Genomic DNA, 55,748 nt, shown 5'->3' with positions numbered 1-55,748 from the left:
GTCATTGGCTATCGCGCCCGAATGGAAGACCGTTGGAAACTGGAAGCCCTTACGCTCATCAACCCGTACACGGGCAAACGGATGGGGGATCCACCCGAGGGTGCGCTTTACAGTGAGCAAGAAACCGGAAGTCGACGCGCCCCCTTGCAACGCATCGGCTTTGACCGGGCGCCGGATATCGAAATGCGCGTCAAGGCCCGGCGCTGGTGGGACTACCCCTTTACGGCGATCGGTCTCTCCGTGGCCTGCCGCACAGGGAACCGCTCATTCGACCGGGCCTTTTACCAGGTCACGGAGCAGCGAAGCATCTGCCGCGCACTCAAGGGCTGCGCCACGACCCAGGCGCGGATGCTGCGCCTCCTCGATGAATGCGAAAGGCAGAACGTACGGTTTCGTCAGATCCGCGTTCGACGCCAACGGATCTGGGTGGAGGTTAAATCGTCGAGGTGGCGCAAGGAGCCGCGACCGATCCTGCTCGCCCGGGCACTCGTCCCCCTGTTGCGCGACATCTCCGAGGCGCTGGAGGCGGAGATTCCTGCCGCAGTGCGCGGTCGCAGGGAGCCATTTGCATGGAAAGCGGCGCTTTTCACGGGTGCCAGCACGGCCCTGCTGTTCGGCGGACTCGTTCTGTTGACACCGATCATGCTCTCGCCCCTGCCGGCGCCCGCCAGCATGGCTGGCCTCCTGTCGCTTGCGCTCCCCGTCGCCGCGATCGTAATCGGCTCGCTGATGGCGCTGACCATCGTGCTGCTCGGACGGACTTCACGAACGCATCTTGTCCTGCTCGAACTGGTCCTGGTGGGGTACCTCGGTGCCCTGATGACCAGCTACGGCCTGCTGCGAGAAGTGAATATGGCGCTTGATCATGCGGCACCAAACCAGTACGTGGTGGGTTTACAGGAAAAGACCGTCCGGCGCGGGCGGGGTGGCACGCGCCGGTACCTGCGCGTGGCTGGCTGGGACGGTCCTCAGTCGCGGATGGGGGTGCAGGTCGGTGGTGCGCTCTACCGCTCGGTACGCGAGGGGGACCAGCTGCTGCTGGAGGAATATCCAGGCCGGCTCGGCGTTCCCTGGATCCAGATGCATACCGCGCTTCCGAATACCCGAAACGCGCCCTACGACGGGGAATAATGGTCCATGTACAGCCTAGCTCTTCTCACATGGTGGCTGTCTTTTCTTTTTATTTACGCGACTCTCTTCGCGCTGATAATCCTTGGCTCGCGTAGCCGCGCTCGCCTGGGTACACGGGCGTTCTACGCGGGCCTGGCATTACTGGCCCCGTTTTCGGTGCTTTTCCTGGGAATCTGGCATGTGCCCGACGGGGCACCTCGATGGCTCAAGATGACGCTCGTGTTCTACATCCCGGTCCTGATGCCGTACCTGGTCCGCACCCTATTTGTGTTCCGCGGGTCCATGCGTAACGGACTGCGTGCATTCAAGGGGAGGGGATGGTGAAAATCGTGAGAATGGTGCTCAAGGCCACCACGCTCGTGGCGCTGGCCGTCTCCAGCGTGATTTTTGTCTGGTTCCTGGCCCGGGTTTTCTGGCTGGCCAGCGGCTATCTCGCGCCGGATGAAGGACTCAACCAATTCTTCGACGAAGCGTCGCAGCGCTTTGCGCGGGAACAGGGCCTGAGCGAAGAGGAATTCACGAGGACCCGGTTCCTCTTTGAAGCGAGAAGCCTGTTCGCCGCGCTCGCAGGATTGTGGGGCTGGATCGCCCTCTATGCGGGCGCGTTCATGATGAACCGGCCTTTCGGCAAGGTGCCACTGGCTATCAAGATGGGGCTGGTCGCGGGCATTCCGGCGTCTCTTGCCATGCCGTCCACGGGCATAACGCTCGCAAAGTACCCGATCATCACCGCCATGCTGCTATTCACCATCTGGTGGCTGAACACCTCAAACGCCCCGGCCGGGAAGAGCCTATCTGAACCGTCAAAGGGTTCGGAATAAGTGCGGCTGGGTTCTGTATCGCATATACGATACAGACCCGGGAGGTTGAGCCGGAGACGGGCCATGAAGAATGCGACGTTACCCGCCCTGCGGGTCAGTGATGCGTTTCGCCACCAGGTCGAGCAGGCCCTGGGCGAGGAAGAAACGCTATCGGCGTTTATCGAGGATGCCGTGCGTCACGAGATTCACCGCCGCCAGGCGCACGCCCAATTTCTGGAGCGCGGGCTGGAATCGGCGCGTAACGCCCGGGAGACGGGTGTGTACTATCCGGCGCAATCGGTCCTGGATGAGCTCGACCAGGTGTTGAGCACGAAATAGCCCGTCAACCGGAGGCTCAAGGATGAGTTCCTCGGTCCGCTTTACGGCGCAGGCGCGCGACGACCTGATGCGGCTTGTCGCATTCCTGGCAGAACAGGATCCGACAGCCGCAAACCGCGCCCGCACGGCCATTGGGCAGGCCGTATCGCTACTGGAAACTTTCCCGCTGAGCTGCCGTACGCTGGACCCCGCCCATCCGCGCATCCGAGAGCTCCTGATCCCTTTTGGCCGTTTGGGCTACGTGGCCCTGTTCGAAATTGACGATGCCGAAAGGGTCACCCTCCTCGCGTTTCGCCGTCAGCGCGAAGACGACTACTTCTGACATTTTCCTGCCAGGCATACGCCATCGAGAGCATTGAGGCCCTGTGGGCGGGTCCGACCGATTGCCACGGCCTCTGCGAGGCCTCGCAATGGCCGGTGTGGGTACGGCTGTCAGGCGGGTAGCGGCAGCCGGCCCTGGTAGTGGAACTGGGTCAGGGGAAAGTCGTGCAGGGCGCCGTCGCGGGGCTTGAGGAAACGGACGTGGTCGGCGGTAAGCTGGCACAGCCAGGGATCCTGGCGTGTGGGTTTGTTGCGGGTAAACGGGCGCGCATTGAAGAGCCCGAGGTTCAGGCCGGCCTTGTGATCGCGTGCGGACGGGTATTCGAACAGGTCGATGCCGGCCTCGCGCAGCGCGGCGCCCAGGGCCTGGGTGGCCTGATAGTCGGCGGGATGACGCAACAGGTCCGCGTGTTCAGCGAACGGGGGCTGATGGAGCTGCAAGCCATTGGGGCTCTGGTAGCGTGCGGCGAACAGGGTGTGCTGGGTATCGAGCTTGCGCGGTGGCGGGGTCGCCATGCCATGCCAGAACACAAACCGGTAGTAGGCCGCCTCGGCGAGGACCGTGCGCTCGCGCAGGGCGCCGTAAAACAGGCTGGGCTCGTGGCGACGACCGAAGCGCGAGCCGTGACGTAGCGGCGGGTAGCGAAACGGCGTCGCCAGCAGGTAGTGCAGCCGTTCCGTACCGGGACGCCGGGGCGGCTTGGTGGCCTCCAGCATCTCTTCCAGAACGGCCTGGCGGTCGAGCGAGCTGACAATCTGGTTGGTGGCAACCTGCTCCTGGCTCTCCACCAGGCGCAGGACCTCCCCCCTCAGCGTGACACGCGGCGCCGCTTCGACCAGGGCATCCCAGTCCGGCATGTCAGGTTGCCCTCATAGCTTGCCGCGGATCGCGTCGAGGTACTCCAGCACCCCCACCAAACCCTGAACCGTGCGGATCTGCTCGGCGGGCACGCCTCCGGTGTGGTGGTTGTGCGTCTGCATCCAGTGTTTCATCGCACCGACATCCCCGCCGGTGAGGACATAGAGCGCGCGATAGCAGCGAATCAGCAACAGCGCCAGCTCACCCGGCTTGCTGGCCGGGTCGATGTTGCCCCGACTGATATCCGTGCGGCCGCGCCCGACTACCTCGCCCAGCTCCGCCTGGGTCAGGCCCAGCGCCTTGCCGGCATTGACTAGCGCTTCGCGCAGGACCTCGGAACGTTCCGGGGCCAGAAGCTCTGCAGTGCTCATGGCTCACCTCCAGACAAACCGAATTAAGCACATACTAGCACTCTATGTGCATACTGCACATTCCAACCCTGCGCGACCTTTGGCCATCCGGTACCGCACGCGCCCATCAGTCCGGCGGCGCGAGACGCAACCGCGTGTTCGAGTGCTACGATCGGCGCGACGGATTCATTACGCCCTGCCCCAGACTCATGCAGGTCGGGGCACCACCGGAGAGGACTCCATGCTGATCACGCTGCTGTTGATGATTGTGTTGCTGCTGGTGGCGGGCGCCTTGCTGATCTGGCAGGCAAGCATCATCTTCAGCCTGGAGATCGCGGACGGAACGCTACGGGTGCGGCGCGGCGACCCGCCCATGCACTTCGAACATGCGGCCCGCGATATTGTCCGGCGCTACGGCGTCGAGAACGGGCGCCTGACTGCGGTTCGCACCGGCAAGGGGCTGCGCCTGCGCAGCTCGTCCTCCATCCCGAAGGAGGCGCACGGTGAACTGCAGGGCGCGCTCCAGCGCGTGAAGGTGGGCCAGAAACGCCGCAAGAAACGCCGGTAACGCGCCCAGGCCAGACCGGCGCCACCACCGCACAACGGGGCCGGCATCAGTCAGCGGCCGCGAGCAGACTGGCGTTGCCGCCGGCGGCGGTGGTGTCGATGCACAGGTGGCGCTCCACCACATAGCGCTCCGGCGCGATCAGGGCGGTCTCCAGTGCAATGATGGGCCCGTCGCGCAGTGCCAGCGCCTTGCGCAACTGGCGGGTCCACTCGCTGCTACCGACCGCGGCGACCGCTACCAAACCGTTGAGTACAGCCAGCGTTTCCGGCTCGACGACGCCGTCGATCCCCTGCAGCGGAACGTCGGCCTTTTGCAGCGCCCGCGCGGCGCGTTCGGCACCCGGGACTACCATGACCACCGGACACCCCGCCCCCAGCGCCTGCACCGCCTGCGCCAGTGCAACCTCCGCACTCGGCCCCAGGCACAGCACCGGACCGCGGGGATAGAGACGCAGGCGATTACTCTCGCCGGTCGGCCCCGGCAGCGTCTGCGGACTCGTGTCGAACGCCGCGGTCTCCGCCAGGGCCTGGCGCAGCAGCCCCGCGCGCTCCGGCAGCGCCTTGCGCAGCACCTCCATCCGGTCGGTGCGCGCGGCCCAGTCACCGGCATCCAGCGCGTCCAGGGCCCGCTGCAGGACCGTGCGCGCGACGCCTTCGCCCCCCGGCTCCGGCGCGGCGGGTACCTCCGCAGGTGTGCCGGGCCGGCGCCCGAAACGGGTCAGGTACAGCGGCCCGCCCGCCTTCGGGCCGGTGCCGGAAAGCCCCTCGCCGCCGAACGGCTGGGAGCCGACGATGGCGCCGATCTGGTTGCGGTTCACGTACTGGTTGCCTACGCGCAGACGCTCGACCACCTGCTGCACGCGATCGTCGATGCGGGTATGCAGACCGAAGGTCAGGCCGTAGCCGCGGGCATTGATGGCATCCACCACGGCGTCCAGGTCCCGCGCGCCAAAGCACGCGACGTGCAGCACGGGGCCGAATACCTCGCGCTCCAGGGCCTCGATCCCCGGGAGCCGGACGATAGAAGGGCCGACAAAGCGTCCGGTCTCCGGCACCGGCAGCGCCTTCACCAGCCGCCCCTGCTCCTCCTGCGCCTTCAGGTAGTCGCGGATATCCGCCTGTGCCTCGGCGTCAATCACCGGCGAGACATCGGTCGCCAGTTGCCAGGGATCGCCGATGGTCAGCGCGTCCATTGCGCCCTGCAGCATCTCCAGCAACCGGTCATGGGCCTCGTCCTGCACGTAGAGCATGCGCAGCGCGGAGCAGCGCTGCCCGGCGGACTGGAAGGCGGAGGCAAGGATGTCGCGCACCGCCTGTTCGGTCAGCGCGGAGCTGTCGACGATCATCGCGTTCAACCCGCCGGTCTCGGCGATCAGGACGGCGTCCGGCCCGGCGTTGTCCGCCAGGCTGCGATGGATCCGCTGCGCCACCTCGGTGGAGCCGGTAATGCAGACCCCACTGATGCGCGGATCGGCGGTGAGCGGCCCGCCCACGGACGGGCCGTCACCCGGCAGCAACTGCAGGGCGGTCTCCGGTAGGCCGGCCTCGCGCATCAGCTCCACCGCGCGGGTGGCGATCAGCGGGGTCTGCTCGGCCGGCTTGGCCAGCACGGTATTGCCCATCGCCAGGGCCGCGGCGACCTGCCCGGTGAAGATCGCCAGCGGGAAGTTCCACGGGCTGATGCAGACGAACACCCCGCGTGGCTCCAGCTCCGCCTCCTGTTCCAGCCGTTCGGCCTCGCCGGCGTAGTAGCGCAGGAAGTCGACTGCTTCGCGCACCTCGGCGATGCCGTCCCATACGGTCTTGCCGGCCTCGCGGTTGGCCAGTGCGATCAACTCGGGGGCGTGCGCCTCGTAACGATCCGCGATGGCGCGCAGCAGGTCCGCCCGTGCCGCGACCGGATGCGCCGACCAGTCGACAAACCCCATCAATGTGGCGCGCAGGGCCTGCTCGACTTCCTCCACCGTGGCCTCGCGCACCTCCCCCACCACATCGTCGGGATCAGCGGGAGAAACCGCGTCACGCGGTTCGCCCTGTGGCGCATGCCCCGCGGCCAGCATCGGCGCCGCCTGCCAGCGCGTCCGCGCGAAGGACTCGCGCGCCTCGAGCAGCGGCAGGATGGAGGCGGGTTCGTTAACGCAGTAGCCACGCGAGTTCTGCCGCTGCGGCTGGTAGAGATCAGCCGGGTCGCGGATGGCCGGGTTGGCGATGGTGTCGCCGAGGGCATCCAGCTCGGCGAGCGGGTCGCGGGCGATCTCCGCCGGCGCGATGGCGCTGTCCACCACCTGGTTGACGAAAGAGCTGTTGGCGCCGTTTTCCAGCAGGCGACGCACGAGATAAGCCAGCAGGTCACGATGCGCGCCCACCGGGGCGTAGATGCGGCAGCGGGTGCCGGCCGTTGCCTTGACGATGGCGTGCACCGACTCGCCCATGCCGTGCAGGCGCTGGAACTCGAAGCCGTCGCGATCGTCTCCGGCCATGGCCAGCACCGCCGCACAGGTATGCGCGTTGTGGGTGGCGAACTGTGGGTAGATGCGGTCGCGCCGGTCCAGCAGCATCTGCGCGCAGGCGATGTAGCTGACATCGGTATTCACCTTGCGCGTGAACACCGGGAAGTGTTCCACACCCCGTTCCTGCGCCAGCTTGATCTCGGTATCCCAGTAGGCGCCCTTGACCAGGCGCACCATGATCCGCCGCTCCAGGTGCTCCGCCAGCGCGTAAAGCGCCTCGATCACCGGCGCCGCGCGGCGGCCGTAGGCCTGCACGACCACGCCGAAGCCGTCCCAGCCGGCCAGTTCCGGATCCGCCAGCAGGGCCTCGATCACGTCCAGCGACAACTCCAGGCGATCCTGCTCCTCGGCGTCGATGTTGAAACCGATTCCGGCCCGCGCCGCCTGCCGTGCTAGTTCCCGCGCCCGCGGCACGAGTTCCGCCATCACCGTCGCGCGGTGGGTGTACTCGTAACGGGGATGCAGCGCGGAAAGCTTGACCGAGACGCCGGGACTGGAACGCACGTCGCCCTGCGCCTGCTTCGCGATCTCCGCGATAGCCGTGGCATAGGCCTCGTGATAGCGCCGGGCGTCGGCATCGGTACGCGCCGCCTCGCCGAGCATGTCGTAGGAATAGGTGTAGCCCTCGCGCTCCATCTCGCGCGCGTTGCGCATCCCCTGGGCAATCGTCTCGCCGAGCACGAACTGGCGCCCCAGCAGCTTCATCGACTGCGCCACGGCAGTACGCACCAGCGGCTCGCCGACCCGCCGGATCAGCTCGCGCAATGCGGCGGCCGGGCGCTGCGGGTCGTCGCTCAGCACCTTGCCGGTCAGCATCAGGGCCCAGGTGGAGGTATTCACCAGCGACGACGAGGAATGCCCGAGGTGGGCGCCCCAGTCGGAGGGCTCGATCTTGTCCTGGATCAGGTCGTCGATGGTCTCGGCGTCCGGCACCCGCAGCAGGGCCTCCGCCAGACACATCAGACCGACACCCTCCTCGGTGGACAGGCCGTACTCGGCGAGAAAGCTCTCCAGCATCGACGGCGATGTGTCGGCGCGCACCCGCTCGACGATGCGCGCGCCCTCGGCCGCGATACGGGCGCGGGCTTCGGCATCCAGCCGGATGGCGGCCCGCAGGTCGCGCAACACGGCCGCCTCGTCGGCCCCGTATGCCGCCCGGATGCGGGCACGATACGGGTCGAGGACAGTGTCCTGCTGGGATTCGGGCTGCTGCATCGGCCTGCTCCCGTGTAAAGGGGGTCCCTGTACCCGGCCCGGGCGCCTTCGGTCACCTTACCCGGTGAAAGCGCAGGCCCGGGCGCAGGGCATCACAGGTGACCGGTCTTCACGTAGATCAGCGTCTCCTCCTCCACCCAGGGGTCGTGCTGACTCGAATGCGGGCTGCGGATCCACGTGCCGGCGGGATAGCGCCCGTGCTCGTCGATGAATTCGCCGGACAGCACCAGGATCTCCTCCCCGCCCCAGTGCCGGTGGGGCTGGAAATGCTCCCCCGCCGGCCAGTGCACCAGTGCGGTGTGTTCGGCACCGAAGCTGTGCAGATGCAGGACGCGCAAGCCGCCGATGCCCGGCTGGAAGGGCGCCGAGTGGGTATCCACCACCACCTTCTCGCGGTCCTCGGGCGCGAACTGCTCCAGCTTCACGAACAGCGTGCAGCCGGGATCCGAGTGCGGCGTGTGGCGGGAACCCGGCGGATTGCGCAGGTAGGTGCCGGCGGGATAGTCACCGGTTTCGTCGGAGAACACGCCGTCCAGTACCAGGATCTCCTCGCCCAGCGCATGCGTGTGCGGCGGGAAGCGGGCTCCGGGCTGGAACTGCACGATGCTGGTGGCGCGGCCCGCTTCCGCCTGCTCGCGTTCCAGCGGCTTGCGCACCACGCCGTCGGCACGGCTGCCGCTCCAGGGCTGCGCCGCCGTCTCCACGACCACCGGCCGGTTCAGATCCAGGTTCAGGGCTCCCGTCATGCGCGCTCCGATCGTCTCTTCAGTCGAACGCGGTGCCACGCAATTAGTTCCTTGCCGGGAAGGGCACGGGCATTCAGTGGTGGTGGCCCGGATGGCCGTGATGATGGCCATCTCCCGGGCTGTCTTCCGCCTCGCCGTGATAACCGCGGGCCTGCCGATAGCGCACCTTCTGCTCCTCGCTGAGCAACGCATCCATCTTCAGGTGGTAGGACAGGTGCAGGTGGCGCAGGCGGCCGCGCAGCTCGCCGATCGCGACCGTGAGCGTCTCGATGGTATCGCTGGAGATCGCGCCCTCCGCGAAGCGCTCGTCCAGTTCCCTTTCGCGCTCCACGATGCGCCGGCCCAGTTGGCGCGCCTGCTCCCGCATGGTCTCGAACAGCCGCTCGGTCTCGCGACGTTGTTCGCTCGTCAGGCCCAGCTCCGCGGCCACCTCGAGCACATGCAGAGGGCCCGGGTAGCCGTGCAGCTCGGCCGGCAGCGCCATCCCCATGCCGCGCCCTTCCAGGAGATCTTCGGTCTCCTGCGCGGAGAGTGCCTTGATCTCGCGCTCCTGCAACCCGGAATACGGATTGGCCGCGGCCGATGCGGACATCACCAGCGCAAGGCTCGCGCCCATCAACCCCGAAAACGCGATAACACGATGCATGCAGGAATCCCCTGGCAAGAAATGGCGTCTGGATTGTAGCGCCCAGACCAATCACGGGACACCGAACCGCTCACGGACGTCTAGACTCCGGATCGATACTCATAACAAGGCAAAAGGACGCGACATGCTGATTATCGGATTGATTGTGGTCGTCGCCGCGCTGGTGTTCGCCACGGCGAAACTGCGCGTACATCCGTTCCTCGCCCTGCTGATCGCCGCCTTCGCAATGGCACTCATCGGCGGTATCGCGCCGCGCGAGGCGATCAGCGTCATCAACGACGGCTTCGGCAGCACCCTGGGCTACATCGGCATCGTGATCGCCCTGGGCACGATCATCGGGGTCATCCTCGACCGCACCGGCGCGGCCGTGGTGATGGCGGAGGCGATCATCCGCGCGCTGTCCGACCGCTTCCCCACCCTGACGGTCTCGATCATCGGCTACATCGTGTCCATCCCGGTGTTCTGCGACTCCGGCTACGTGATCCTGAACTCGCTGAAGAACGCGCTGGCCAAGACCGCCGGCATCTCGGTGGTGGCCATGAGTGTCGCGCTGGCGACCGGGCTGTTCGCCACGCACAACTTCGTGCCGCCCACCCCCGGCCCGATTGCGGCCGCCAGCAACATCGGCATCGCCGATGCCCTGGGCCTGGTGATCCTGGTGGGGCTGTTCGTCTCCGCGGTGGCGGCCGCGGTGGGCTGGCTGTGGGCCAGCCGCTACGCGCATGCCAATGACGAAGAGCTGCTGGAACCGGACCCGATCAGCGAGGCCACCGGGCAGGAGGTCGAGAGGGAAGAGATCAAGCTGGAACACCGCCCGACCACGCTGGGCGCGTTCATGCCGATCCTGGCACCGATCGTGCTGATCTCCATCGGCTCCGTTGCCTTGCTGGCCACCCGCGACACCGAGGCCGGGATATTCGCCAGCGCACTGATCTTCCTCGGCACCCCGGTCGTGGCGCTGGCCATCGGCGTGATCTTCGCGCTGCTGCTGATCAAGGGCGCCGGCATCAAGGACCGCTTCCACCAGATGACGGTCGACGCGATCCTGCTGGCGGCCCCGATCATCCTGATCACTGGGGCCGGCGGCGCCTTCGGCAACGTGCTGCGCGAGACCCCGATCGGCGATCAGCTGGGCGACCTGCTGAGCGGTCTGGGCCTGGGCCTGCTGGTGCCGTTCCTGATCGCGGCGGCGCTGAAGTCCGCCCAGGGCTCGTCCACCGTGGCACTGGTCACCGCCTCCAGCATGATCGCGCCGATGCTGGCCTCGCTGGGGCTGGATTCGACCATGGGCATGGTCCTGGCCGTGATGGCCGTGGGTGCCGGTGCGATGACCGTTTCGCACGCCAACGACAGCTTCTTCTGGGTGGTCACCCAGTTCAGCCGCATGAAGGTGTCCACCGCGTACAAGGTGTTCACCACCGCCACGCTGCTGCAGGGCATCAGCGCGATGATCACCATCTACATCCTGGGCCTGATCTTTGTCTGAACGACTCCGGGTCGTCGTTTGCCCGGACAGCTACAAGGGCAGCCTGGAGGCCGAGGACGTGGCCGCCGCCATGGCCCGCGGGGTGCACGCCGCCCGACCGGATGCCCGGGTACGCTCCCTGCCCATGGCAGATGGCGGCGAGGGCACGGCGCGGCTGGTCAGCCACACCCTCGGCTGGGCCTGGCACCTGTCGGATGTGACCGGCCCCACCGGCACCCACCTGAGCGCTGGCTGGGGCTGCGATCACCGCGAGCAGCGGGCCGTGATCGATGTCGCCTCTGCCTGCGGGCTGGACCGAATCCCCGACGACCGGCACGACCCTTGGCAACTCCACAGCTTCGGCGTCGGCGAACTGATGCGGGCGGCCCTGGACGCCGGCGCCGAACACCTGATGATCGGCCTCGGCGGCAGCGGCACGGTGGACGGCGGCGCGGGCATGCTGGCCGCCCTGGGCGTGCGCTTCCTGGATGCCGAGGGACACGCGCTTGCGCCCCACCCGGCGGGCCTGGCCGATCTCGCGCGGGTCGACTTCGACGCGCTGGACCCGCGCCTGGGCCACATCGACATCACCGTGCTCAACGACGTCGACAACCCCCTGACCGGGCCGGATGGCGCGGCGGCGATATTCGGCCCGCAAAAGGGCCTGAAGGCGGCCGACATCCCAGCGATGGATGGGCACATGGAGCACCTGGCCCGTTGCATTGATGCCGCCGGGCACCTCCATCGTCCCACCGACACCCCGGGCGCCGGCGCCGCCGGCGGACTGGGCTTCGCACTGGACTGCGTCCTCGGCGGTAGCGCGCGCATGGGCGCGGGCTACCTGGCCGAAATGATCGGGCTGGACGCCGCAATCCGCGAGGCCGATCTGGTCATCACCGGCGAGGGCCAGCTGGACGGCCAGACCTCGCACGGCAAGGTGGTAGCAGAAGTCGTGCGCCGCGCCCGGGAACTGCGGGTCCCCGTGGTGGCGATCGCCGGCGCCATCGCCTGCGACGAGGCCGAGATCGCCGACTTCGGCCTGAGCGACGCCCGCGCCCTGTGCGACGGCAGCATCACCCTGGACCAGGCCCTGGCCCGCCCCGCACACTACATCGCCGAGCGCACCCGTGCCCTGATCGAGGCGGCCGAACCGGGTGTCCGACCGTGAATCAGCGGAATGCTCCCGTCTGAAAGGAACGTGTTCGGTTGATCCCGGTCCGACTCGCAGCACGGATCGATACGAACCCAAAGGAAGACCCCATGACCAAGCACGATGACGCGCTTTTTTGCTCCTACAGCCTGGGCCCGCTGGAGCTGCCGAACCGGGTGCTGATGTCCCCGCTTACGCGCTCGCGCGCCGGGCAGCCAGGCGACGTGCCCACTGATCTGAACGCCGAGTACTACGCGCAGCGTGCCGGTGCCGGCCTGATCATCAGCGAGGCGACGCAGGTCTCGCCGCAGGGCAAGGGGTATGCGTTCACCCCGGGCATCCACTCGCCGGAGCAGGTGGACGGCTGGCGCAAGGTCACCGAGGCCGTGCATGGCGCCGGGGGACGCATCCAGGCGCAGCTGTGGCACGTCGGCCGCATCTCGCGCCCGGAGCTGCAGCCCGACGGTCAGAAGCCGGTCGCCCCCTCCGCCATCCAGCCGGAGGGCGCCTATACCTTCATCAGTGCCGAATCCGGCATGGTTGAAGTACTGGAGCCGCGCGCACTGGAGCTCGACGAGCTGCCGGGCATCGTGGAGCAGTATCGCCAGGGCGCGCAGAATGCCAAGGCGGCGGGCTTCGACGGCGTGCAGATCCACGCCGCCAACGGCTACCTGCTGGACCAGTTCATCCGCAGTGGCAGCAACCACCGCACCGACACCTACGGGGGCTCGGTGGAGAACCGCATCCGTCTGCCGCTGGAGGTGGTGCGCGCGGTGATCGAGATATGGGGGCCGGAGCGCGTAGGCATCCGCGTGAGCCCGACCGGCAGTTTCAACGGCATGCATGATGATGATCCGCTGGAAACCTACAGCGCCTTCGCCGAGGCCCTGGACGCCACCGGCATCGCCTACATCGAGGTGGTGGAGGACTCCTTCCAGGGCAATCACGAAACCGGCCGCCCGGAATCCATCATCGACGCCATCCGCGCGCGCTTCAGCCGAACCTACATCGGCAACGGCGCCTACAGCGCCGACGAGGCCCGCGAGCGCATCGCTGGCGGCCGCTGTGACCTGGTCACCTTCGGCCGCCCGTTCATCGCCAACCCGGACCTGCCCGAGCGCTTCCGCCAGGGCGCCCCGCTCAACGAGTGGGACGAAGCCACCTTCTACGGCGGCGACGAACACGGCTACACGGACTACCCGGCGCTATCCGACTGAAACCGGCCCCCGGGAGCCCCCGGGGCGCCATTTACGCAACCCATGCACGCGTGGCGTCTTGCCCTTGTCCTGGACCCGGCGTAGATTGCGGCGCGATGCGCACTGCCAACCGTCATACGTGGCTGCACGCCCTGCTGGTCCTGAGCCTGATGCTGTCCATGCCCCTGCTGCAGGGGGCGGGGCTGCACCTGCACGTGGGCGACGCGCACGACGCATCGCCGCATGCGGCGCACGATTCCGGGCACGCCCACCATCACGACGAGTCGGCCGAGGTCGACCTGACTCCGCAGGCCACTGGCAAGCCGGTAACCGTTATCGATCTGCCCGGCGCGGCGCTGCCAACAACGGCCGGCGACCGGTCCGTGGCGACCCCGCGCGCACCTCCTCGCATCGCGGACCTTACCCACCCCCTTCGCGCATCCCCTCCCTGGCTCGCACCACCCCTGCGCGGGCCGCCCGCCTGACCCATTGATTCGAACGTAGCGCGCTGACGCCTCCCCGGGGGCGCAGCCTGGATTGTCATCAATGGGGAGTGCTTCCCATGCCGTATTCGGTTTTTGCCTGGTCGGTCGCTGGACTGATCGGACTGCTTTGCATACCCGCTGCGCTCGCGGACACGGGACGCTGGACCCTGGACCGGGCGGTTACTCACGGGTTATCCGTGGCCCCCGAGGCCGAGGCCTTCGAACACCGCATTGACGCCCAGCGCGGCGCCCGGGATCAGGCGGGGCGCTGGCCCAACCCGACGCTGGAGGCCGAGGCCTCGAACCGCATGGGGCTGGAGGACCAGCGCGGCGGCTACTCGCTGAGCGGGATCGCCATCACCCAGCCGCTCCCGCTATGGGGGCAGATCGGACATCGACGTGATGCTGCCGCCGCCCGACTCACCGCGACCAAGGGGCAGGCCCACGCCGAGCGCCTGGAGCTGGAAGGCCACATCGGCGCAGCATTTCATGCCTGGCAGCAGGCGGAGACGGGGCTTGACCTGGCGCGGGAGCGTCTGGAAGAGGCCCAGCGCCTGGAGCGCATTGCCCGACTGCGACAGGAACGCGGCGACCTGTCCGAACGCGAGCGGCTGCGCATCGACCTGTTCCGCTCCGAGGCCGTGCGCCAGCTGGAGGCCGCCGAGGGCGAGCGGACCGAGGCCCGCGCCACCCTGGCCGCCTGGCTCGACCGGCGCCCCACCGAGCTGGGCACCTCCCCCGCCTTCGACGACCCACCCCCGGCACCCGCCAGGATCGAACCACAGACGGTGGTGGACCAGCACCCCGCCCTGCGGGCCGCGTCCGAGCAGCAACAGGCCGCGCAATTGGAGATTGCCCGCGCACGTGCCGCAGGGCGCCCGGATATCGGCATCCGGCTGTTTCAGGAGCGCGACGTGATCGACGGCCGCCGGGAGACCTCCACCGGCGTGGCGCTGCAGCTCGAGCTGCCGCTATGGGACCGCAACCAGGGACGCGTCCGCGAATCCGTGGCGAACCATTACACGCGCCAGACCGAGGTCCAGGCCCTGCGCCGCGACCTGACCCGCCAGGTCGAGGTCGGCCGCGTGCACCTGGCGCACCTGCTGGACGAACTCGATCGCCACCGCAACCAGACGCTGGCGCCCGCCCGGCGGGTACGCGACCTGACCTACCGCGGCTACGAGAGCGGCGAAGCCTCTTTACTGGAAGTGCTCGAGGCCTACAACACCCATTTCAACGCGATCGAGCAGGAACAGGATCTGCTCGCCCAGAGTTGGGCGGAGTGGCGCGAACTGCGCATCGCAGCGGGGCTCGGCCTCGTGGAGGACACCCAATGACACACCCGATCACCCACCGGATCGCACGTCTCGTCACCCTCCTGGTCCTGGGCCTGGCGACCGGCCCCCTCCTGGCCGAGGACCTCGAGATCACCCACTGGGATGCGGGACTGGAATGGTTCCTAGAGGCCGGGCCCCTGGAGCCCGGGGCCTCGGAGACCTTCTTGGTCCACGCCACCTGGCTGGACGACTTCCGTCCAGTCACCACCGGGGAACTGGCCCTGCAGATGCATAACCGCTACGGGGAGGTATTCAGCGAAGCCACTGCCCACCTCGACCGCGAGGGCATCTTCGCCGTCACCCTGCAACTGCCGGAAGCCGGGCGCTATTACCTGACCGGCGTGCACGAAGATGCCAACGACATCCGCGAAAGCACCCTCGGTCAGGTGGAGATCCCGGGCAGACACCGCCATGGCCACGAGGACGACCATGCGCACCCCGCCGACGGGGACCACGGGCACGACCATGATGCCGACGACCGGGGCCATCCCCACGACGGGAATGACCACGGGCACGCGCACGATGACGACCACGCACACGATGACGACCACGCACACGACGCGGACGACACGATTACCTTCCTCAAGGAGACGCAGTGGCGCATGCGGTTTGCCACTGCCTCGGCCCGTTACGAGCCGTTTGCCGAACGCATCGAGGTCCCCGGGACGATCCGCGAGGTACCCGGCCAACGCACCCGACTGGTCGCACCAGCCGATGGGGTGATTACGGCGGACGGGGACTGGCCGGCACCCGGCCGCGAGGTGCACGCCGGCGACAGTCTGATGCGCCTGGCGGTGTTGCCGGACAGCGGCACCTCCAGCGGTCTGGCGCTGGAACTCGCCCGGGCGCAGGAACGCCTGACCGCGGCCGAGGCCGACCTGGAACGTCTGACGGGTCTTGCCGAGGAGGGCGTGATCGCCGACAGCCGGGTGGTGGAAGCCCGCCGCGAACGCAACACCGCCCGGGCCGAGCTGGACGACGCCCGTGACCGCCAGGAACGACTCGACGGCAGCGCCGTTTCCGGGACGCTTGCCCTGCGCGCCCCGGCTGGCGGACGAGTGGAATCCCTGGATGTCGGCCCCGGGGAGGTCGTACAGGCCGGCCAGCGCCTGGCCAGCCTGCTGGACGGCGAGCATCTGTGGCTGGTGGCGCACCTCTATCCGGCGGATCTTGCGCGGGTCACGTCGCTGGCCGACCCGGCCGTGCGCCAACCGGGAAGTCGCGAGTGGCGAGCCGTCGGGGGTGAACCGGTGTGGGAAGGTGGGGCCTTCGATGGCCCGGGGCAAACGCTTCCAGTCGCCTTCGCCCTGGAAGCCGCGGACACCCGATACCGTCCCGGCATGCCGGTCACGATCTCGCTCGCGGCCGGGCCGCCCCGCCATCGCGTCACGCTCCCGGTCGGGGCGTTGATCGACGACGACGGCGTGCCGATCGTGATCGTGCAAACCGGGGGCGAATCGTTCGAACGACGCCCGGTCCATACCGGGGCCCGCTCCGCCGGACGAGTGGAGATCCTCTCCGGCATCGAGGCGGATGAGCGCGTGGTGACCCAGGGCGCCTATGCGGTCCTGCTGGCGGGCCGGGATTCCGATGACATTGGCCACGGCCACGCGCACTAAGGGGACTGCGACATGCTGGATCGACTGATTCGATGGTCCCTCACCAACCGTCTGCTGGTGATGGCCGGGGCCCTGGGCATCCTGCTGCTGGGGGCCTGGCAGGCAAGCCAGGCCCCGATCGACGTGTTCCCCGACCTGACCGCACCCACCGTGACGGTGATGACCGAGGCCCCCGGCCTGGCCGCCGAGGAGGTGGAACAGCAGGTCACCTACCTGATCGAGTCCGCGGTAAGCGGCGCATCCGGTGTGCGCCGAGTACGCTCGCAGTCCGTGGCCGGGTTCTCGCTGGTGTGGGTGGAGTTCGAGTGGGGCGAGGAGATCTACCAGGCCCGGCAGGTGGTCAACGAGCGCCTGGGCCGCGTGCAGTCGCAACTGCCCGCAGGGGTCGCCGCCCCGCAGCTGGGGCCGATCAGTTCGGTCATGGGCGAAATCGCCTATGTGGGCGTACGCGACGAGGCGCGCGAGGACGGCATGCGCGCCCGCGAGGTCGCGGACTGGGTAGTGGCGCGCCAGCTGGAGGCCATCCCCGGCGTGGCCCAGGTGACCACGCTGGGCGGCCAGGTCCGCCAGTACCAGGTGCAGGTCGCCCCCGAGCGCCTCGCGGCGTTCAACCTGAATCTCGTGGAGGTCCGCGACGCTGTGGAGCAGGCCAGCCGCAATGCGGGCGGCGACCGGTTGAGCGACGGCGGGCAGGACTACCTGATCCGCTTTCTCGGGCGCGCCGAACGCCTGGACCAGATCGAGCAGGCCGTGGTCGCCGTGCGCGACGACATGCCGATCCTGGTGCGGCATGTCGCGGAGGTCGCGATGGGTCCGGGCATCCCGGTCGGCGATGGCGGGGTGAATGGGCACCCCGGCGTGGTCGTGGCCGTCTCCAAACAGCCGGATGCCGACACCCTCGATTTGACCCGGTCGATCAACGCGACGCTCGCGCGGCTGGAAGCGGGGCTGCCCGAAGGCATCACCCTCGAACCCAATCTGTTCCGTCAGGCCGATTTCATCCAGACGGCCGTGGCGAACGTCGCCGAGGCCCTGCGCGACGGCGCGATCTTCGTGGTGCTGATCCTGCTGGTGTTTCTGCTGAGCGTACGGATCACGCTGATCTCGGTCCTCGCCATTCCATTGTCGCTGACCATCGCCCTGCTGGCCCTGCAGGCACTGGGCATCACCATCAACACCATGACCCTGGGGGGCATGACCATCGCCATCGGCGCCCTGGTCGACGACGCCATCATCTTCGTGGAGAACATCTATCGCCGCCTGCGCGAGAATGGCAGCGACGACCACGATCGCGCCAGCCTGGACGAAACCGTGCGCCAGGCCTGCTCGGAGATGCGCTATCCGGTGGTCTTCTCCACCGTCATCATCATGCTGGTGTTCGCCCCGCTGTTCTTCCTGAGCGGGGTGGAGGGTCGCCTGTTGCAGCCGCTGGGGGTGGCCTACCTGATCGCGATCGCCGCATCGCTGATGGTGGCCCTGACCGTGACGCCGGTGCTCGCCCGCTGGTTGCTGCCCGCGATCGCGCGCCGCAATGCCGGGCGCGAACCGCCGGTGGCCGCCCTGCTGCAACGCGGCTACCGCCCGCTGCTGCGCGCCACGCTCCGGTTCCGGCGCAGCATCCTCGCGCTCTCCACCATCCTCGCCGTGGCCACGCTGGCGGCCACGCTGCTGCTGGGGCGATCGTTCCTGCCCGACTTCAACGAGGGCAGCCTGACCATCGAGATGGCCACGCCGCCCGGAACCAGCCTGGAAACCTCGGCGGAGATGGCCGGCCAGGTCGAGCGCTGGCTGCTGGAGCAGGATGCGATCCTGTCCGCCGCCCGCCGCACCGGACGTGCCGAGGGGGCCGAGCATACCCAACCACCCCACCTCAGCGAACTGGATGTCCGGCTGGGCCCGCTGCCGCAGGGGAAGGAGGCGTTCCTCGAGGATCTGCGCGCGGGACTGGCCGCCTTCCCCGGCCAGTTCAACATCGGCCAGCCGATCTCGCACCGCATCGACCATATGCTCACCGGAGTGCGCGCAAACCTGTCGGTGAAGGTGTTCGGCCCCGGGCTGGGCGAACTGCAACGTCTGGCGAAGCAGGTCGAGGCGACCCTGGACGGGATCGACGGCATCGTCGACCTGGCGGTCGAGCCCGTCGCGGCGGTTCCCCAGGTCCGGCTGCATGCCGACCGCACCGCCCTCGCCCGCTACGGCCTGACCGTGGCGGACGCCGCCGAGACCGTCGAGACCGCCTGGCGTGGCGCGCGCGTCGCGCAGATCTTCGAGGGCGAACGACGCTTCGACCTGGTCGTGCGCCTGCCGGCGGAACAGCGGGTGATCGACGGCCTGGCGGACATCCCGATCCGCACGCCGACCGGACACCACATCCGTCTGGGCGAAGTCGCCGAACCCCGGATCGAACGCGGCCCCAACCAGATCAACCGGGAGAATGCCGAACGCCGCCTGGTGGTCAGTGCGAACGTGGCGGGCCGCGACCTGCATGGCGCGGCCCGCGAGGTCCGCACCGCCATCGACGAGCGGGTGGAGCTGCCCGAGGGGTATCGCGTGGAGCTGGGTGGCCAGTTCGAGGCCGAGGCACAGGCTACCCGGACCATCGTGATCGTATCCGCCGGCGTCCTGGTCGCCATGCTGCTGGTGCTGCAGCTGGCCCTGCGCTCGCTGACCCTGGTCCTGCTGGTGATGGTCAACATCCCGCTGGCCCTGATCGGCGGGGTGATCGCGGTGTTCGCCATGGGCGGCGTGATGACCATCGCGGCCCTGGTCGGCTTCATCACCCTGTTCGGCATCGCCGTGCGCAACGGGCTTCTGCTGATCAGCCGCTATCAGAGCCTGGCGGCCGAAGGCGTGCCGCTGGACGCGGCCGTGGAACGCGGGGCGCTGGAGCGGCTGACCCCGATCCTGATGACCGCGCTGACCGCCGCACTGGCGCTGATCCCGCTGGCCCTGGGCCTGGGCGAGACCGGCACCGAGATCCAGGCCCCGATGGCCATCGTAATCCTCGGCGGCCTGCTCAGCTCCACCGCCCTCAACATGCTGGTGCTGCCTGCCCTGTACCACTGGCTGCGCTCGCGCCCGTCGGCGCGGGCCTGACGCCGTTTCGGACCAATCGCTGTGACGTCATGACGTCACAGCATTATGATGGCCATGGTAGCAAGCATCACGGAGGCCCCGATGAACGAGCCAAACAAACGTTCCACCGTGTATTTCGAACCGGACTTGCACCGGGCACTGCGCCTGAAGGCGGCCTCCACGCAATGCTCGGTCTCCGATCTGGTCAATCGAGCCGTGCGCCAGACCCTGATCGAGGATCAGGAGGATTTGCAGGCGTTCGAAGATCGCGTCGAAGAGCCAACCATGACCTACGAGGCACTCCTCGACGACCTGAAGGCGCATGGCAAGCTTTGAGGTTGTCGTCCGTCAATCCGTCGCCAAGGATCTGCGACGGATTCCCGACAAGGACGTACGCCGCATCCTGGAACGCATCGCGTCACTGGCGGATGACCCCCGCCCACCGGGCAGCGAGAAGCTGTCCGCCCAGGAGCGATACCGTGTGCGGCAGGGCGTGTACCGCATCCTCTACGAGATCAAGGACGACCAGCTGATCATCACAGTGGTGAAAATAGGCCACGGCCGTGAAGTCTATCGCTGAAGTGCGGATATCAGACGGCGACGTCGGCCAGGTGGCCCTTGCCTTCCAGCCAGGCGCGGCGCTCGCCGGCGCGTTTCTTGCCGAGCAGCATGTCCATCAGCTGCATGGTGTCGTCGGCGGCGTCGAGGGTGAGCTGCACCAGACGCCGGGTGTCCGGGTTCATGGTGGTCTCGCGCAGCTGTAGCGGGTTCATCTCGCCCAGCCCCTTGAAACGGGTCACGGAGATCTTGCCCTTCAGTTTTTCTGCCTCGATGCGCTCCAGCACGCCGGCTTTCTCGTCGTCGTCCAGGGCGTAGAAGGTCTGCTTGCCGACGTCCACACGATAAAGCGGCGGCATGGCGATATACACGTGCCCCCGCTCCACCAGCGGCCGGAAATGCTTCAAAAACAGCGCGCACAGGAGCGTGGCGATATGCGCGCCGTCGGAGTCGGCATCGGCCAGGATGCAGACCTTGCCGTAGCGCAGCCCGTCCAGGCTGGCCTGGCCCGGGTCCACGCCCAGGGCCACGGAGATGTCGTGGATCTCCTGCGAGCCGAGCACCTGGTCCGGGTCCACCTCCCAGGAGTTCAGGATCTTGCCGCGCAGCGGCATGATCGCCTGGAAATCGCGATCGCGCGCCTGCTTGGCGGAGCCGCCAGCCGAGTCGCCCTCGACCAGGAACAGCTCGGTGCGCTCGAGGTCCTGGCTGGCGCAGTCGGCCAGCTTGCCCGGCAGGGTCGGGCCCTGGGTAATCTTCTTGCGCACCACCTTGCGGCCGGCGCGCTGGCGCTTCTGTGCGTTCTGGATCGAGAGTTCCGCGATGCGCTCGCCCTGCTGCGGGTGCTGGTTCAGCCACAGGCTGAAGGCGTCCTTGACCACGCCGGAAACAAACGGCGCGGCCTGACGCGAGGACAGCCGCTCCTTGGTCTGCCCTGCGAACTGCGGGTCCTGCATCTTGAACGACAGCACGCTGGCCACCCGCTCCCAGACATCCTCCGGGGCCAGCTTGATGCCGCGCGGGAGGAGACTGCGAAACTCGCAGAACTCGCGGACCGCTTCGGTCAGACCGGTGCGCAGGCCGTTCACATGGGTACCGCCCTGGGTGGTCGGGATCAGGTTTACGTAGCTCTCGCTGACCACCTCGCCGCCCTCCGGCAGCCAAGTCACGGCCCAGTCGGCGGCCTCGGTCGCCCCGGCGATCGAACCCATGAACGGCTCCTCCGGCAGGCGCTCCAGACCATCCAGGGCCTCCACCAGATAGTCACGCAGCCCGGCGGCGTAGCACCATTCGCAGGCCTCGCCAGTCGTCTCGTCACGGAAGGTTACGGTCAGGCCCGGGCACAGCACGGCCTTGGCGCGCAGGATGTGCTTGAGCCTGGGCACCGAGAACCGCGGCGAATCGAAGTACTGTGGGTCCGGCCAGAAATGCAGCGTGGTCCCGGTATTGCGCTTGCCGACGTCGCCGACCGCCTCCAGGTCCTGCGTCTTGTAACCGCCGGAGAAGGCCATGCGGTACTCGCGCCCGTCACGCTTGATCTGGATCTCCAGCAACTTCGACAGCGCGTTCACCACCGACACGCCGACCCCGTGCAGGCCGCCGGAGAACTGGTAGTTCTTGTCCGAGAATTTCCCGCCCGAGTGCAGGGTGGACAGGATCACCTCGACCCCCGGGCGCTTTTCGCGCGGATGCAGGTCTACCGGCATGCCTCGGCCGTCGTCGCTGACCGAGACCGAGTCGTCCTTGTGCAGGATCACATCGATGCGCTTGGCGTGGCCGCTGATCGCCTCGTCCACCGAGTTGTCGATCACCTCCTGCGCCAGGTGGTTCGGGCGGGTCGTGTCGGTGTACATGCCCGGGCGCTTGCGCACCGGGTCCAGCCCCTCGAGGACCTCGATATCGGATGCGGAATAGCTCACGCAGGAACCCCTTTATTGATATTGATCGCGCCCTGTACCGGGCACGGCATCGGTCATCATGCACCGTCATCGCGAGGCGCCAAAGGCGACGAAGCAACCTCCCAACGCACCCCCGACATCCGCTCCGGGCAGCGCCGGGGCCATCCGCAGAGATCGCCAGGGCGCTGCGCGCCTCGCGATGACGAGGGTGGTTGGCGTTCGTTGCCGGAGCGCCCCCGCGCACCGGACTGTGCGCAGCGTACCAAAGCCCGCGGGGGAAAGGCTGCTTGCAATCCCGGGGGCGATCCCAACAATGCATTGCAGATTTCGTGTTCAAGTGTTCCAGGAGGGTTCCCATGGCAGAAGCCGCAAGCGCAACCGGCGACGATATCCTCGACGTCACGCAGGAAAACTTCCAGCAGGCGGTGCTGGACGAGTCCCACCAGCGCCCGGTGGTCGTGGATTTCTGGGCCGCCTGGTGCGGACCGTGCCAGCAGTTGATGCCGCTACTTCAGCAGCTCGCCACGCAGTACGCCGGCAAGTTCCGCCTGGCCAAGGTCAACAGCGACGAGCAGCAGGCCCTGGCACAGCAATACGGTGTGCGCAGCCTGCCGACCGTCATGATCTTTCGCCACGGCAAGCCGGCGGATCAGTTCATGGGCGTGCAGCCGGAGCCGAACATCCGCGCGATGATCGACCAGTACCTGGAGAAGCCCTCCGACAAGCTGATCGAACAGGCGCGCGAGCAGGCCAAGACCGGCGACGTGGACGGCGCCCTGGCGACCCTCAAGGCCGCGCTGGAGGAGGACCCCGACAACGGCGACCTGCGCATCGAGCTGGCGCGCGCCCTGGCCCAGTCCGGCGATCCCGAAGCGGCCGAGACCGAACTCGCCAAACTGCCGCTGGATCAAAGCGAGAAGGAAGAGGCCAAGACCCTGCGCGCCCGCTTGGTGTTTGCCAAGACGGCGGCCGGCGTCGACCCGCAGGCGCTGGCGAAAGAACTGCAGACAGGCGACCCGCGCCCCGAGGCGCTGGAGCAGATGGCCGCCTACGCGATGCTCTCCGGACGCGCCGAGGAGGCGCTGGGGCTATACCTGCAACTCATGAAGCAGCACCGCGCCTATAACGATGGGGCCGGCCAGCAGGGCCTGCTGGCCGCGTTCAAGGTGCTGGGGGATGACCACCCGCTGGTCGGGCAGTATCGACGGCAGATGGCGTCGCTGCTCTACTGAACAGGGCCCGGTTGCCGGCGCAGCATCCCTCCAACCGGCTACGGCCTCGACCACGCCCCATCGGCCAGAGGCTGGCCTCCTACACGTCGGCACCCCCGGAGCCGAGCCCCTTCGGTGATCGGGCCGTGGCCAAGCCCATCGGCCCGACCTTCCTCCCTGCGGAGGTAACCGCAGGCGCGGGCGGGGCCTTCGCGAGCAAGCTCGCTCCCACAGGGGACTTCCCACCGGTTGCGCGACCTATTGCCTGGCGACGACCTCGCCGGTGAGTTGGGTGCCGGCGGCAAGGGTGGAGTAGATGGTGCCCTTCTGCACGTTGCGGTGCAGCAGCTCGACCATCTCCTCGTCGGCATCGGTGCCGACTTCGACGCGATACTCGATCTTCGCGATGGCCGGTGGGTCGTCCTGGCGCCAGCCGCGCAACTGGATGGAGATGCTGTCCACCTCCATGTGCAGCATCGGCAGGGCGCGCTGGATGCCGCGCACCATGCAGGCACCGAGTGACGCCAGCAAAAGCTCCGGCGGACTCAGGGCATCGTCGCGCCCGTCCATGTCGGTGTCCAGGGTGACTTCGGCCTGCTTGGCGTGTGCCAGGCTGCCGTGCGCGTCCACCCGTTCGACGTTCAGCTGATACTCAAGCATGTCATCTCCATCCCGCAGCCGGATCGCAATGCGCGACCCGGCGCCTGGATATCAGTTGCTGCCGAGGATGCGCTCGATCACCGCCTGCGGTTCCTGGTAGCCGGACATCTGTTGTCCGCTCTCCGTGATCAGCGCCGGGGTGCCGCGAATCCCGAGCTGCTGGCCCATGGCCATATGTTCGTCCTGCGGCGTGGCGCAGCTGCCATCGATGTCATCCAACTTGTCGCCTTCCTTGGCGCGGTCCATCGCCTCTTCGCGATCATCCGCACACCAAGTGCGATTCATGATCTCCGGGGAATCGCGGCCGAGGACCGGGAACATCAGGTAGCGCACCTTGATTCCAGCCGCCAGATACTCCGGGAGGTCCTTGTGCATCTCGCGGCAGTAGGGACAGTTCGGATCGGTAAAGATATTCAACACGCCGCGGGTGTCGCCATCCGGCGAGTAGGTCACCAGCTCGCTGTCGCCGATGGCGGCGAACATGTCGGCGCGCACCCCGCTGAGCGCGGCCTGGGTCAGGTTCTCGCGGGTGTCCAGATCGACCAGGTTGCCCTGAATCAGATAGCGGCCGTCCCCGGACACATAGAGGATATCGGTGCCGTAGCGCACCTCGTAGATGCCAGCCATCGGGGTCTCCCGGATGCTGTCGGCCTCGGCATCCGGAATCACCCGGGCCATGGTTTCCTCGATGGCATCGGTCGCCATGACCGGGGTGCTGAACACGGCCAGGGCCGCGGCAAGGGGAAGAACGCGTTTCAGGAGCATGGATTCTCTCGTGTCAGTACAGAAAACGGAGCCAGTCTAGCAGCCCCCACGCGGGGAACCTGCGAAAGCTGGCAAGAGTGCGTAATAGACGTCAGCCGCGGGGATGATGTTCCGCATGCAGGCTTTGCAGACGGGCGCGTGCGACGTGGGTATAGATTTGCGTGGTCGAGAGGCTGCTGTGGCCCAGCAGCATCTGCACCACGCGCAGGTCCGCCCCGTGATCGAGCAGGTGGGTCGCGAAGGCGTGGCGCAGGGTATGCGGCGACAGCGGCGACTCGATGCCGGCACGGCGCGCATGGGCCTTGATGCGGTACCAGAAGGCCTGGCGCGTCAGCCCGCGCCCGCGGCGGGTGACGAACACGGTCTCGCAGGGAGGGTGTTCGTCCATCAGGTCCGGCCGCGCCTCGCGCTGGAAACGGGCCAGCCAGTGCGCCGCCTCCTCGCCCAGCGGCACCAGGCGTTCCTTGTCGCCCTTGCCGGTGATGCGCACCACGCCCTGGCGGCTGTTCACCTCCGACTGCTCCAGGCCCACCAGTTCCGACACGCGCAGGCCGGTGGCGTACATCAGCTCCAGCATCGCGCGGTCGCGCAGGCCCACCGCGGTCTCGAGATCGGGCGCCTGCAACAGGGCGTCCACCTGGGCCTCGGACAGGCTGGCCGGCAACGGGCGTCCGGCGCGGGGCGATTCGATCCCGGCACTGGGGTCATCCTCGCGCTCGCCCTGATAGACCCGATAGCGATAGAAACGCCGGATGCTGGACAGCGCCCGGGTAATGGACTTCGGCCGGGCCCCGGCCTGCATGCGCGCGCTGATGTACCCCAGCAGGTCGGGCGCCCCGGCGGTCTCCAGGTCCACGCCCCTGGGCTCCAGCCAGTGCGCCAGGCCCTCCAGATCGCGGCGGTACGCCGCCAGGGTGTGATCGGAGAGCCCCTCGACCGCCCAGAGCTCGTCCAGGAAACGATCGAGGGGCGACGAGGTCGTCTCGGCGCTGGTCACGCGTTACGGCTGGCCGCCCCCGGGATTGCCCGGATTGCCCGGTGCCCCCGGGGTCTCGGCGCGGAATTTTCCGGCCAGGCTCTCGAACACCTTGGTCAGTTCCAGCGGCAGCGGGAAGAAGATGCTGTTGGCGGTGCCGTTGGTCGACATGTCGGCCATGGTCTGCAGGTAGCGCAGCTGCAGCGCGGCCGGGCTCGCCTCCATCTTCTGCGCGGCCTGCACCAGCTTCTCGGCCGCCTGCAGTTCGCCCTCGGCGTGGATGACCTTGGCGCGGCGTTCGCGCTCGGCCTCGGCCTGGCGGGCGATCGCGCGGATCATCGAGTCGTCCAGGTCGACGTGCTTGATCTCGACGTTGGTGACCTTGATGCCCCAGGCATCCGTCTGCGAGTCGAGGATCTCCTGGATGTCGTTGTTCAGCTTGTCGCGCTCGGAGAGCATCTCGTCGAGATCATGCTTGCCGAGGACCGAGCGCAATGTGGTCTGCGCCAGCTGGCTGGTCGCGGCGTAATAGTCCTCCACCTGGATCACCGACTTGGCCGAATCCACCACGCGGAAGTACAGCACCGCGTTGACCCGTACCGTCACGTTGTCCTGGGAGATCACGTCCTGACTGGGTACGTCGAGGGTGATGATGCGCAGGTCGATCCGCACGATCTGCTGGATGCCCGGGATGACGATGATCAGGCCCGGACCCTTGACCGCCTGGAACCGCCCCAGGAAGAAGATGACGCCACGCTCGTACTCGCGCAGCACCTTGATCGACATCACGATGATGGCGATCAGGATGACTAGCGGAACGACAAAGAAACCGAGATCGTTCATGTCCTGCTCCTTCTACGTTGTGAGTACTGCACCGGCCGGTCAGCCGGTCGATGCAGTGCCCGGGGTGTCCTCTTCGGTCGCGGGTTCGACCTGCAACTTGAGTCCGTCGATGGCGGTCACCCGCACCTTCTGCCCCTCGCGCACGGGTGCCGAGGTCTCCGCGTTCCACTGCTCGCTGTGGACCCAGACCCGGCCGCTGCGTTCAAAGTCCTCGCGTGCCTCACCGAGCATGCCGATCATCTCTTCATAACCGGTGGCGGGCTTCTTGCCACGCAGCTTGAACAACCGGCCCAACACCCAGACCGACAGGATGCCGATGGCGATGGCCGTGCCAATCACCAGCGGCAGGGCCACGTTCAGGTTGGGATCGTCCCACAAAATAATCGAACCGGTCGTAAACGCCACGATTCCTCCTATGCCCAGGGCCCCGAAACTGGGCACAAAGGCCTCCGCGACCATAAAGATCATCCCCAGCAGCATCAGCGCCAGACCCGCATAGTTCACCGGCATCACCTGCAGCGCGAAGAACGCTAGGATCAGCGCGATCGAGCCAATCACGCCGGGATAGATCGCGCCCGGATTGGCCAGCTCGAAGATGATGCCGTAGATCCCCAGCAGCATCAGGATATAGGCAATGTTCGGGTTGGTGATCACGGACAGCAACTGGGTGCGCCAGTCCGGGTCCATGCGCACGATCTCCAGTCCCTCGGTGGAGAGGGTGCGCTCACCGTCGTGCATGCGCACGGTATGCCCGTCGATCTGGGCGAGCAGGTCGTCCAGGTTGTCCGCCACAAAGTCGATGACGTTCTGCTCCAGCGCCGCGGAGGCGGTCAGGTTGGAACCCTCGCGTACCGTCTCCTCCGCCCAGTCGGCGTTGCGATCATAGCGCTCGGCCAGACCGCGGATGTACGAGACCGCGTCCTCCAGCACCTTCCGCCCCATCGCGTCGTCGCCACGCCGCGGGGCCGCCTCGTCCTCCAGCAGCTCTTCCTCGCTGGCCGGCTCCACCTCGCCGTTGGCCGTTCCGTTACCGTCCGCGGGCTCGTCCGCCGCCGCATCCGTATCATCGTTGCGCGCGTCGCCATTGTCCTCGTCGGCGTCCTCGTCATCGCGGGCGCCCTCGTCCGCTGCCGGCGGATCCATGCCCGGGAGCCCACCGCCCCCCATCTGCACCGGCGTGGCCGACCCCAGATTGGTGGCCGGGGTCATGGCCGCCACATGCGACCCGTAGAGCATGTAGGTGCCGGCACTGGCCGCGCGCGAGCCCGCCGGGTGGACATACGTCACCACCGGCACGTCCGATTGCAGGATGTTCTTGATGATGCTGCGCATACTGGAATCCAGTCCGCCGGGGGTATCCAGCATCAGGATCATGATCTCGGCGTCTTCCGCCTCCGCGCGTTCAATGCCGCGACGGATGTAATCGCCGGTGGCCGGGCCGATGGCGTCCTCCACGGTCAGCATCAGACCGTGGCGATCCCCGGTATCGGCCATGCTCGCCGCCACCAGCCAGCCGGCGCCCAGCAACAGGCAGGTCAGCCACAACAGATGTCGCCAGGGGCGCCATCCGCCCTGTCCCGCGTTGCGCCCGAATGGAACCCGCATGGGCTTCCTCTCCCGTCAGGATGGATTCGTCGTACACTGCGTGCGCACACGCGACAGCCGACACCACCACGATAAACCAAAGCCCGGACCGGCGCCGAACCCGCAGACCCGCATGGAAACGCAGGCAATGCAGACCCCGCCCGAAACCCTCATCGCCGTGATCCTGGCCGGCGGCCAGGGCCGCCGCATGGGCGGGTGCAACAAGGGCTGGGTCGAGTACCACGGGCGCCCGCTGATCGAACACGCGATCGAGCGCCTGCAGCCCCAGGCCGCACAGCTGGCCATCAGCAGCAATACCGATATCGACCGCTATCGGGCGCTGGGGTTTCCCTGTCTGTGCGATCGGCACCCGGATTACCGCGGCCCGCTGGCCGGGATCGCGGCGACCTTCGCAGCCTTCCCCGGCCAGAGCCTCCTGTGCGCCCCGGTGGACGCCCCGCATTGCCCGCGGGATCTCGGCGAACGCCTGCAACAGGCCGTGGACCGGGAACACGCCCCGGCCGCGGTCGCCCACGACGGCGAACGGCTGCAGCCGCTGTTCGCGCTGCTGCGCCCGACCCTGGCGCAGGCCCTGCTGGACGACCTGGAGCGCGGGTCCCTGGCCGCGGGACGCTGGTTCCGCGACATGGGTGCAATCCCCGTCGATTTTTCCGATCAGCCGCAGGCGTTCGCCAACATCAACACACCGGATGACCTGGGGCGGGACTGATCATGATCGCTATACTTTCGATCCCGAACCGCAGTGCCCGGGAACGACGCCCATGACCGAACCGACCACCCCCTCGCCCCTGCCCCGCATCGCCTTCGCCGCCTGGAGCGGCAGCGGCAAGACCACCCTGCTCAAGGGCGTGATCCCGGCCCTGCGCGCCCGCGGCCTGCGCCCGGCAATGATCAAGCACGCCCACCACGAGTTCGACGTGGACAAGCCGGGCAAGGACAGCTTTGAGCTGCGCCACTCCGGGGCGGACCAGATGCTGGTCGCCTCCGGGCGGCGCTACGCCCTGATGGTGGAGACGCCGGAGACCGACGACGGCCGCGTGCCGGATCTGGACATGCTGTGCGCGCGGCTGGACCCGCGCCGCTCCGACCTGATCCTGGTCGAGGGCTTCAAGCAGTGGGACCTGCCGAAGATCGAGGTGCACCGCCCGTCGGTCGGCAAGCCGCCGCTGTACCGCGAGGTCGCCGGGGTGATCGCGGTGGCCACCGATGCCCCGACCCTGGACTTCAACGGCCCACTGCTGCCGGTCAACGACCCCGACGCAGTGGCCGCCTTCATCATCGACTACCTGAATATCCATCCCTGAAGCGGAGACATCCCATGCCCGAGGCTGCCCCCGGTTGCGACGAATTCGACCCTAGCGCCAAGACCCTGGAACAGGCCCGTGCCGCGATCCTGGAGGCCTGCCGGACGATCACCCAGAGCGAACAGGTCACGCTGGAAGAGGCCCTCGGGCGCACCCTGGCCCAGCCGATTCACGCACGCATCGACGTGCCACCGGCGGCGGTCTCGGCCATGGATGGCTACGCCCTGCGCGCCGCGGACGCAACGGACGGGGCCTGTCTCGCACTGGTGGGCACATCGGCGGCCGGGCATCCCTGGGATGGCGAGCTGCAGCCCGGCCAGTGCCTGCGCATCCTGACCGGCGCGGTCGTCCCGGCCGGGGCCGAACTGGTCATCATGCAGGAGCAGGTGCAGCGGGACGGGGAATCGATCACCCTGCAAAACGGCGGCCTGACAACGGGACACAACATCCGTGGACCGGGCAGTGACACCGCCGCCGGCAGCCCGCTATATGCTTCCGGGCAGCGCATCGGCGCCGCCGAGATCGGGGTCCTGGCCAGTCAGGGTATCGCCCGGGTAAGCGTGCTGCGCCGGCCGCGCGTGGCCTTCTTCTCGACCGGGGACGAACTGGTCCCCGTCGATCAACCGCTGGGCCCGGGACAGATCCACGACAGCAACCGCCACACGCTGCGCGCGCTGCTGAGCGCCTATCCGGTGGAGGTACTGGACTACGGCGTGATCCGCGACACCGAGGCGGAGGTCTCACGAGCCCTGACCCGGGCCGGTGCGGACGCGGACATGATCATCACCACCGGGGGCGTCTCGGTGGGCGATGCCGATCACGTGACCCGCGTACTGCAGGCCTCGGGACAAGTCGGTTTCTGGAAGCTGGCGATCAAGCCCGGACGGCCACTGGCATTCGGACAGTTCGGCCGCGCGCATTTCTTCGGCCTGCCCGGCAACCCGGTGGCGGTGATGACCACCTTCGCCCTGCTGGTGCGCCCGGCCTTGCTGCAGCTGGCCGGGCGCGACGCGACCGAGCCGCAGACCCTGAACGCCCGCCTGCTGGAGGATCTGTACAAGACCCCGGGCCGCAAGGACTTCCAGCGCGCGTTACTCGAGACCGACGACCGCGGCTGGGTGGTCCGCGCAGCCGGCGGCCAGGGCTCGCACCAGCTGCGCGCGATGAGCGAGGCCAACGCCTACGTGGTTTTGCCCCGCGAGTCCAGCGGGGCCCGGGCGGGGGACTGGGTGGAGGTGCTGCCGTTCCGGGAGATCTTCCCGGAGGTGTGACCCGGGTTTCCGCCCGCGCTCAGGGGGACTGGACGAGCGCGGCGAATTCCCGCTCCAGCAGGGCCTCGTCACCCAGGTTGAGCTCGACCAGGCGCCGCAGGTGCGATGCGGATTCGAGCGGCATCGCCTCGATCTCCACGCCCAGCCACAGGCCTTCGTGCCAGCACACGCGGCCCTCGACGGTGATGCGCGCCTCGCCGCTGAGCGGGATATCGACGCTGACCTCGTCCCCATCGGCCAGGACCGGAAGATCCGCGCCCTCCAGCAGCACCCCCTTCAGGGAGATATCCTCCACGCGAACCGCGCAGTCCCCGCCGTCGGTGAGCAGGGTAGCCGGAAATTCCAGAGGGATACGTTGAAAGCGTCGCTCCATACGGCAAGACTACGCCCACTCCGCGCCTGCGGCCAAATCCAGAACCATCCGGGAATCCCATGACCGAAACCGCCGCCTCGTCCGTCGACGGCCAGCCGACCAGTCTGCTCCGCCGCCTGGCCGCCATCGTCTACGATGCCCTGCTGCTGGTGGCGATCTGGATGGTCCTTGGCCTGCTGGTGGTTGTCCTCGGCAATACCACCGGGCTGTACTCGCCGCGTGTGCACTTCGTGCTCAACCTGATCGTGGCCTGGGGCTTCTTCTACTGGTTCTGGACCCGCACCGGACAGACGCTTGGCATGCAGGCCTGGAACATCCAGCTGCGCACCGAGGGTGGCCACGCGGTCAATGCCTGGCAGGCCACCCTGCGCTACCTGGTCGCGGTGGCCCAGTGGCTAGTAATCCTGATAGCGATCTGGGCGGTGCGCGAGCACGGCGCCGTGGCGATCACCGTGGTCACGGCGGCGGCGCTGTTCGCGCTCGGCCTGTCGCAGTTCCACCCGCGCCGCTGGATGCTGCACGACTGGCTCTCCAGCACCGAGTTGGTACGCATTCAGGGCCTGGCCAAGCCCCGCTGGAAACAGAACCGCAAGAGCTGATCCCGAGCCGGTTTTTTATTTCACCACGAAGCACACGAAGACGGGCAAGGTCAAAAGCCGTCCTGATGAGCGATCACGTTCAACCAGCCGCCGGATCGTAGGGGCGTAGGATGGGATGAGCGCAGCGAATCCCATCAAGGAACGGGCACAACGCGGGAAATGGTGCGTTTCGCTGTGCTGGTCTAATGTTGGTGGACACCTCGATCGGTGGAATGATGAGGATCTGATCGAGGAGACGATATGGGACGCAGGAATTTTGATCCGGAGTACAAGCTTCGGGTTGCCCGGATGGTGGTGGACGAGGGCCAGGGTGTGCCGCAGGTGGTGCGGGATACGGGGGTCGGCGAGACGGCGGTCCGGCGCTGGGTCGAGCAGCTCAAGGCGGATCGATCCGGCGAGGCGGGTGATGGTCGCCCCCTGACGCCGGAACAACGCCGGATCCGGGAGCTGGAGGAAGAGAACCGCCGACTGCGAGAGGACAAGGCCCTACTAAAAAAGGCTTCGGTGAGTTCAACCGGTCGACGCAACAGTGGCCATGAGTTTATCCGCCGGGGAGATAAAGCCCAAGGTTTTCCGCGGTCGCCGATTCAGGCGGAGGGCGATTTCATCCAGGTCGGTCTGTGAGAAGCCGGCCAGTTCCGTCCCCTTGGGGAAGTACTGGCGCAGCAGGCGGTTGGTATTCTCGTTGGTGCCGCGCTGCCAGGGGCTCTGCGGGTCACAGAAGTAGACCTTCACATCCGTGTCGGCGGTGAAGGCCTTATGGCTGGCCATCTCGCTGCCGCGATCCCAGGTCAGGGTTCGCCACATCTCGCGCGGGAGTCTGCGGACCTCGCGGCTGAGCGCGCTCGCGACACTCGCCGCATCCTTGCCTTGGACCTTCACCAGCATCGTAAAGCGGGAGTGGCGCTCGACGAGCGTGGCGATGTGGCTGTTCTTCGCCCCGGAGATCAGGTCCCCTTCCCAGTGGCCCGGTATCGCACGATCTTCCACTTCCGCCGGACGCTCTCGGATCGAGATTGCATCAATAATCTGGCCTCGCGGCTGTCCTTCCGTGCTCGCAAGGCGGGAGCGGCGCATCATCCGGCGCGAACGCAGGTGCTTCAGCAATTCTTTCTTGAGTACGCCGCGAGCCTGAATGAAGAGGCTGCGGTAAATCGTCTCGTGGGAGATGTGCATGCTGGACGTACCTGGATACTGAACCCGTAGCCATCCTGCGATTTGCTCGGGCGACCAGTCCAATTCGAGCTTCTCTGCCACGATTTCTTGTAGTGGAACATGCGTTGCGAGCCGACAGGGCTTCGGGCGCCGCGCCCGATCCCACGCTCGACTATCGGCCACAGTGGCGCGATATGTACGGCGGGTGCCGTGGCGTGCAATCTCGCGGCTGATCGTGGAAGGGGCGCGCTGGAGGGTCGCGGCAATCTGACGGATCGATGCCCCGCCAGCAAGGTTGCGGGAGATCTCCTCGCGCTCTGAGGGCGTCAACGCCAGACGAGACCTGCAACGCTCGGCAGGGGCAATTCCGCCTCGCGCGGCGACGACGCCATGAATCGAACCAGCCTGTTTGCCCAGCGCTCGGCCAATGTCACTGAGCGACTCGCCGGCTTGCCACCGTGCCCAAAGCTCAGCCCTCTGTTTGGCCGAGAATCCCGGCCTCCCCATTTGCTCCATATGCAACACCCCCAAACGCAGTATTAGGACCGAAGGTGTTGCATCGATCAATTGAACTCACCTCGGCCTTCTTCGCCCGGGAACTGCTGTGATGTATCGCTGCATCACGACGCTGGCGAAGAAGGCTCCGGTGAAGCGGGTGTGTGATCTGCTGGAGGTGAACCGGTCGGGCTACTACGCGGCGCAGACGCGCCGCCGGCGGCCGCGCCAGCCGTGTGCACTGGAGGCACGGGTCAAGGAGGCGTTCGAGCAGTCGGAATGGACCTACGGCAGCCGCCGTGTGCAGGCCGCCCTGCGTTCGGACGGTGTGACGGTGGGCCGCTACCGGGTCCGCCGTCTGATGCGGGAACAGGGCCTGCGCCCGGTCTGGAAGCGGGCGTTCGTCGTGACCACCCAGCGGGATGCGACCGCGCCGGTGGTGGAAAACCACCTGGACCGGCAGTTCCAGCCATCGCGCCCGAACGCGGCCTGGGTGACGGATATCACCTACATCCGGACCCGCACCGGCTGGACGTATCTGGCGGCGGTGCTGGACCTGTTCAACCGCAAGGTGGTGGGCTGGTCCATGAGCCGAAGGCTGGATGCCGAGTTGGCCTGCAGTGCGCTACGCATGGCGCTGCAGAGCCGGCAACCCGAGCCCGGTCTGCTGGTCCACTCCGACCAGGGCTGTCAGTACACCAGCGACGCCTGGCGGCGTGTGCTGGCGCAGCACGGCGCCCGGGCCAGCATGAGCCGGCGGGGTAACTGCTGGGACAATGCGGTGGCCGAGCGCTTCTTCCTGAACCTGAAGATGGAGCGGGTCTGGCGGCGGGACTACGCCAACCATGGCGAGGCCACCCGGGACATCACCGACTACATCGTCGGCTTCTACAACGAGCGCCGAATGCACTCGACCTTGGGCTACCTGTCGCCCAACGCCTACGAGCGAAAATGGACAGCCGAACCTCCTATCGAGGTGTCCGAAATCGCTTGACCACTACACGCTGCGCTCAACAGCACCCTACCGCGGCGGAAGGAGCCTGCCTTTGGGAGAACGTTCCCTGCAATGGGCTGAAGCTCGTTGCTAATTGAACAACCCTCAGGGGGCGAGCCAGAGGCCGAGGTCGTCCAGGGCCTCGGCAATCTCGTCGGCGATGCGACGGTAACCACGGGCGTTGGGGTGCACGGGGTCGGCGCGCAGCTCGCGCTCGGACAACACGCCGGAGAGCACGCCCTCGATCAGGGCCACCTGTTCCTCGCGGGCGAGTTCGCGATAGATCGGATCGTCCCGCAGGCGCCCGGTGGCGGCCCCCAGGGCCGAGGCCCGCGGCACCCCCAGCAGCAATGGCTCGGCCCCGTGTTCATGCACCGCTGCCACCAGGGCGCGCAAATCCTCCTTGACCGCGGCGGGATCGCGCTGGCGCAGAAAGTCGTTGCCGCCCAGCCAGATCAGCACCAGGTCCGGCTGGTGTTCGCGCAGGCTGGGCTCCAGGCGCCCGCGGGCGCTGCTGGCGCGGTCGCCCGGCACCCCGTCATTGATGAGTGTCCAGCCGGTGATCGCCGCCAGCCGCGCCGGATAGTCCTCGCCCGAACCCGCCCCGGTCCCGTGGGTCACGCTGTCGCCGAAGGCGAGCACCGTGGCCTGGCGCGGGAGTGGCTCGAAGTCGCCCGGGCCCGCGCCACCACAGGCCGCCAGCAGGGCCGCCAGCACGATCAGGAACCCGCCGCGCAGCCAAACCCTCATGTCTGACGTCCCATGCGTTGCAGCGCCACCAGCGCGAAAATCAGGAACAGCACCACCGGCAAGCTCGCCGCAACCACCGGCGGCAGGTTGTAGACCAGCCCCAAATGGGTCATCGCGCGCATCACGATGGCGAACGACACGCCGATGGCGATGCCGATGAACAGGCGCCGCCCGGCACCACCCTCGCGCTGCGAGCCGAACAGGAACGGGATCGCCAGCAGCAGCATCACGAAGGTGCTGGCCGGCAGGGTCAGTCGCTGCCAGAACGCGACCTCGTAGGGGGCCGAGTCCAGGCGATTTTCCTGCAGGTAGTCGATGTAGCGCGCCAGGTTCTGCGCCGCCATCTGGCTGGGCTCGACCACCAGAATGTCGAAGTACTCCGGCGCGATCAGGCGCTCGATGACCTCCTCCTCCAGGCGTTCGGGCTCGACGCGCTCCAGCGACAGCCGCGAACGCTCCACGCCCTGCAGCCGCCAGGCCCCGTCCACGTACTGCGCGCTCTGCGCACGCGTAATCTCGCGCGGCTCGCGGTTCGCATCCACCTCGATGATGCGCACGCTGATCAGGCGGTTGCCCGGCAGCACCGCATCCGCCTGCACCATACGCTGGCCATCGCGCGCCCAGAGCCCGATGGGGCTCACACTCAGCTGTTCATCGAAGGCGCTGGCCTTCAGGTTCTGTGCACGACTCTCGGCCGCAGGAGCGAAGAACTCGCCGACCACCACCATCACGACCACGACCACCAGTCCGGCCTGCATCACCCAGCCGATGAAGCGCCCAAGCGTCATTCCGGCGGCCCGCATCGCGGTCAGCTCGCTGTTGGCGGCCAGATTGCCCAGCCACAAGAGTCCTCCGAGCAGCGCCGCCGGGGGCAGCATGTCGTACATCCGCCGCGGCAGGGTCAGCGCTACATACAGCAGCGCCTCGGTCAGGCCATAGTTGCCACGCCCGGTGTCGCGGAGCTCGTCAATCAGCGCGAAGACCGCATCCAGCGCCACCAGCAGGACCACGGCCAGCGCGGTCCCGATCAGGACCTGGCGCATGATGTAGCGACCCAGTACGGTCGTCACGAAGCCACCTCGTCACGCTCCACGCGGCGAGGGCCGCCACCCGCTCCCCGGCCAAGGCCCAGCATGCCCTTGCGCCAGGCCAGCCATAGCCAGAAAACCAGCATCAGCCCGTGCGTCCACCAGAGCCCCAGGGCCAGTGGCGTACGGCCATCCGCCAGCTGCCCCTGACCCAGGATCAGGAAGTTCGCGTACAGCACGTAGACCCCGATGGCCGCCGGGATGCGGGCATAACGCCCGGAACGGGGCGGCACCTGGGCCAGCGGCAGTGCAATCAGGGTCAGCACCAGGATGGACAGTGGCATCGCAATGCGCCATTCGAGCTCCGCACGATGGTCCGGCCGATCACGCTCCGCCCACAGCTGAAGCGTCGACATCGCGTTCAGCGAGCGCCGCCCAGCCCCGGCATCCGGCTCGGTGATCTGGGTCCGCAGGCGCTCGAACTCGAGCATGCGGAAGCTGCCCTCGCCGGGCACGCCGACATGGCGATAGCCGTTCTCGAGGATCAGGAAACCACTGCCCTCCGCCCCCGGGTCGGGGATCGCGCGCTCGGCTACGGTCACCTGCGCCTCGCCGTCGACCTCGCGGTAGATGAACACCTCCAGCAAGGCCTCGCGGTCCTCGCTCAGGCGCTCGGCAAAAAAGACCTGCTCGCCAACCCGCGAGCGCAGGAAGCGCCCGGGCGTAATGCCGATCAGGTCGGAGCGTGTCTCGGCGAGGTCGCGCAGTTGGTCGATCTGGGCCTCGGTGCGTGGCACCACCAGCGTCATCAGCACCAGCAACAGCAGCGTGGCTGGCGCAGCCACCCAGAACAGCGCGCGATAAAACGCGGCGAAGGACATGCCGCTGGCCTGTAGCGCCACCAGCTCGCTGTCGCGCTGCAAACGGCCCAGCACCAGCATGAAGGCCAGGAACAGCGCCACCGGCCAAAGGAACACAATGCCCTTGAACGCGCCGAAGGCGACCATGCCCGGCAGGAAATCCACGGGGATACTGCCCTCGGCGACATCGCGCAGCACCCGCCCCAACACGCCGCCGATGATCACCAGCAACAGCACGACGGTGACCGCGGTCTGCGTGACCAGCAGCTCGCGGGCGATAAGACGCTCGGCGCGGCGCAGGATCATGCGCGCATTACCCCGCGGCCCGCGCGGCGCGTGGCCGGGCGCCGCTTGGCGCTGGTACCATGATCGAACTCATTTTCGGGAGGCATTCATGCAATTCTCCGTCACCACCTCGACCCTCGACAAACCCCGCGCCGGCATCCGCGCCGCCGGGATCGCCCACAAGCGCAAGCCGGCCGCGGGCGCCACCGCCCTGGATGCCGCGCGCGATGGCGAGATCACCGCCCTGCTGAAGGCCGGCGAGATGGACGGCGAGGCCGGCAGCCGGCTGTTGCTGCCTACCGGTGGAGGCAAGGGTAACGCACTCCTGATCGGCCTGGGCGCGAAGAAAGACTTCGATGCCCGCGCCGCACGCAAGGCCGCGCAGACCCTGGCGGCCGCCCTGGTCGAGCGCCCCGCCACCAGCGCGGTGATCGCGGTGGCGGACTTCCAGCCGCGCGGCAAGGACATCGCCTGGACGGTGCATACCCTGGTGGCGGCGATCTCGGATGCCGCCTACCGCTTCACCCCGTTCAAGGGCAAGGAGAAGACCACCCCGGTGAAGCTGGAGAAGATCCAGCTCAGCGTGGAGCGCGACGAGGCCGAGGCGGCGAAGCGCGCCTGCAGCGAGGCTGCGGCGATCGCCACCGGCGTCAATCGCGCCAAGGACCTGGGCAATACCCCGCCGAATGTCTGCTACCCGGAGAGCCTGGCCGACACCGCGCGCGAAATGGCGAAGCAGAACAAGAAGCTGAAGACCACGGTGCTGGACGAGAAGGACCTGGAGAAACTCGGCGCCGGCGCAATCCTGGCCGTAGGCAAGGGCTCCGAGCGCCCGCCGCGCCTGATCGCCATGGAATACTCCGGCGGCAACAAGGGCGACGCCCCGGTGGTCCTGGTCGGCAAGGGCATCACCTTCGACACCGGCGGCATCTCGCTCAAGCCCGGTGCCGAGATGGACGAGATGAAGTACGACATGTGTGGCGCGGCCAGCGTGTTCGGCGTGATCGAGGCCTGCTGCGAACTGGAGTTGCCGATCAATGTGATCGGCGTGGTGACCAGCGCCGAGAACATGCCCGACGGCCGCGCGACCCGCCCCGGCGATATCATCACTACCCTGTCCGGGCAGACGGTGGAGATCCTGAACACCGACGCCGAGGGCCGCCTGGTCCTGGCCGACGCCCTGACCTGGGTCGAGCGCTACAAGCCGAAGGCGGTGATCGACATCGCCACCCTGACCGGTGCCTGCATCATCGCACTGGGGCACCAGGGCGCGGCCGTGCTCGGCAACAACGAGCGCCTGGCCAAGGGCCTGCTGGCCGCCGGCGAAGAGAGCGGGGATCGCGCCTGGCAGCTCCCGCTGTGGCCGGAGTACCAGGAACAGCTGAAGAGCAATTTCGCCGACATGGCCAACATCGGCGGGCGCCCGGCCGGCACCATCACCGCCGCCTGCTTCCTCTCGCGCTATACCGAGGACTACACCTGGGCGCATGTCGACATCGCCGGCGTGGCCTGGAAGAGCGGCAAGGAAAAGGGCGCGACCGGGCGCCCGGTGCCGATGCTGATGCGCTACCTGCTCGACCAGGCCTGATCGCGGTCCGGCGGGCATGACCCACGTCAGCTTCTACCTGCTCGAGGACCCGGCCCCGGAGGCACGCCTGCGCTTCGTCTGCCGTCTGGCAAAGAAGGCCAGCGGGCAGGGACATCGAGTACATATCCATACCGGCTCGCCGGAGCTGACGCGCACCCTGGATGAATGGTTGTGGACCTTCGAGGACACGGCCTTCCTGCCGCACAGCACCGACGTGCGCGACACGGATGTCCCGGTCTCCCTGCACGAGGCGCATGCGCCGTCGGATCGTTGCGACGTGCTGATCAACCTCGCCCCCGAGGTCCCGGAGTACTGTGGCCGTTTCGAACGGGTCGCCGACATCGTCGGTGGCGACGAGACGGGGCGCGAGGCCGGCCGTAGCCGCTACCGCTTCTTCAAGGAGCGCGGCTACCCGCTGGAACACCACAAGATCCAGTAACGACCGCGGGAGACGCCGATCCGACACGCGGCGGCGGGTCGGGGATCTCGCGCAGCCAGGCCTCCAGCTCGAACAGGGGCAACCCGACCACGTTGCTGTAGGAGCCCTCGATCCACTCGACAAAGGCGGCGCCGCGGCCCTGGATGGCGTAGGCACCGGCCTTGCCGCGCGGCTCGCCGGTCGCCCAGTAGGCCTCGATGTCGGCCGGGCTCAGCTCGCGCAGGCGTACCCGGGTCGTCACGTGACGGGCGCGCATGGCCTCGCCGGGGCGCCACAGGGCCATGCCGGACACAACCCGGTGCTCGCGCCCGGACAGCCGTCCGAGCATGGCGGCGGCGTCGGCGAAATCCGCGGGCTTGCCCAGTGCGCCGGCGTCCACGGCGACCACGGTGTCGGCCGCCAGCACCCACTGGCCGGAGGCCAGGCGATCGCGCGCCGCCTCCGCCTTGGCGCCGGCCAGGCGCTCGACCAGGGCCTCCGGCGTCTCGCCCGGCCGCGCGCTCTCGTCCACGTCCATCGGCGCCACCTCGAAGGCAAGCTGGATCTGTTCCAGCAGTTCCCGCCGACGCGGCGAGGCGGAGGCGAGCAACAGCGGCGGCGTCAGGCTCATGCGGGACTCAGGCGCGGTGATAGGGGTGGTTGTTGAGCAGCGACCAGGCGCGGTAGAGCTGCTCGGCGACCAGCACCCGCACCAGCATGTGCGGGAAGGTCAGCGGCGACAACGACCAGGCCCACTCGGCGCGGGCGCGCACGGCCTCGTCCAGCCCGGCGGCCCCGCCAATCACCAGCGCGACGTCGCGACCGTCCGCTTGCCAGTCCTCCAGGCGCTTCGCCACGCCCTTGGTGTCGACCGCCTTGCCGCGCTCATCCAGCAGGATCACGCGCGCACCCTCGGGGATCGCCTTCAGCAGGATCTCGCCCTCGCGGCGCAGGAGCGTGGTGGTGTCCATCGACTTCGCGCCCGAGGGGCCCGCCAGCGCTTGCAGGTTCAGCTCCAGCTCGCGCGGCAGGCGCCCGGCGTATTCGGCGAAGCCGTCCGCCACCCAGTCGGGCATGCGCTTGCCGATCGCGATCAGGTCCAGGCGCATCGGGCGAGGCCTCGCTCGGCGTTCAGCGCCGCAGGCGCCGGACCCGCTCCAGGCTGGGGTCCTCGGGGGCGGCCTTTTCCGTGTCCGCGGCCTCATCCGCCATCCAGAGCTTCTCCAGGTTGTAGAAGTCGCGGGTCTCCGGGAGCATCACGTGAACGATCACATCGTTCAGGTCCACCAGCACCCACTCCTGGCTCTCCTGACCCTCGACCCCCAACGGCGGGATACCGGCCTGCTTGGCCTCGGTGGCCACCGACTCGGCGGTGGACTGCACGTGACGCCCCGAGGTCCCGGAGGCGATCACCATGAAATCCGTCAGCGTGGTCTTGCCACGCACGTCGATGGTGCGGATGTTCTGTGCCTTCATGTCGTCCAGAGCGGTGGTCACCAGCTCCAGGAGTTGTTCGCTGTTCATTGTGTCGGTCATGTCCCGTGATTGCGGTTCGACCCGGCCCGGTACAGACCGTGGTCCTGGATGTAGCGATTGACGGCCCCGGGGAGCAGGAAGCGCGGGCTGCGCCCGGCCTGCAGCTCGTCCCGGATGGCGGTGGCGGAGATGTCGAGCTGGGTCACCGGCTGGAAGTAGACCAGCCCCCCGGGCGCCTTGCGCAGCGCCGCCGGGTCGTGCGTCGCGGCGTTCCCCAGCCAGCCGCCCAGATCGTGGGAGGCCGGGCTGCCGGGGCGGTGCGAGACCACGATATGCGCCAACTCGAAGATCTGCTGCCAGCGGTTCCACGATGGCAGCCCGGCGAAGGCATCCATGCCCATGATCAGCACCAACGGCGCGTCCGGCCCCAGCTCCTCGCGGAAACTGAGCAGGGTATCCACGGTGTAGGACGGCCCCTGACGATCCAGCTCGCGACGGTCGGCGACGAATCCCGGTACGTCCGCAATCGCCTGCTCCACCATCGCCAGGCGGTCGTCGCTGCCGGTTCCGGGGCTCGCACGATGCGGCGGTACGTGGCAGGGGATGAAGCGCACGCGCTCCAGCCCCAGGTGCTGCTGGATCTCCAGCGCCGGGCGCAGGTGGCCGAAGTGGATCGGGTCAAAGGTGCCGCCGAGGATCCCGATCACGCGGGCTTCGCCCCAGGGAGGCGCTGATTCAATCGCGCGTCTCCCTTAGCCACGTACATGGCCGTCGCCGAACACCACGTACTTGAGCGTGGTCAGCCCGTGCAGGCCCACCGGGCCCCGGGCATGCAGCTTGTCGGTGGAGATGCCGATCTCCGCGCCCAGGCCGTACTCGAAGCCGTCGGCGAAGCGGGTGGAGGCATTCACCATGACCGAGCTGGAGTCCACCGCGCGCAGGAAACGCCGGGCGCGGGTGTAGTCCTCGGTCACGATGCTGTCGGTATGGTGCGAGCCATAGGTATTGATGTGATCGATCGCCATGTCCAGGTCGTCGACCACGCGGATCGCGAGGATCGGCCCCAGGTATTCCGCCACCCAGTCGTCCTCGGTGGCCTCCGCGATGTCGGCCCCGCTATCGGCGAGAATGGCCCGGGTACGCGCGCAGCCGCGCAGGCTCACCTGGTGCTCGCCCAGCGCGGCCGCCAGGCGCGGCAGGAAGGCCTCGGCCTGGTCCGCGTGCACCAGCAGCGTCTCCATGGTGTTGCAGGTCCCGTAGCGCTGGGTCTTCGCGTTCACCGCGACGGCCAGCGCCTTGTCGGCATCCGCACCGCCATCCACGTACACGTGGCAGACGCCGTCCAGGTGCTTGATCACCGGGATCTGCGACTCGTTGCTGACGCGCTCGATCAGGCCCTTGCCGCCGCGCGGGACAATCACGTCCACGTACTGCGGCATGCGCAGCAGCGCGCCGACCGCCGCGCGGTCGGTGGTCGGCACCACCTGCACCGCCTCGCGCGGCAACCCCGCCTGCTCCAGCCCGGCCTGGATGATCGCGGCCAGGGCCTGATTGGAATGCAGTGACTCGGAGCCGCCACGCAGGATCGCCGCATTACCCGACTTCAGGCACAGTGCGGCGGCGTCGATGGTCACGTTCGGCCGCGACTCGTAGATGATCCCGATCACCCCCAGCGGCACGCGCATCTGGCCGACCTGGATACCGCTCGGCTGGTAGGCCATGTCGGAGATCGTGCCCACCGGGTCGGGCAGCCCGGCTACCTGGCGGCAGCCCTCAATCATGGTATCGATGCGCGCGTCGGTCAGCGCCAGGCGATCCAGCATCGCGGCGTCCAGACCGCGCTCGCGCCCGGCCTCCAGGTCGCGGCTGTTGGCCTCATTCAGCTCGGCGCGGCGCGCGGCGATGCCCTCGGCAATGGCATGCAGTGCGGCGTTCTTCGCCCCCGGCTCGGCCTCGGCCATGCGCCGCGAAGCGGCGCGCGCAGCGCGGCCGAGCGCCTCGACCTGGGCGATCACGTCGTCGGCAGGGGATTCGGTGGGGTTCACGGCAGCGTTCATGCAATCAGACTCGTTGGGGATTCAGTGCGGGTTCGGGCCGGGCAAGGGGCCGCCCCGCCATACGGGCCACCAAGTCTAGCAACCCCTGCCGGGCATTGCCGTTTTCCTGACCCTTGATGACCCGATCCACGCGCGCGGCCTCGCCCAGCAGGCCCCGCGCCGCGCTCAGGTCCAGACGCGACATCGCCTGGCGCAGGGCCTTCTGGCCGTCGCCAAAGCTGCCCTGGAACGCCTCGCGGTCGGGCGCACCGGCGGCCTTGCGCTCCATCGCCTGCACCAGCAGCCGGCATTCGCGCGCCAGCGCCCACAGGATCAGCGGCTCGGCCTGGCCCTCGTCCAGCAGCCCCTCCAGCATGCGCAGGGCGTGGCGGACATCACCGCGCAGCGCGGTCGGGGCCAGCGCGAACAGCTCGAAGCGGGCGGAATCCGTGGTGGCCTCCGCCAGCACGGTCTCGTCGATCTCGGTCACGCCGGCCAGCGCCAGCTTCTCGATCTCCTGGCGCGCGGCCAGCAGGTTGCCCTCCACCCGCGCGACCAGCAACGCCAGCGCCGGGTCGGTGATGCGCAGACCGTTCTTCTGTAGCCGCGCACGGATCCAGCTACCCAGCTGGGCCGGCGGCACCGGGCGCGCGTGGATCACCACCGCACGGTTCTCCAGGGCCTTGAACCAGGCCGCCCGCCGCATGTCGCGATCCGGCCGCGGCAACTGCAGCAGCAGAACCAGGTCAGCCTGCGGGTCGCCGGCGTAGGCCTTCAGGTGGTCGCCACCGGTCTTGCCCGGCTTGCCGGTCGCCAGGCGCACGTCCAGCACCGTGCGCTCGGCAAACAGCGACCGGTCGCGGATCGCGGCCTCGAACGGGCCCCAGTCCGATTGCGCGGTCAGGTCCAGCACCGTGCGCTCCAGGAAGCCCTGCTCGCGGGCGGCAGCGCGGATCGCATCGGCCGCCTCGATCGCCTGCAACGGCTCCTCGGCCAGCAACAGGTAGATCGGCGCGAGCCCGCGCGCCAGATCCTGCTCCAGGCGGGCGATATCCAGCGCCATTACGGGGCCGGGTCCTCCGCGGCTTCGCGCAGGCTGCCGTCCGGCTCGATGAGCGCGGCAATCCGGCGCTGCAGCTGGCTGACGATGTCGCGGTCCATCGCCTCGCGCAGGGTGGATTCGCGCTCGCCCCGGCTGAGCACCGCGGTGCCATCGAACAGATAGATGCGCGAGGCGCGCAGTGGCCCCAGGTCGACCGCCTCGCCGTCCACCGGGCGCAGGCGCGCGTCGACCGTGCGCACCAGTTCGTACTCGGACACCCGCGCGGCCTCGGTCACCGACAGCGTGCGGCGCTGATCGTTGACCGAACGGATCTCCAGGATCGCACCCTGACCCTCCGGGCGCTGGCGCACGACGTCCACGCCCGAGGAGCCCAGGGTCACGGCCAGTTCGCGGTACAGCGAGTCGCGCGCATTGATGCCAGTGATCTGCACCGGATTCAGTGTCTCCGGCCACTCGCTACCGCCACGCAGCTGAAAGCCGCAGGCGGCCAGCGCGGCCACCAGGACCAGTACCAGACCCGCGCGCAAAAGGGCGCTCATTGCGGCTTCACCACGAAATTGACCAGACGGCCGGGAACAACAATCACCTTGATCACATCCTGCCCCTCGATATGGCGCTGCACGTTCTCGTCGTTGCGCGCAACGGTCTCGATCGCGTCCTTGTCGGCCCCGGACGGGACCGCGATCTCGGCACGGCGCTTGCCGTTCACCTGCACCGCCAGGGTCTCCTGCGCGGCCTGGCGTGCCGCCTCGTCGACCTGCGGCCATTGCGTGGCGGCCACCAGCTCGTCGTGACCCAGGGTCCGCCACAGCGTTTCGGTCACGTGCGGGATGATCGGGGCCAGCATGCGCACGATGCCCTCCAGCGCCTCCTGGCGCACGGCCGGGGCCCCGGCGGCGTCCTGCGGGAACTTGCCGAGGTCGTTCAGCAGTTCCATGTTCGCGGCCACCGCGGTGTTGAAGGTCTGGCGCCGGCCGATGTCGTCGGTAACCTTGGCGATGGTGTCGTGCAGCTTGCGCCGCAGCTCGCGCCCGGCATCGTCCAGCGCGTCCGTGTCCAGCGCCCCGGGCGACTCGCCGCCCACGTGCTCGTGGACCGCGCGCCACAGGCGCTTGATGAAGCGATGCGCGCCCTCCACGCCGGAGTCGGACCATTCCAGCGACAGGTCCGGCGGGGCCGCGAACATGGTGAACAGCCGCGCGGTATCCGCGCCGAAGCGCTCGATCAGGGCCTGCGGGTCCACGCCGTTGTTCTTCGACTTGGACATCTTCTCCATGCCGCCGATGACCACCGGCTGCCCGTCCTCGCGATGGAGCGCGGTCTTCACCGAGCCGTCCTCGCCGCGCTCCAGCTCGACATCCGCCGGGTTGATCCAGTCCTTCCCGCCGTCAGCACGCTCGCGGAAGAAGGTCGGCGCAATCACCATGCCCTGGGTCAGCAACCGGGTGAACGGCTCGTCGGAGGCCAGCAGGCCCTCGTCGCGCAGCAGCTTGTGGAAGAAGCGCGCGTACAGCAGATGCAGCACCGCGTGCTCGATGCCGCCGACGTATTGATCCACCGGCAGCCAGTGGTCGGCGCGCGCATCCAGCATGGCCGTGTCGTTGTCGGCACAGGCGTAGCGGGCGAAGTACCAGCTGGATTCGAAGAAGGTGTCGAAGGTATCGGTCTCGCGCCGCGCCGGCTTCCCGCATTCCGGGCACGGGGTCTCGAAGAATTCGGGCATGCGCGCCAGCGGCGAGCCGGCCCCGTCGGGGATCACGTCCTCCGGCAAGCGCACCGGCAGGTGTTCTTCCGGCACCGGCACTGCACCGCAGGCGTCGCAGTGGATCACCGGAATCGGACAGCCCCAGTAGCGCTGGCGCGAGATACCCCAGTCGCGCAGGCGGTAGTTGCGCCGGCGCCGGCCGATGCCGGTCTGCTCCAAGTGCTCGGCGATCGCCGCCTTGGCCGCCTCCGATGCCTGGCCGTCGAAATCACCGGAGTTCACCAGCACGCCGGCCTCGGTGAACGCGGCCTGCTGCACATCGACCGTGGCGCCATCCGCCGGAGCGATCACCTGGCGGATCGGCAGGCCATATTTCGTCGCGAACTCGTGGTCGCGCTCGTCATGCGCGGGCACGGCCATCACCGCGCCGGTGCCGTATTCCATCAGCACGAAGTTGGCGAGCCAGACCGGGACATCCTCGCCGGTCAGTGGGTGGCGGGCGGTGAAACCCAGCGCGCGGCCCTTCTTCTCCATCGTGGCCAGGTCCGCCTCGGCCACCCCGCCCTGCGCGCAGTCGGCGACGAACGCGGCCAGCTCGGCGTCCTGCTCCGCCAGCGCCTGCACCCGTGGGTGCTCCGGCGCCAGCGCCATGTAGGAGACGCCGAACAGGGTATCCGGGCGCGTGGTGTAGACGGCCAGCGCCTCGCCACCGTCCACCGCGAACTCGAGCTCCACGCCCTCGGAACGCCCGATCCAGTTGCGCTGCATGGTGCGCACCTGGTCCGGCCAGCCGTCCAGCTCGTCCAGGGCCTCCAGCAGTTCGTCGGCGTAGTCGGTGATGCGCAGGAACCACTGCGGCATCTCGCGGCGCTCGACGACCGCCCCGGAGCGCCAGCCACGGCCCTCGATCACCTGTTCGTTGGCGAGCACGGTCTGATCCACCGGGTCCCAATTCACGGTCGCCTTCTTGCGATAGACCAGGCCTTTCTTCAGCAGGCGCACGAACAGCCACTGTTCCCAGCGGTAGTAATCGGAATCACAGGTGGCGAACTCGCGCGACCAGTCGTAGGCAAACCCCAGGCGCTTGAGCTGGGTGCGCATCTGCTCGATGTTCTGGCGGGTCCAGGCCGCCGGCGGCACGTGGTTCTGCATCGCCGCGTTCTCGGCCGGCAGGCCAAAGGCGTCCCAGCCCATCGGCTGCAGCACGCTGCGCCCCTGCATGCGCTGGAAGCGCGCGATCACGTCGCCGATGGTGTAGTTGCGCACATGCCCCATGTGCAGCTTGCCCGAGGGATACGGGAACATGGACAGGCAGTAGAACGGCTCGCCGGCGGCATCCTCGCGCGCACGGAAGCAGTCGGCCTCCTCCCACTGGCGCTGCACCTGCGCCTCGATCATCTCCGGGGAATACTGCTCCTGCATGTGGCCCACCTGCCCTGTGTGTTCGCGTGAAACAAAGAACTGCGCAGAATACCAGTCGCCCCCACCCCCTCCAAGCGGCTGGGAAACGGCCCGGCCACCCCTCGCCACACGTCTTCGATGTGATATCCGTCACGCAACTCCGGGAACAGTACCCCCACCTGACTGCCACAAGACCTACATTCAAAGAAAGCGGTTGGCAAAACGTTCCAAGGAGGCAGGTTATGAGCGAAGAGAAAGACGTGGTCCCCATGCTCCAGCGCGCCTATCCCGAGGACTTGGGGGAAACGGTCCCCGAACACACGCCGGAGACGGATTCCCCGGCCATCCGCGAGATCGCGACGGAGGACCTGGGCACCTGGCTCGGCAAAGGCTGGCGGGACCTCTGGCAGATGCCAGTGGCCCTGGTGCACGGCCTGGTGATCACCCTGGCCGCGCTGATCCTGCTGGGCCTGTCCTGGAATCAGCCGTGGATGGCCTTCTCGCTTCTGGCCGGCATCCTGCTCCTCGGACCCGTACTCGCCGTCGGTGTGAACTACCTCGCGCTGCAGAAAGAGCGCGGCGAGCCGGGCGGTTCCGGCCTCGGCTGGCTGGGGCCGATGGGTGGCTCGATCTGGGCCTTTGCCGCGCTGCTGGCCATCCTGTTCGTGATCTGGGCCAGCTTTGTGTGGATGTGGATCGCGGTGCTTAACATCGGCGAAATCGCGGTCATGGGGCAGTTGCATCACCTGGTGGGCGCGATGCTCAGCAGCGGCGCCGGCATTATCTCGCTGGTCGGGGTGGTGGTGGCCGCCATTGTGTTCGGCCTCGCGGTATTCGCCCTCAGCCTGGTCACGATCCCGGCCCTGCTGGATCACCGGATACGCGATGATGCCCCGCAAAAGAGCCTGATCGAATCGATCGGGGTCAGCCTGAAGGCCTTCAGCCACAACCCGGGTACGCTGATCCTGTGGGGTCTGATCATCACCGCGCTGTTCATGGTCTCGGTGGCAACCGCGCTGCTGGCGCTGATCGTGATCTTCCCCTGGCTGGGCTTTGCCATGTGGCACGGCTACCGGGATCTGGTCGACGCCCGTTAATCCCCAGCGACGCCCCACGCGATGGGTCCGACCCCGCGTCGGGCCCATGCCAGTCCACCTCGCGCTCCATCTCGGGTCGGCGAACGGAAGCCCCGGGGGACACCAATTGATGCCCCCTCAGGCATCCTCCCCGGAGGGGCCGCCCGGCGTGGCTTCCGCATCGTCATCGCGGGACCCGCGCCGATGGCTCAAACGCGCAAACGCCGCCAGGCGATCGGCGACCACGCGGTTGAAGCTGCCCGCCGGGAACCCCCCCCACGCGCCGCGTTCACCCGCCGTCATCCCGGTCAGGAGCTCGATGGCCTCGTCCACCGTGGCTACGGGGTAGACATGGAATCGTCCCTCCGCGATCGCCTCGCGGACGTCGTGGCGCAGCATCAGGTTCTCGACATTACTCCCCGGCAACAGCACACCGTGACCATCCAGTTCGCCGGCCTCGCGACAGACGTCGAAGAAGCCCTCGATCTTCTCGTTGACCCCACCCACGGCCTGGACCTCGCCATGCTGGTTGAGCGAGCCGGTAACCGCCAGCGACTGGTGCAACGGGATCCGCGCGATCGCCGACAACAACGCGCAGGTCTCGGCCACCGAGGCGGAATCCCCCTCGATGTCGCCATACGACTGCTCGAAGGCCAGGCTGGCGGACAGCGAGAGCTCGGCGTCCTCGGCATAGTGGCTGGCGATGAACCGGGACAGGATCATCACCGCCTTGCTGTGCACCGGGCCACCCAGCTTGGCCTCGCGTTCGATGTCGACCACATGGCCCTTGCCCGAGCGCGCGGTCGCGGTGATCCGGATTGGCCGCCCGAACATCGCGTCGCCCAGCTGCAGCAGCGACAGCCCGTTGACCTGGGCAATCTGCGCCCCACTGGTGGCGATCAGCACCACCCCGCGACGGATCTGCTCCAGGCTGCGGCGCTGTAGCCGCGCACCGCGCTCCTGGCGTTCCCGGATGGCCTGTTCGACATGCCCGGCGCCGACGACGTCCGCGCCGGCCTCCCTCGCCCAGTGATCGGCCTCCAGCAGCAGGTCGCGCAGGGTGCGATCGTGGGCCGACAGCTTGCACTGGTCGCCGGCCAGACGGCTGGCATGCTCGATCACGCGCGCCACCGCCTCGCGGTTCAGCGGCCGTAGTTCGACACGCCGCGCCATCGTGGCCAGCATGCGCGCATACAGCACATGACTGGCGTCGCTGCGGTCCAAGTCGTCCTCGAAGTCGGCCTCGACCTTGAACAACTCAAGGAAGTCCGGATCGAACGCGGACAGCAGGTAGTACAACAGGCGATCACCGATCAGCACCACCTTCGGGGCCACCGGAATGGGATCCGGCTCCAGCCCCACCGCACTCACCAGCCCGAACAGGCGCTCCAGGGACTCGATGCGGATCTCGCCGGAAAACAGGACCCGTTTGAGGCTCTCCCAGGCCAGCGGCTGCGTCAGAACACGCCGGGCATCCACGATCAGGTAACCGCCACTGGCCCGGTGCAGGGCCCCGGCGCGCACCAGCGAGAAATCGGTAACCAGGGCCCCCTCGTGCACCTGGTGCTCGATCAGGCCGGTCAAGTGCTGATGATTCGGCAGGTCCTCGTAGATCACCGGGGCGCCCCGCGTGTCCGCGTGATCCACCAGCAGGTTGATGCGAAACCGGTCCAGCAGCCCCTCGGGCGGGGCATGGCTACGGCCGCCGCGAAACGCCTCCGCGTGTCTCACCACCTCGTCGAGGATCGCCTCCAGATGCTCGACCACCGCCGGCCGGTGCGACCATTTCTCCTTCAGCTCGTGGATCGGGCCGCCCAGGGCCCATTGCAGCATCTCCGCATTCAGGGCCCGAATCTTCTCCTGCAGCTCCTTGCGCAGGCGAGGCACCTGGTGCATGACCTGCTGCAACTTCTCCTGCAGCTCCTCGACCTTCTCGTCGATGCGCCCGCGTTCCTCCTCGGACAGTGCGTCGTATTCCTCCGGCTTGAGGATCTCCCCATCGCGCATCGGCGCGAACGAGAAGGTGTGTGGCGCGCTGATCAGGGCAATGTCGTGCGCCTCGGCCTCTTCCTGCACCTTGCGCGCGCCCTCGGTCTGGGCCTCTTCAGACGCCTCCTTCAGCTCCTGCAGGCGCCGCTGGTATTCCTCGCTCTCGAACGCGGCCGGGATACTGGCATGCAGGTCTTCGATCAGACGGTCCAGGTCCGCCTGAAGGGTCCGGCCCTCGCCGGCCGCTAGACGAACGGCCCGCGGACACTCCGGCTGCCGAAAGTTGAACACGTAGCCCCAGTCCGGCGGGGCAGACTCGTCGGCCGCGCGGCGCTCCAGAAAGCGTCGCACCAGGTCGTGCCGCCCGCTGCCTGCCGGCCCCAGCACGAACAGGTTGAAACCATTGCCACGCATCGACGCACCGAATTCGAGCGCACGCAGCACGCGTTCCTGGCCACAGGGCAACTCGAGCGCCTCCAGCGTCTCGGTGGTCTCGAAATCCAGATGCTCTGGCGGGCACCGCTGATAGACCTGCTCCGCGGTCAGGGATGCGGGTCGCGTCATATCCGTCTCCACTGTTGTTAGCCCCTACCTTGCGGGAGATGCAGCTCAATATGCACCCCCTGATTGCCGGTAACCAACGAAACCCGCTCCCGTGACGCTAGTGCGGCCCGGCCATCGTGCTACCTTGGACGCATTGACCATCCGAAACGTCCCCGAGCGGGACACACAGCCACATATCGATCAGCGAGGAGCAGCGCATGAGCGACAAACCCAGGGATACGGCCCCGGAACACGACCAGGAACGCGAGCACCGGTTGAGCGATGCGTACCACCGCATGCTGAACGAGGTCACCGAGGATCTCGAAAAGCTGGAGGACAAGACCAGCAAGGCGATCACCGAGGCTCTGGAGAACGCCCGCGACCGCGTGCAGAAGGCCAGTGACCTGACCCGCGAAGAGGCTCACGAGGTGATGGACTACCTGCGCCGCGACCTGCAGGATCTGGGCGCCTACCTCGACAACCGCAGTTCCGACTGGCGTGGCTGGCTGCAGATCGATCTGGGTCTGATCGAGGCCAGCATCAAGAACGCCCTGGAACGCATCGCCGACCGCACCCGGGTCGAGATCACCGAACTGACGGCGCGCGCCCAGGTAATGGGCGAGTGGCACACCGGCGAGATCACCGGCCCCGGCGAATTGCTCTGCAAGCAATGCGGCCATCCCGTGCACATGACGAAGGTCGGCCGCATCCCGCCGTGCTCCAACTGCCACAACACGACGTTCCGTCGCGGCCCCGGCGGGACCGAGGCCGAATAACCCGTCAGCGTCGGCGGCGACGGCCGACCGCGGCACCGGCAACCACCAGCACCAGCGCGGCCAGCACGGCCGGCCCCGCCCCGGTGGCGGTTGCCGGCGTCACGCCGTGGCGAGGCTGCAGCGTGCCCGTGACCACCTCGCGGGTGAAGATTCCCGAACGCTCGAGTATCCGGCCATCGGCATCAATCAGGGCCGAGATGCCGGTATTGGTTGCCCGGATCATCGGGCGCCCGGTCTCCACCGCCCGTACCCGGGCAATCTGCAGATGCTGGGCCGGGGCGAGGCTGTCGCCAAACCAGGCGTCGTTGGAGACGTTGACCAGGAACCCGGCCTCTGGCAGCGCGGCGCGGATGTGGCGCGAATATGCCGCTTCGTAGCAGATGCTGACCCCGGCGGTCTGACCGGCCACCCGCATGCGCCCGTCGCCGGTGCCCGGGGAAAGGTCGGACATCGGGATCGCCAGCAACCGGTCCAGCCAGTCGAGCTGGCCGCGCAACGGGATGTACTCGCCGAAGGGGACCAGCTGGCGCTTGTTGTAGCCGGCCCCGGTGGTCACGTTGACCACCGAGTTGTACACATGGCGTCCGGCCGACGCATGGTCGAAGACCCCAGTCACCAGTTCGCTGTCATGCTCCGCCAGCGACTGGGCGAGCTGCCCGAGTGGCTGTTGGACCTCGACATAGAACGCGGGGATCGCGGTCTCCGGCCAGACCACCAGGTCCACCTCACCCGCCTCGCGGGTCAGTTCCTCGTAGACCCCCAGCGAATACTCGATGCCATCGGCATCCCACTTGCGCGCCTGATCGATGTTGCCCTGGACCATGGCCACCGAGATCGTCTCGCCGCCCGGCTCCACCCAGCGCGCGAGCCCCAGCGACAACGAGGCGATCACCAGGGCCCCCACCAGGCCCGCGCCCAGCCAGCGCTGCCGGGTCAGAAACACCAGGACCAGCGCCACGGCCAGCAGGGCCACCACCAGCCCCGCCCCCAGCTCGCCGACCAGTGGCAGCCAGGGCTGCAGCGGCGTGTCGAGCACGGTGTGGCCGAACAGCAGCCAGGGAAAGCCGGAGAACAGCCAGGAACGCGCCAGCTCCATCAGCACCAGGCCACCGGCCAGCGCCAGCAACCCGGCCGGACGCCCCAGTGGCAGGAAGCGCGCCGCCAACCCGGCCAGCAACGCCGGATAGCCCGCCAGGGCCAGTACGAATAGCACGGTAATCAGCGAGGCGACCACCAGCGGCGCCTGCCCGAACACCAACAGGCTATTGAAGATCCAGCTCACCCCCATCCCGAAGAATCCGAGGCCGAAGGCATAGCCCGTCCACGCGGCTCGGCGCGGTCGGGCGCCCGGCAACAGGGCGAACCACACGGCCAGGGCCAACGGGGCGGCCAGGAACCAGCCAACCGGGGCAAAGGCCAGGGTTGCACCCGCCCCGGCCAGCAGGGCAACGAGCCCGGAAGCCCAGGGCGGCAGGCGTTCGACGAGGGTCTGCATGCCGATCAGGGGATGTGGCGGTCGTCCGGCTCCCGGGCCGGACCATCGAACGGCTGCGAGCCTTCACCGGTGGCAGCCTGCATGTCCGGCTCCGGCAGGCGCATCTCCAGCAGGTGCAGGCGCCGGTTGTCAGCGCGCAGGACGCGGAACTGCATACCATCCACGACAATCTGTTCGCCACGACGCGGGACATGCCCGAAATGCGACAGCACCAGGCCCCCGATGGTGTCGAAGTCGTCCTCGCTGTAGGCGGTCTGGAAGTAGGCGTTGAACTCCTCCATCGGGGTCAGCGCCTTGATGGTGTAACGCCCGCCGGGGTGCTGCATGATCTGGGTCAGGTAGTCCTCGACATCGTGCTCGTCCTCGATCTCGCCGACGATCTGCTCCAGAACGTCCTCGATGGTCACTAGGCCGGCCACGCCGCCATACTCGTCCACCACGATCGCCATGTGGTTGCGGCTCAGGCGAAATTCCTTCAGCAACACGTTCAGACGCTTGCTCTCCGGCACGAACACCGCCGGGCGCAGGATTTCCTGCATATCGAAGGCGGCATCGTCCGGCTCGCCAAAGAAGCGCAGCAGGTCCTTGGCGAGCAGGACGCCGACCACCTCGTCGCGGTGATCCCCTACCACCGGCAGGCGCGAATGCGCGGAAGCGACCACGTCCGGGAGGAACTCGGAGAGCCCGGCGTCGCGGCGCACCACTTCCATCTGCGCGCGTGGGATCATGATGTCGCGCACCTGCATGTCCGCGACGTTGAGCACCCCCTCCAGCATGGTCAGGGCCTCGGGATCGACCAGCTCGCGGGCGTGGGCACCGCGCAGGCACTCGATCAGCTCGTGTCGGGTCGCCGGCTCGCGGCGCGGGCGCAGGATCTCGCCGGCGCGGATCAGCCAGCGCCGCCAGATGGGTTGTTCGTCGGGTTCGGGTTCAGGCATCGGGGGCGGTTCCGGCAGGATGCGGCGACAGGACGCGGGCCGGAGGGTCGGCATCGTAGGGGTTGGGATAGCCTAACCCGGCCAGGATCGAGGACTCAATTGCCTCCATCCGCGCGGCCTCGTCCGGCGTCTGGTGATCCATGCCCTGCAGGTGCAACATCCCGTGCACCACCATGTGGTGGTAATGGGCCGCCAGCATCTTGCCCTGTTCCGCCGCCTCGCGCGCCAGCACCGGCACGCACAGGACGATATCACCGAGATAGGCGCTCGCCTCGGGGGGCAAGCCCGGCGGCAGCGCCGGCGCCGGGAATGACAGCACATTGGTCGCGTAGTCGCGTCCCCGGAAGGTGTGATTCAGCGACTGTCCCTCCTCGGCCTCCACCAGGCGCAGAGTGACTGTGGCCGCGCCCGCCCCGCGCCAGGCGGCGCGGGCCGCCCGGTGCAAGGTGGTGGGGCCGGGCAGACCGGCACGCGGAACAGCGTATTGCACCGCGATTTCAAGCGCCATCGGCACCCCGCCCGGAACCGGGCTCAGACTCCCCAGCCGGCTTGCCAGACGCATGGTCGTGGGCCTCGTAGGCCTCGACGATGCGCTGCACCAGCGGGTGGCGCACCACGTCACCGGCCTGGAAACGGGTGATATGCACCCCCTCCACGCCCTGCAGGATCTGCATCGCGTGCTTGAGGCCCGATCCCTGCCCCCGCGGCAGGTCCACCTGGGTGATGTCGCCGTTGACCACCGCAGTGGAGCCGAAGCCGATGCGGGTCAGGAACATCTTCATCTGCTCGAGGGTGGTGTTCTGCGCCTCGTCGAGGATGATGAAGGCCTCGTTCAGGGTGCGCCCGCGCATGTAGGCCAGCGGCGCGACTTCGATCACCTGGCGTTCCATCAAGCGTGCGGTCTGATCGAAGCCCATCAGTTCGTACAGGGCGTCGTACATCGGCCGCAGGTAAGGGTCGATCTTCTGCGCCAGATCGCCGGGCAAAAAGCCCAGGCGCTCGCCGGCCTCCACCGCCGGACGCACGAGCACCAGGCGCTGCACGCGGTCCTGCTCCAGTGCGGCGACCGCGGCGGCCACCGCAAGGTAGGTCTTGCCGGTCCCGGCCGGGCCGATGCCAAAACTGAGATCGTGCCGCGCGATCGCGGACAGGTATTTCGCCTGACGCGGGCCGCGACCCCGGATCACCGCGCGTTTGAGGCGCAACGTGGGATCGTCGCCCGTGCCCTCGGGCTCCGCCAACCCCTCAACATGGGCGGTCTGCAACGCAGTATGCACCTGCTCCAGGCTGACCGGTTCTTCCTGCGCCATCCGGTGCAGGTCGTGGATCAAGGCCCCGGCCGCCTTCACAGCACCGCCCGGCCCGGTGAGATTGAAGCGCGGCCCGCGATTGTGCACGGCCACGCCCAGGCGCGACTCGATCAGGCGCAGGTGGGCATCCAGCGGCCCGGAGATCCGCGCGAGCGTCTCCTGGTCACCAGGCTCCAGGGTGAAATCCAGACGATTGGCCATGAGTCGGTTTCCCTAGGTGTGATCTCTCAATAGGTTGTCCACGGGGCGACTCCGAAGGATGCTGAGTTTGCCGACTTAGCCATTCCAAGGAGGACGCCCCGTGAACCTTCACCAAAATGCCTTGTTTGGACCGCGCGGTCGAGAGCGGATGGTCCGTTGTGTCGTGGATCGAGGCTGGAGCATTCGAGCCACGGCCCGCGCCTGTGACGTGGACCCGAAAGTCGTGCGCCGCTGGGTGCAACGGTTCCAGGAGGCGGGCCCTGCCGGCCTCCTGGATCGTTCTTCCCGGCCT

Annotated in this window: 56 protein-coding genes (1 of these 56 running past the window's edge); 27 read left to right on the top strand and 29 right to left on the bottom strand. The window is 68.0% G+C overall.

Going from position 1 to position 55,748, the window contains the following annotated elements; all coding sequences use genetic code 11:
* The 5 genes from D573_RS0112060 to D573_RS0112040 all read left to right on the top strand — a co-directional run.
* Positions 1–1,131, top strand: the 3' portion of a protein-coding gene (locus D573_RS0112060; RefSeq protein ID WP_018938820.1) for a hypothetical protein. 42 nt of this gene lie to the left of the window's left edge; the window shows 1,131 of its 1,173 coding nt (coding positions 43–1,173); its start codon lies beyond the left edge, outside the window; its stop codon occupies positions 1,129–1,131.
* Positions 1,132–1,137: 6 nt separating this feature from the next.
* On the top strand, positions 1,138–1,455 hold the full coding sequence (locus D573_RS15005) for a hypothetical protein (RefSeq protein ID WP_018938819.1): 318 nt from the start codon (positions 1,138–1,140) through the stop codon (positions 1,453–1,455).
* On the top strand, positions 1,449–1,952 hold the full coding sequence (locus D573_RS0112050) for a hypothetical protein (RefSeq protein WP_018938818.1): 504 nt from the start codon (positions 1,449–1,451) through the stop codon (positions 1,950–1,952). Before D573_RS15005 ends, D573_RS0112050 begins: the two co-directional genes overlap by 7 nt.
* 63 nt (positions 1,953–2,015) lie before the next feature.
* Positions 2,016–2,270, top strand: a complete 255-nt coding sequence (locus D573_RS0112045) for a YlcI/YnfO family protein (RefSeq protein WP_018938817.1) — start codon at positions 2,016–2,018, stop codon at positions 2,268–2,270.
* A gap of 22 nt (positions 2,271–2,292) precedes the next feature.
* Entirely contained in the window at positions 2,293–2,592 is a 300-nt protein-coding gene (locus D573_RS0112040; protein WP_018938816.1) for a type II toxin-antitoxin system RelE/ParE family toxin, read from the top strand.
* Positions 2,593–2,702: 110 nt separating this feature from the next.
* Here D573_RS0112040 and D573_RS0112035 read toward each other — a convergent pair whose 3' ends face one another.
* Both D573_RS0112035 and D573_RS0112030 read right to left on the bottom strand, forming a co-directional pair.
* The gene (locus D573_RS0112035) at positions 2,703–3,449 is read right to left on the bottom strand and encodes an RES family NAD+ phosphorylase (RefSeq protein ID WP_018938815.1); all 747 of its coding nucleotides are present in this window, start codon (positions 3,447–3,449) and stop codon (positions 2,703–2,705) included.
* Between the two features lie 12 nt (positions 3,450–3,461).
* Positions 3,462–3,821 (bottom strand): MbcA/ParS/Xre antitoxin family protein, encoded by a 360-nt coding sequence (locus tag D573_RS0112030; RefSeq protein WP_018938814.1) that lies wholly within the window; start codon positions 3,819–3,821, stop codon positions 3,462–3,464.
* A 220-nt stretch (positions 3,822–4,041) separates the two neighbouring features.
* Here D573_RS0112030 and D573_RS0112025 point away from each other — a divergent pair, with 220 nt between their 5' ends.
* Positions 4,042–4,368 carry a DUF3634 family protein gene (locus tag D573_RS0112025; RefSeq protein WP_018938813.1) on the top strand — a complete coding sequence of 109 codons (327 nt, stop codon included), beginning with the start codon at positions 4,042–4,044 and terminating at the stop codon, positions 4,366–4,368.
* Between the two features lie 46 nt (positions 4,369–4,414).
* Here the strand turns inward: D573_RS0112025 and putA are convergent, their stop codons facing one another.
* The 3 genes from putA to D573_RS0112010 form a co-directional block, all read right to left on the bottom strand.
* A complete protein-coding gene (gene putA, locus D573_RS0112020) occupies positions 4,415–8,092 on the bottom strand; it encodes a bifunctional proline dehydrogenase/L-glutamate gamma-semialdehyde dehydrogenase PutA (RefSeq protein ID WP_018938812.1) in 3,678 nt (1,225 codons plus the stop codon).
* Between the two features lie 92 nt (positions 8,093–8,184).
* Positions 8,185–8,838: a cupin domain-containing protein gene (locus tag D573_RS0112015; RefSeq protein WP_018176558.1), complete on the bottom strand. Its 654-nt coding sequence runs from the start codon at positions 8,836–8,838 to the stop codon at positions 8,185–8,187.
* Between the two features lie 73 nt (positions 8,839–8,911).
* Entirely contained in the window at positions 8,912–9,484 is a 573-nt protein-coding gene (locus D573_RS0112010) for a Spy/CpxP family protein refolding chaperone (protein ID WP_018938811.1), read from the bottom strand.
* 124 nt (positions 9,485–9,608) lie between these two features.
* Here D573_RS0112010 and D573_RS0112005 point away from each other — a divergent pair, with 124 nt between their 5' ends.
* The 9 genes from D573_RS0112005 to D573_RS0111965 all read left to right on the top strand — a co-directional run bounded on the left by D573_RS0112005 (position 9,609) and on the right by D573_RS0111965 (position 20,391).
* Positions 9,609–10,970 carry a GntP family permease gene (locus D573_RS0112005; protein ID WP_018938810.1) on the top strand — a complete coding sequence of 454 codons (1,362 nt, stop codon included), beginning with the start codon at positions 9,609–9,611 and terminating at the stop codon, positions 10,968–10,970.
* On the top strand, positions 10,963–12,117 hold the full coding sequence (locus D573_RS0112000) for a glycerate kinase (RefSeq protein WP_081618763.1): 1,155 nt from the start codon (positions 10,963–10,965) through the stop codon (positions 12,115–12,117). Before D573_RS0112005 ends, D573_RS0112000 begins: the two co-directional genes overlap by 8 nt.
* A 92-nt stretch (positions 12,118–12,209) precedes the next feature.
* Positions 12,210–13,316 (top strand): alkene reductase, encoded by a 1,107-nt coding sequence (locus D573_RS0111995; RefSeq protein WP_018938808.1) that lies wholly within the window; start codon positions 12,210–12,212, stop codon positions 13,314–13,316.
* 95 nt (positions 13,317–13,411) lie between these two features.
* Positions 13,412–13,780 carry a hypothetical protein gene (locus tag D573_RS0111990; RefSeq protein WP_018146396.1) on the top strand — a complete coding sequence of 123 codons (369 nt, stop codon included), beginning with the start codon at positions 13,412–13,414 and terminating at the stop codon, positions 13,778–13,780.
* Positions 13,781–13,857: 77 nt separating this feature from the next.
* Complete coding sequence (locus D573_RS0111985; protein WP_038039873.1) at positions 13,858–15,117, top strand: TolC family protein; 1,260 nt, start codon at positions 13,858–13,860, stop codon at positions 15,115–15,117.
* The gene (locus D573_RS0111980; protein ID WP_018938806.1) at positions 15,114–16,736 is read left to right on the top strand and encodes an efflux RND transporter periplasmic adaptor subunit; all 1,623 of its coding nucleotides are present in this window, start codon (positions 15,114–15,116) and stop codon (positions 16,734–16,736) included. The genes D573_RS0111985 and D573_RS0111980 overlap by 4 nt, the downstream gene beginning before the upstream one ends.
* Before the next feature lie 12 nt (positions 16,737–16,748).
* Complete coding sequence (locus D573_RS0111975; RefSeq protein ID WP_018938805.1) at positions 16,749–19,832, top strand: efflux RND transporter permease subunit; 3,084 nt, start codon at positions 16,749–16,751, stop codon at positions 19,830–19,832.
* An 81-nt stretch (positions 19,833–19,913) separates the two neighbouring features.
* Positions 19,914–20,147, top strand: a complete 234-nt coding sequence (locus D573_RS0111970) for a hypothetical protein (protein ID WP_018938804.1) — start codon at positions 19,914–19,916, stop codon at positions 20,145–20,147.
* A complete protein-coding gene (locus D573_RS0111965) occupies positions 20,134–20,391 on the top strand; it encodes a type II toxin-antitoxin system RelE/ParE family toxin (RefSeq protein WP_018938803.1) in 258 nt (85 codons plus the stop codon). The genes D573_RS0111970 and D573_RS0111965 overlap by 14 nt, the downstream gene beginning before the upstream one ends.
* Positions 20,392–20,401: 10 nt before the next feature.
* On the opposite strand, the gene parE is transcribed toward D573_RS0111965, so the two are convergent.
* Positions 20,402–22,288 (bottom strand): DNA topoisomerase IV subunit B, encoded by a 1,887-nt coding sequence (gene parE, locus D573_RS0111960; RefSeq protein WP_018938802.1) that lies wholly within the window; start codon positions 22,286–22,288, stop codon positions 20,402–20,404.
* 335 nt (positions 22,289–22,623) lie between these two features.
* Between parE and trxA the strand changes: the two genes are divergently transcribed.
* On the top strand, positions 22,624–23,499 hold the full coding sequence (gene trxA, locus D573_RS0111955; protein ID WP_018168052.1) for a thioredoxin: 876 nt from the start codon (positions 22,624–22,626) through the stop codon (positions 23,497–23,499).
* Between the two features lie 237 nt (positions 23,500–23,736).
* On the opposite strand, the gene D573_RS0111950 is transcribed toward trxA, so the two are convergent.
* From D573_RS0111950 to D573_RS0111930, 5 genes are all read right to left on the bottom strand, one after another.
* A complete protein-coding gene (locus D573_RS0111950; protein ID WP_018938801.1) occupies positions 23,737–24,138 on the bottom strand; it encodes an OsmC family protein in 402 nt (133 codons plus the stop codon).
* Between the two features lie 51 nt (positions 24,139–24,189).
* Entirely contained in the window at positions 24,190–24,903 is a 714-nt protein-coding gene (locus tag D573_RS0111945; protein WP_018938800.1) for a DsbC family protein, read from the bottom strand.
* 91 nt (positions 24,904–24,994) lie between these two features.
* Positions 24,995–25,900, bottom strand: a complete 906-nt coding sequence (gene xerD / locus D573_RS0111940; protein WP_018938799.1) for a site-specific tyrosine recombinase XerD — start codon at positions 25,898–25,900, stop codon at positions 24,995–24,997.
* A gap of 3 nt (positions 25,901–25,903) precedes the next feature.
* Entirely contained in the window at positions 25,904–26,722 is an 819-nt protein-coding gene (locus D573_RS0111935) for a slipin family protein (protein WP_018168176.1), read from the bottom strand.
* A 39-nt stretch (positions 26,723–26,761) separates the two neighbouring features.
* The gene (locus D573_RS0111930) at positions 26,762–28,327 is read right to left on the bottom strand and encodes a nodulation protein NfeD (RefSeq protein ID WP_018938798.1); all 1,566 of its coding nucleotides are present in this window, start codon (positions 28,325–28,327) and stop codon (positions 26,762–26,764) included.
* A 127-nt stretch (positions 28,328–28,454) separates the two neighbouring features.
* On the opposite strand from D573_RS0111930, the gene mobA reads away from it, so the two are divergent.
* The 3 genes from mobA to glp are packed head-to-tail and all read left to right on the top strand — an operon-like array spanning position 28,455 to position 30,902.
* Positions 28,455–29,036 carry a molybdenum cofactor guanylyltransferase MobA gene (gene mobA, locus D573_RS0111925; RefSeq protein WP_018938797.1) on the top strand — a complete coding sequence of 194 codons (582 nt, stop codon included), beginning with the start codon at positions 28,455–28,457 and terminating at the stop codon, positions 29,034–29,036.
* Between the two features lie 52 nt (positions 29,037–29,088).
* The gene (gene mobB, locus D573_RS0111920) at positions 29,089–29,631 is read left to right on the top strand and encodes a molybdopterin-guanine dinucleotide biosynthesis protein B (protein WP_018938796.1); all 543 of its coding nucleotides are present in this window, start codon (positions 29,089–29,091) and stop codon (positions 29,629–29,631) included.
* Positions 29,632–29,645: 14 nt separating this feature from the next.
* The gene (glp, locus tag D573_RS0111915) at positions 29,646–30,902 is read left to right on the top strand and encodes a gephyrin-like molybdotransferase Glp (RefSeq protein WP_018168180.1); all 1,257 of its coding nucleotides are present in this window, start codon (positions 29,646–29,648) and stop codon (positions 30,900–30,902) included.
* Between the two features lie 19 nt (positions 30,903–30,921).
* Here glp and D573_RS0111910 read toward each other — a convergent pair whose 3' ends face one another.
* Complete coding sequence (locus D573_RS0111910) at positions 30,922–31,275, bottom strand: PilZ domain-containing protein (protein WP_018168181.1); 354 nt, start codon at positions 31,273–31,275, stop codon at positions 30,922–30,924.
* A 59-nt stretch (positions 31,276–31,334) separates the two neighbouring features.
* Here D573_RS0111910 and D573_RS0111905 point away from each other — a divergent pair, with 59 nt between their 5' ends.
* Both D573_RS0111905 and D573_RS15000 read left to right on the top strand, forming a co-directional pair.
* Positions 31,335–31,874: an RDD family protein gene (locus D573_RS0111905; RefSeq protein WP_018938795.1), complete on the top strand. Its 540-nt coding sequence runs from the start codon at positions 31,335–31,337 to the stop codon at positions 31,872–31,874.
* Between the two features lie 240 nt (positions 31,875–32,114).
* Complete coding sequence (locus D573_RS15000; RefSeq protein ID WP_081618762.1) at positions 32,115–32,498, top strand: transposase; 384 nt, start codon at positions 32,115–32,117, stop codon at positions 32,496–32,498.
* On the opposite strand, the gene D573_RS14400 is transcribed toward D573_RS15000, so the two are convergent.
* A complete protein-coding gene (locus tag D573_RS14400; RefSeq protein WP_081618765.1) occupies positions 32,385–33,545 on the bottom strand; it encodes an IS30 family transposase in 1,161 nt (386 codons plus the stop codon). The two genes, D573_RS15000 and D573_RS14400, sit on opposite strands and share 114 nt — an antisense overlap.
* A 91-nt stretch (positions 33,546–33,636) precedes the next feature.
* On the opposite strand from D573_RS14400, the gene D573_RS0111895 reads away from it, so the two are divergent.
* On the top strand, positions 33,637–34,518 hold the full coding sequence (locus D573_RS0111895) for an IS3 family transposase (protein ID WP_018938793.1): 882 nt from the start codon (positions 33,637–33,639) through the stop codon (positions 34,516–34,518).
* 105 nt (positions 34,519–34,623) lie between these two features.
* On the opposite strand, the gene D573_RS0111890 is transcribed toward D573_RS0111895, so the two are convergent.
* From D573_RS0111890 to lptF, 3 genes are read right to left on the bottom strand one after another with little or no spacing between them, the layout of a single operon-like run.
* Positions 34,624–35,268 carry a GDSL-type esterase/lipase family protein gene (locus D573_RS0111890; protein WP_018938792.1) on the bottom strand — a complete coding sequence of 215 codons (645 nt, stop codon included), beginning with the start codon at positions 35,266–35,268 and terminating at the stop codon, positions 34,624–34,626.
* Entirely contained in the window at positions 35,265–36,338 is a 1,074-nt protein-coding gene (gene lptG, locus D573_RS0111885) for an LPS export ABC transporter permease LptG (RefSeq protein WP_018938791.1), read from the bottom strand. Before lptG ends, D573_RS0111890 begins: the two co-directional genes overlap by 4 nt.
* The gene (lptF, locus tag D573_RS0111880; protein ID WP_018938790.1) at positions 36,335–37,462 is read right to left on the bottom strand and encodes an LPS export ABC transporter permease LptF; all 1,128 of its coding nucleotides are present in this window, start codon (positions 37,460–37,462) and stop codon (positions 36,335–36,337) included. The genes lptG and lptF overlap by 4 nt, the downstream gene beginning before the upstream one ends.
* Before the next feature lie 88 nt (positions 37,463–37,550).
* Here lptF and D573_RS0111875 point away from each other — a divergent pair, with 88 nt between their 5' ends.
* A complete protein-coding gene (locus tag D573_RS0111875; RefSeq protein ID WP_018938789.1) occupies positions 37,551–39,029 on the top strand; it encodes a leucyl aminopeptidase in 1,479 nt (492 codons plus the stop codon).
* Positions 39,030–39,045: 16 nt separating this feature from the next.
* Positions 39,046–39,468, top strand: a complete 423-nt coding sequence (locus D573_RS0111870; RefSeq protein ID WP_018938788.1) for a DNA polymerase III subunit chi — start codon at positions 39,046–39,048, stop codon at positions 39,466–39,468.
* On the opposite strand, the gene D573_RS0111865 is transcribed toward D573_RS0111870, so the two are convergent.
* The 8 genes from D573_RS0111865 to leuS are packed head-to-tail and all read right to left on the bottom strand — an operon-like array spanning position 39,425 to position 47,149.
* Positions 39,425–40,078 carry a nucleoside triphosphate pyrophosphatase gene (locus tag D573_RS0111865; protein ID WP_018938787.1) on the bottom strand — a complete coding sequence of 218 codons (654 nt, stop codon included), beginning with the start codon at positions 40,076–40,078 and terminating at the stop codon, positions 39,425–39,427. The two genes, D573_RS0111870 and D573_RS0111865, sit on opposite strands and share 44 nt — an antisense overlap.
* 7 nt (positions 40,079–40,085) lie before the next feature.
* Positions 40,086–40,556 (bottom strand): 23S rRNA (pseudouridine(1915)-N(3))-methyltransferase RlmH, encoded by a 471-nt coding sequence (rlmH, locus tag D573_RS0111860; protein WP_018938786.1) that lies wholly within the window; start codon positions 40,554–40,556, stop codon positions 40,086–40,088.
* Positions 40,557–40,578: 22 nt separating this feature from the next.
* On the bottom strand, positions 40,579–40,971 hold the full coding sequence (rsfS, locus tag D573_RS0111855) for a ribosome silencing factor (protein ID WP_018938785.1): 393 nt from the start codon (positions 40,969–40,971) through the stop codon (positions 40,579–40,581).
* 8 nt (positions 40,972–40,979) lie between these two features.
* Entirely contained in the window at positions 40,980–41,630 is a 651-nt protein-coding gene (gene nadD / locus D573_RS0111850; protein WP_018938784.1) for a nicotinate-nucleotide adenylyltransferase, read from the bottom strand.
* A gap of 45 nt (positions 41,631–41,675) precedes the next feature.
* Entirely contained in the window at positions 41,676–42,980 is a 1,305-nt protein-coding gene (locus tag D573_RS0111845; RefSeq protein WP_018938783.1) for a glutamate-5-semialdehyde dehydrogenase, read from the bottom strand.
* A 4-nt stretch (positions 42,981–42,984) separates the two neighbouring features.
* Positions 42,985–44,022: a DNA polymerase III subunit delta gene (holA, locus tag D573_RS0111840; protein WP_018938782.1), complete on the bottom strand. Its 1,038-nt coding sequence runs from the start codon at positions 44,020–44,022 to the stop codon at positions 42,985–42,987.
* Entirely contained in the window at positions 44,022–44,561 is a 540-nt protein-coding gene (gene lptE / locus D573_RS0111835) for an LPS assembly lipoprotein LptE (protein ID WP_026287982.1), read from the bottom strand. Before lptE ends, holA begins: the two co-directional genes overlap by 1 nt.
* Positions 44,558–47,149: a leucine--tRNA ligase gene (gene leuS / locus D573_RS0111830; RefSeq protein WP_018938780.1), complete on the bottom strand. Its 2,592-nt coding sequence runs from the start codon at positions 47,147–47,149 to the stop codon at positions 44,558–44,560. Before leuS ends, lptE begins: the two co-directional genes overlap by 4 nt.
* A 221-nt stretch (positions 47,150–47,370) precedes the next feature.
* On the opposite strand from leuS, the gene D573_RS0111825 reads away from it, so the two are divergent.
* Positions 47,371–48,225, top strand: a complete 855-nt coding sequence (locus tag D573_RS0111825) for a DUF2189 domain-containing protein (RefSeq protein WP_018146427.1) — start codon at positions 47,371–47,373, stop codon at positions 48,223–48,225.
* A 117-nt stretch (positions 48,226–48,342) separates the two neighbouring features.
* Here D573_RS0111825 and D573_RS0111820 read toward each other — a convergent pair whose 3' ends face one another.
* The gene (locus D573_RS0111820; RefSeq protein ID WP_018938779.1) at positions 48,343–50,757 is read right to left on the bottom strand and encodes a Lon protease family protein; all 2,415 of its coding nucleotides are present in this window, start codon (positions 50,755–50,757) and stop codon (positions 48,343–48,345) included.
* 197 nt (positions 50,758–50,954) lie between these two features.
* On the opposite strand from D573_RS0111820, the gene D573_RS0111815 reads away from it, so the two are divergent.
* Positions 50,955–51,512: a zinc ribbon-containing protein gene (locus D573_RS0111815; RefSeq protein ID WP_018938778.1), complete on the top strand. Its 558-nt coding sequence runs from the start codon at positions 50,955–50,957 to the stop codon at positions 51,510–51,512.
* 4 nt (positions 51,513–51,516) lie between these two features.
* Here the strand turns inward: D573_RS0111815 and lnt are convergent, their stop codons facing one another.
* The 4 genes from lnt to D573_RS0111795 are packed head-to-tail and all read right to left on the bottom strand — an operon-like array spanning position 51,517 to position 55,456.
* Positions 51,517–53,007: an apolipoprotein N-acyltransferase gene (lnt, locus tag D573_RS0111810; RefSeq protein ID WP_018168197.1), complete on the bottom strand. Its 1,491-nt coding sequence runs from the start codon at positions 53,005–53,007 to the stop codon at positions 51,517–51,519.
* Between the two features lie 5 nt (positions 53,008–53,012).
* Positions 53,013–53,945, bottom strand: coding sequence for an HlyC/CorC family transporter (locus tag D573_RS0111805; protein ID WP_018176983.1), 933 nt, complete (start codon positions 53,943–53,945; stop codon positions 53,013–53,015).
* Positions 53,938–54,453, bottom strand: a complete 516-nt coding sequence (gene ybeY, locus D573_RS0111800) for an rRNA maturation RNase YbeY (protein ID WP_018938777.1) — start codon at positions 54,451–54,453, stop codon at positions 53,938–53,940. The genes D573_RS0111805 and ybeY overlap by 8 nt, the downstream gene beginning before the upstream one ends.
* Positions 54,443–55,456, bottom strand: coding sequence for a PhoH family protein (locus D573_RS0111795; protein ID WP_018938776.1), 1,014 nt, complete (start codon positions 55,454–55,456; stop codon positions 54,443–54,445). The genes ybeY and D573_RS0111795 overlap by 11 nt, the downstream gene beginning before the upstream one ends.
* Positions 55,457–55,556: 100 nt before the next feature.
* Here D573_RS0111795 and D573_RS14995 point away from each other — a divergent pair.
* Positions 55,557–55,748 (top strand): leucine zipper domain-containing protein (locus D573_RS14995; RefSeq protein ID WP_196800925.1); only part of this gene is annotated, 192 nt, incomplete at its 3' end.

The sequence above is a fragment of the Thioalkalivibrio sp. AKL9 genome, assembly GCF_000377825.1.
Lineage (GTDB): Bacteria > Pseudomonadota > Gammaproteobacteria > Ectothiorhodospirales > Ectothiorhodospiraceae > Thioalkalivibrio > Thioalkalivibrio versutus.
Note: the sequence above shows the minus strand (reverse complement) of the source record. Positions and strands in the feature narration are given on the sequence as shown.

Bases quoted from the DNA above. Each gene is read 5' to 3' on its own strand.
- D573_RS0111820 (WP_018938779.1), bottom strand. From the start codon at position 50,757: ATGACGCGACCCGCATCCCTGACCGCGGAGCAGGTCTATCAGCGGTGC.
- D573_RS0111865 (WP_018938787.1), bottom strand. From the start codon at position 40,078: ATGAGCCTGACGCCGCCGCTGTTGCTCGCCTCCGCCTCGCCGCGTCGG.
- D573_RS0111950 (WP_018938801.1), bottom strand. From the start codon at position 24,138: ATGCTTGAGTATCAGCTGAACGTCGAACGGGTGGACGCGCACGGCAGC.
- D573_RS0111980 (WP_018938806.1), top strand. From the start codon at position 15,114: ATGACACACCCGATCACCCACCGGATCGCACGTCTCGTCACCCTCCTG.
- mobB (WP_018938796.1), top strand. From the start codon at position 29,089: ATGACCGAACCGACCACCCCCTCGCCCCTGCCCCGCATCGCCTTCGCC.
- D573_RS0111815 (WP_018938778.1), top strand. From the start codon at position 50,955: ATGAGCGACAAACCCAGGGATACGGCCCCGGAACACGACCAGGAACGC.
- holA (WP_018938782.1), bottom strand. From the start codon at position 44,022: ATGGCGCTGGATATCGCCCGCCTGGAGCAGGATCTGGCGCGCGGGCTC.
- D573_RS0112030 (WP_018938814.1), bottom strand. From the start codon at position 3,821: ATGAGCACTGCAGAGCTTCTGGCCCCGGAACGTTCCGAGGTCCTGCGC.
- rlmH (WP_018938786.1), bottom strand. From the start codon at position 40,556: ATGCGCCTGGACCTGATCGCGATCGGCAAGCGCATGCCCGACTGGGTG.
- D573_RS0111995 (WP_018938808.1), top strand. From the start codon at position 12,210: ATGACCAAGCACGATGACGCGCTTTTTTGCTCCTACAGCCTGGGCCCG.
- D573_RS0111825 (WP_018146427.1), top strand. From the start codon at position 47,371: ATGAGCGAAGAGAAAGACGTGGTCCCCATGCTCCAGCGCGCCTATCCC.
- glp (WP_018168180.1), top strand. From the start codon at position 29,646: ATGCCCGAGGCTGCCCCCGGTTGCGACGAATTCGACCCTAGCGCCAAG.
- D573_RS15005 (WP_018938819.1), top strand. From the start codon at position 1,138: ATGTACAGCCTAGCTCTTCTCACATGGTGGCTGTCTTTTCTTTTTATT.
- mobA (WP_018938797.1), top strand. From the start codon at position 28,455: ATGCAGACCCCGCCCGAAACCCTCATCGCCGTGATCCTGGCCGGCGGC.
- lptE (WP_026287982.1), bottom strand. From the start codon at position 44,561: ATGAGCGCCCTTTTGCGCGCGGGTCTGGTACTGGTCCTGGTGGCCGCG.
- D573_RS0112015 (WP_018176558.1), bottom strand. From the start codon at position 8,838: ATGACGGGAGCCCTGAACCTGGATCTGAACCGGCCGGTGGTCGTGGAG.
- D573_RS0111795 (WP_018938776.1), bottom strand. From the start codon at position 55,456: ATGGCCAATCGTCTGGATTTCACCCTGGAGCCTGGTGACCAGGAGACG.
- lnt (WP_018168197.1), bottom strand. From the start codon at position 53,007: ATGCAGACCCTCGTCGAACGCCTGCCGCCCTGGGCTTCCGGGCTCGTT.
- D573_RS0111985 (WP_038039873.1), top strand. From the start codon at position 13,858: ATGCCGTATTCGGTTTTTGCCTGGTCGGTCGCTGGACTGATCGGACTG.
- trxA (WP_018168052.1), top strand. From the start codon at position 22,624: ATGGCAGAAGCCGCAAGCGCAACCGGCGACGATATCCTCGACGTCACG.
- D573_RS0112045 (WP_018938817.1), top strand. From the start codon at position 2,016: ATGAAGAATGCGACGTTACCCGCCCTGCGGGTCAGTGATGCGTTTCGC.
- D573_RS0111890 (WP_018938792.1), bottom strand. From the start codon at position 35,268: ATGAGGGTTTGGCTGCGCGGCGGGTTCCTGATCGTGCTGGCGGCCCTG.
- D573_RS0111965 (WP_018938803.1), top strand. From the start codon at position 20,134: ATGGCAAGCTTTGAGGTTGTCGTCCGTCAATCCGTCGCCAAGGATCTG.
- D573_RS0111975 (WP_018938805.1), top strand. From the start codon at position 16,749: ATGCTGGATCGACTGATTCGATGGTCCCTCACCAACCGTCTGCTGGTG.
- D573_RS0111845 (WP_018938783.1), bottom strand. From the start codon at position 42,980: ATGAACGCTGCCGTGAACCCCACCGAATCCCCTGCCGACGACGTGATC.
- D573_RS0111870 (WP_018938788.1), top strand. From the start codon at position 39,046: ATGACCCACGTCAGCTTCTACCTGCTCGAGGACCCGGCCCCGGAGGCA.
- putA (WP_018938812.1), bottom strand. From the start codon at position 8,092: ATGCAGCAGCCCGAATCCCAGCAGGACACTGTCCTCGACCCGTATCGT.
- D573_RS0111970 (WP_018938804.1), top strand. From the start codon at position 19,914: ATGAACGAGCCAAACAAACGTTCCACCGTGTATTTCGAACCGGACTTG.
- D573_RS0111805 (WP_018176983.1), bottom strand. From the start codon at position 53,945: ATGCCTGAACCCGAACCCGACGAACAACCCATCTGGCGGCGCTGGCTG.
- D573_RS0111895 (WP_018938793.1), top strand. From the start codon at position 33,637: ATGTATCGCTGCATCACGACGCTGGCGAAGAAGGCTCCGGTGAAGCGG.
- D573_RS0111875 (WP_018938789.1), top strand. From the start codon at position 37,551: ATGCAATTCTCCGTCACCACCTCGACCCTCGACAAACCCCGCGCCGGC.
- D573_RS0112035 (WP_018938815.1), bottom strand. From the start codon at position 3,449: ATGCCGGACTGGGATGCCCTGGTCGAAGCGGCGCCGCGTGTCACGCTG.
- D573_RS0112010 (WP_018938811.1), bottom strand. From the start codon at position 9,484: ATGCATCGTGTTATCGCGTTTTCGGGGTTGATGGGCGCGAGCCTTGCG.
- D573_RS0112040 (WP_018938816.1), top strand. From the start codon at position 2,293: ATGAGTTCCTCGGTCCGCTTTACGGCGCAGGCGCGCGACGACCTGATG.
- D573_RS14400 (WP_081618765.1), bottom strand. From the start codon at position 33,545: ATGGAGCAAATGGGGAGGCCGGGATTCTCGGCCAAACAGAGGGCTGAG.
- rsfS (WP_018938785.1), bottom strand. From the start codon at position 40,971: ATGAACAGCGAACAACTCCTGGAGCTGGTGACCACCGCTCTGGACGAC.
- D573_RS15000 (WP_081618762.1), top strand. From the start codon at position 32,115: ATGGGACGCAGGAATTTTGATCCGGAGTACAAGCTTCGGGTTGCCCGG.
- D573_RS0111990 (WP_018146396.1), top strand. From the start codon at position 13,412: ATGCGCACTGCCAACCGTCATACGTGGCTGCACGCCCTGCTGGTCCTG.
- D573_RS0111910 (WP_018168181.1), bottom strand. From the start codon at position 31,275: ATGGAGCGACGCTTTCAACGTATCCCTCTGGAATTTCCGGCTACCCTG.
- lptF (WP_018938790.1), bottom strand. From the start codon at position 37,462: ATGATCCTGCGCCGCGCCGAGCGTCTTATCGCCCGCGAGCTGCTGGTC.
- D573_RS0112025 (WP_018938813.1), top strand. From the start codon at position 4,042: ATGCTGATCACGCTGCTGTTGATGATTGTGTTGCTGCTGGTGGCGGGC.
- D573_RS0111945 (WP_018938800.1), bottom strand. From the start codon at position 24,903: ATGCTCCTGAAACGCGTTCTTCCCCTTGCCGCGGCCCTGGCCGTGTTC.
- D573_RS0112050 (WP_018938818.1), top strand. From the start codon at position 1,449: ATGGTGAAAATCGTGAGAATGGTGCTCAAGGCCACCACGCTCGTGGCG.
- D573_RS0112005 (WP_018938810.1), top strand. From the start codon at position 9,609: ATGCTGATTATCGGATTGATTGTGGTCGTCGCCGCGCTGGTGTTCGCC.
- D573_RS0111935 (WP_018168176.1), bottom strand. From the start codon at position 26,722: ATGAACGATCTCGGTTTCTTTGTCGTTCCGCTAGTCATCCTGATCGCC.
- D573_RS0111930 (WP_018938798.1), bottom strand. From the start codon at position 28,327: ATGCGGGTTCCATTCGGGCGCAACGCGGGACAGGGCGGATGGCGCCCC.
- leuS (WP_018938780.1), bottom strand. From the start codon at position 47,149: ATGCAGGAGCAGTATTCCCCGGAGATGATCGAGGCGCAGGTGCAGCGC.
- ybeY (WP_018938777.1), bottom strand. From the start codon at position 54,453: ATGGCGCTTGAAATCGCGGTGCAATACGCTGTTCCGCGTGCCGGTCTG.
- D573_RS0111905 (WP_018938795.1), top strand. From the start codon at position 31,335: ATGACCGAAACCGCCGCCTCGTCCGTCGACGGCCAGCCGACCAGTCTG.